Below are 46808 nucleotides of genomic sequence, written 5' to 3' on the forward strand. Positions count from 1 at the left end.
ATTAATGTGTCCAGGAATCTGGGTACATATCAGTGATAGCTCGCTTTTTTTGTACTCATTTTGTACTCAATTTTATACTATTGTACGATTTAGCAGTAAGCGTAAACATTGATTTTACAACACTTTGAAACGATAGGAAACGTTATGAAACGTTAAATATGGAGCCGAGGGGAGTTGAACCCCTGTCCAAGTATATCGACACAATCAAATCTACATTCATAGTTTATCTATTTAAGTTTCGCTACTGTTTAGCTGATAAACAAGCATCATCTTAAGCTAGCCTGATAATCTCTTATTCACTTAGACAGACGGAAAAGTGAATCGTATCCCACTGATTATAGGACCTGGACCCGAGCACATGGGCGATGCCGGACAGATCTTAGCAAGCAGTTATTAAGCTGCGAAAGCTAAAGTGTTTGTTTGTTGTTTGTCAGTTATATTTAACTGTAACGTTTTTACGTAGACGTAACCTACGGAATGCATTGAAAGCTCAACCTATACCTGTCGAATCCGTAACGACCCCGTATAAAAGTAAAAACCTAGGGAATTCCCTAGGTTCCTATTGTAACAAAGTTTTAAATGACATGCAATTCTTTAATAATCACGCATTTTTATTGGAATGAAACTAAATTCATCGTCTTTTGCTTCTTTACGGAGAGCAAAGTGATTCGTTTGGTTTAATGCCTTTAAGTTAAATTTCCCTTCAGAATATTCAACAATGTTCAATGAAGCATTTCCAATAAGTTCTGATAATTGAAAGTCTGGAATTAATTCATGAAGCATATTTCGAATAGTCATGCCGTGGCTGACAATCAATACATTATGATTCGTATCTCTGTGTTGATTCACTACTTTTAGAAGTCCTTTTTCAACACGTAACCAAAACTCCATAAAGTTTTCCCCAAGGTGATCAGGGTCCAGCTCTTTCAGACCATTAAGTTCTTCTTGGATATTTCTTCCACCTAAGTCGTCAAAGTTTCTTTGAAGTTTTTTATACAACTCGCTCCATAAGTCGTTCGCAGATTTTCCTTCTAAGCTTCCAAAGAAAACTTCGCGAAATTCTGGCATCATTTCAATAGTGAGGTTATCACGGTTGGGATGGTTTTTAAGAAATAGTTGGGCAGTTTCAACGGTTCTACGCAAGTCACTAGTATAGACGGCGTCAAAATGAACATCTCGCATTCCTAAACCAGAACGAATAGCATCAAGGCGACCTTCTTTTGTTAGAGGAGTATCAGACCATCCTTGCATTAAATTGTAGCGGTTAAAGACGGTTTCTCCATGTCGCATAAAATATAAAGTTACCCCTTTTTTCGTCATAAAAAGACCTCCGTTCTTGTTCTTTATTCTATTGTAAACTGATTTTTAAAAAATTGCTAATTTAAAATGAAGAATTACCAAGAAAAAATCCGATTCCCACACAACAGAGACCTCCAATTAGACTTACAATCATATAAAGAATCGCAAGGGGAGTATTACCATTTTGGATTAACTGAAGGGATTCTAAACTGAATGTTGAAAAAGTAGTAAATCCACCACAGACTCCAGTAATTAAAAGCCACTGATCTCCTTCGAACCAATGTCCCTGTTGGAATTTAGCACTTAAATATCCGATGGCAAGCGATCCTAATAAATTAATTAGTAGTGTTTTTAATGGAAATTCATGTTGGAAAGGAAGTTGAGATAGTAAATAACGTAGAATTGCCCCAATCGCTCCACCAATTCCGACAAAAAGTAATGACATAGTATCCTTCTTTCTAATTTGAATATATTCATTATACCTGTTTTTTGCAAAAAATAAAAAGCTGGAGTAAATCCAGCTTTTACTTTATTTAAAGAATAGACTTCCAAGAACAATAATTCCGAGTGCAATTCGGTACCAACCAAACGCTTGGAAATCGTGTTGTTTGATGTATTTTAATAAGAATTTAATTACGAATAGTGAAACAACAAATGAAACAACTGATCCAACTACTAAAATAATAAATTCAGCAAATGAATAGTGGAATCCAAATTTTAATAGTTTTAATCCACTAGCACCAAACATAATTGGAATCCCCATGAAGAATGAAAATTCAGTAGCGATTGAACGACTTGTTCCAACAAGTAAACCACCAAGGATGGTTGATCCAGAACGGCTAGTACCTGGTACAAGAGCTAAACATTGGAAAAGTCCAATTTTAATAGCCGTCAAAATGTCTAACTCTTTAAAGCTTTTAATTTTCGGCTCGACATTTTTGTGTTGTCTTTCGATGTAAATGAAAGCAACCCCGTATACAATTAAAGCAAGTGCGATAATGATTGGTTTATTAAAATATTCATCCATAAAGTCATTTAAAATGAATCCTAGAATAACGGCTGGGATACATCCGATAATCACTTTCTTCCAAAGATCAATGGTTTCAATGAATTCTTTACGTTTCTTATTTTTTGCAAATGGATTTAATTTGTTGAAATAAACAAGGACAACCGCCAATATGGCACCAAGTTGAATGACAACATTAAACATCTCTAGGAATTTAGCAGAAACGTCTAATTGAATAATCTCGTTCACTAAAATTAAATGACCTGTACTACTAATTGGTAGCCATTCAGTAACGCCTTCGATAATTCCTAAAATAATAGTTTTAATAATCTCTATAAGATTAAGCATTTTTCCACTCCTTTATAAAGTCTGCTAACAACGATTATACTGCTTTCTGGCAAGGATTACCACAATAAAGAAGAAAGTCTCTTCAAAAAAAGAAGAGACTTAAAATTGATTACTATTGCGGAACGACACAAACCACTTCAGGAGCGTAGAAGTCTTTTTGAAGAAGTGTGAGTTCACCAGTTTCTAAGTCGCGTTTAAATAGCGTTAAGTTGTCTGATTCTTGGTGTCCAACAACGACATAAGCTTCATCATTACTTAAGTGGAAATCACGAGGCACCGAACCATAACTTTCGATTGTTTGTACGAGAGTGAGTAATCCGCTTGATGCATCTACTGAGAAAGTGTATAACGCGTCAAAGCCTCGGTTTGAGGCATAAACAAAACGTCCGTCGCGGGTGAGATGAATAGCGCCTCCCCAAGCTTGTTGGTCTTCAGTTGTTAATGCTATCTTGTCTAAGTTTCTAAAAGTTCCATTTTTGTTATTGTAAGAGAGTACTTCTACAGTTGCGTCTAGTTCGCAAATCAGATAAGCAATAGGAAGTGTTGGATGGAATGCAAGGTGACGAGGACCACTGCCAACTTTTGTCTTATACTGTGCGACTTCTTCTAAGCCTTCTGCTGTACGTTTATATGTAAATACAGTATCGATTCCTAAGTCACATACCACAATCCATTTTTCATCTGGAGTGTAATCTGTATAGTGAACATGTGGAGCTGTTTGATTTTCATGAATGCTAGATCCTGAATGCACTTTTTTATCGACAAAAGAAATCGAATGATTTTTATTATCATAATGGTATAGTTCTACAAAACCTCCGTGATAGTTTGCAGTTAGTAAATCATGCGAACGCTCATTATATCGGATATAGCAAGGAACGGCTTGTTGATCGTAGAATGATGATAAACGTTTGACTGGAGAGGTGAGGGTAAGGTTTGCAGTGACTCCTGCATCCTTGTGCTCTTTTCCAACTGCAAAAAGTAGATGATTCTCTTTTGAATAATATAAGTAGGTTGGATTTTCTAGTGCTGCTTCTAAAGTCAGGTTTTCTAATTGTTCAGTCTCTTTATTCAAAATTACAGAGTAAACACCTTTACTTTCTCTTTTGGTATAAGTTCCTAAATAAAATTTTTCTTTCATGAGATTTCCTCCATGTCACAAGATAAAATAATTATACAATTTTTTCTAAAATCTAATCAAATGTTAATCATAGACGGAGAAAATATGATACACTAGAGGAAAATGTGATAAGGAGGAATCTTATGGATAATAAACCAGAAAACCAAGGAAAGACATGGTTTTGGAGATGGTTTTTAGATAATCAGCTAGTGAGCGGTCTTTTAATCTTATCATTACTACTCATTAATTTAATTTTATTTTCTCAAACGTCTTATTTATTTAATCCGTTAAAAGACTTTATTTCGGCAATTGGAGTTCCTGTTGCTTGTGGAGCAGTAATTTATTATTTAGTAAAACCGATTTATGATTATTTGCTGAATAAAAAGGTTCCAAAGGGAATTGCTATTTTATTAGTAATGGTTGGCGTAATTGTTATTTTTATTATGATTATTACCAGCCTCGTTCCAATTATTCAAAAGCAATTATTAGATTTAGTATCACAACTACCATACTATTATCAAATTATTAGTGAGCAAGTTGAAAAATTCATGCAGACTGGCTTCTTTGAAACGATTCAAGAGCAATTCAACAAGATTAACACTGATTTTATTCAATCAATTACAGAACGATTAAATGGAATTTTGAATTTTACTTTTAGCGGTATAGGTAGTGTTGTAGGAATTATTGGGGATATCGTAATTACGATAATGACAATGCCAGTAATTCTTTATTACCTTCTCAAAGACGGAAATAAAGTGATTCCATTTGTGACTAGAATGTTTCCAACACGATCTCAACACAAGATTAGTGTGATGTTAAATGAAATGAATCAACAAGTGAGTTCTTATATCCGTGGACAAATTACAGTTGCTATCTGTGTTGGATTTACTTATATCATAGGATATACGCTTATTGGATTACCTTACGGAGTTACTATAGGGATGATAGCAGGTCTTCTAACAATTATTCCTTATTTAGGATCTATAATTGGGTTGACGCCAGCTTTAATTATCGGTTTTGTTACCAATCCTACTCTAGCACTCCACGTATTTTTGGTTTTTGTTATTGAACAATTAATTGAAAGTCGTGTTTTACAACCTTTAATTTTAGGATCATCGTTAAAAATGCATCCTGTAACAATTTTGATTATTTTACTGGCTGCTGGAAAGATGTTTGGACTTGTTGGGTTATTAATAGCTGTCCCAGTCTATGCAGTGGTTAAAGTATTCATTACGCATTTCTTTGCGTGGTATAAGGAATACTCTGGTCTGTACTACAATGATAAAGTTGAAGAAGTACAGATTGAAGAATAAACTTCCGAATCTCTCTTACAAAACGTATTGTTAAGTAAGGGAGGTTTTTTATGCTTTATATTTTCATTGCACTAATAGGTGCTTCTATTGGAAGTTTTATCAATGTTGTTAGTGTTCGACTAAACAATGGAGAAAATTTTATATCTACAAGATCTCATTGTCCAAGTTGTGGACATATTCTTCACTTTTGGGATTTAATTCCAATTTTCTCTTATCTTTATCTTAGAGGATGTTGTCGCTACTGCCATCATAAAATTGGAGGACGTTATTATTTTATTGAAGTATTCGTCTCTTTATTATTTATTTTGGTAGCTCTATTAAAAGGTCCGCTAGATATTTTAGGATTCTTTTTTTGTTCTTTTTTAGTATTAATCGCATTGATGGATATTGATTCCTATGAAGTTGATTTAAGAGTACTTTTATTGCTATTACTTTTTGAAATATTACTTAGTTCTCAGACATGGGAAGAACGATTTTTTTCAATGATAATTGGATTCTTGTTTTATGGGATTATTAAGAGTTTGGGGCACTTCATTTGGAAAGAAGAAGCTTTTGGAATGGGAGATGTTTATTTCTTAACAACATTAGGAATCATTTTTTCTCCAACCCAGATTATTTTTGTAGGATTGCTTTCTTTTGTATGTGGAGGAGTATTTTGTTGTTTTTTGCATTTTTTCTTTAGACTAAAAGAGCGCAGTAATAAAATTCCATTTACACCTTTTATAAGTATGAGTGCCATTATAACTTATTTATTTTCAATTCAATGGATTGGCTAGTTAAACGTTATTCTCTTTTGAGTTTTAGTTTGATTTTAAGTATAAAAACTATACTAAGACTATTCTATCTGACAAATATAAAAACAAAACAGTGTATCCCATTTGTGAACAAATGTTTTTGATATGTGGATATCTTTTGACAGAAAGCTATAAACTTGTGTAAGATAGATGCCATATGAGAAAGAGAATAGAGGAAATATATGAACAACATTGTAGAGAGACTGAGTAAGCTCAGTTTAATTAATCGAATCGTAATTGGAATGGGAATTGGCATTTTTTTAGGAATTTTTGTTCCTTCTTTAACAGTCGTTGGAATCTTAGGAACTGTCTTTGTAAATGCATTAAAAGCAATTGCGCCTTTGCTAGTATTTTTTATCGTAATGAGTGCTTTAGCTCAACATAAAGAAGGTCATGAAACAAATATGAAGTCAATCGTTCTTCTCTATTTATTTGGAACTTTTGGAGCTGCTTTAGTTGGAGTAATTGCAAGCTTTGCATTTCCTATAACAATGACTCTTGCAGAAAGTACGACAGAAGTCACTGCACCGCAAGGAATCGCTGCAGTATTGGAAACTTTAGTTCTTAAATTAGTAGATAACCCGGTAAATGCATTAGTTTCTGCAAATTATATTGGAATATTATCTTGGGCAGTTCTATTTGGAATGGCATTTAGAAGAGCGGACGAACCTATGAAGAATCTTTTAAAGCAAGTATCAGATGCAACTAGTCATGTAGTGAAGTTAGTAATTAGTTTTGCACCTATTGGAATAATGGGGTTAGTATATACAACTGTCTCAGAAAATGGAGTAGGGGTATTTGCGAATTATGGTAGTTTAATATTAGTACTGATTGGAAGCATGTTTTTTGTAGCTTTTGTTATGAATCCAATCATCGTATTCTTTATGATCAAAGAAAATCCATTTCCGCTTGTTTTACGCTGTTTAAAAGAAAGCGGAGTAACTGCTTTCTTTGTTCGTAGCTCTGCAGCAAATATTCCAGTAAATATGCAACTCTGTAAAGATTTAGGATTGGACGAAGATAGTTATTCTGTATCAATCCCACTAGGGGCAACGATTAATATGGCGGGGGCTGCAATTACGATCACAGTATTAACTTTAGCAGCAGTAAATACTTTAGGAATTCAAGTTGATTTTCTAACAGCATTAGTACTTAGTGTGTTATCAACAATTGCTGCTTGTGGGGCATCTGGTGTCACAGGTGGATCATTATTATTAATCCCTGTAGCATGTAGTTTATTTGGAATTTCTAATGATATCGCTATGCAAGTTGTAGGTGTCGGTTTTATTATCGGCGTTCTACAAGATTCTTGTGAGACTGCATTGAATTCTTCTACAGATGTATTATTTACAGCTGCAGCAGAATTTAGACAATGGAAAAAAGAAGGACGCAACATTCAACTGAATCCTCAGTTAGCAGAATTAGAGTAGTATATTGAAAAACCTCTATTCAACAAATTTGTTGAATAGAGGTTTTTGTTATGCATTTTTTGCATGTCTTCTTTGAGCGGCCGTTTGAATAATTCGATCTGCAAGGTGTTGATTTCTAACGAGAATTGGTCCGTGGAAATAAGAGCAAAACACGTTTTTGTAGTGACAACCTTCCGCATGATCTTCTTCATTATTTCCAAACCCTTTTACTACTTTTCCAAGAGGTTTCATATTTTTACCTAAGTAAGTTCTACCAATATGATTCTCGTATCCTAAATACGTTTCTCCAAATTCTTCGTTAAAGATTTCAACATCACCAATTAAACGATTTGGAAATTGACCGTTAGTGCAAACGTCGATAGCACTAATCCCATTGAGACGTTCGCCACTAGCATTTACGTAATAACGGCCTAATAATTGGAAGCCACCGCAAATAGCTACGACAACTCCATCATCTTCAATATACTCGATTAAAGTATCTTTTTTGTTTTGAAGATCTTTTGCAACAACAGTTTGTTCATAATCTTGACCACCGCCAAACATTACGATATCAAATTCTTCTGGATTAAAGTCTTCTTCTAAGCTAATAAGAGTAGTTTCGACTTCGTATCCTAATTTTTTTGCACGGTGTTGTAACATGAGTAAGTTTCCATTATCACCGTATGTGTTCATTAGGTTTCCGTATAAATGACAGATTCTTAATTTCATCCGTTCATCCCTTCCTTAAGGTATCCTTCTTTAGCAAAGTCTTTACGTAAGTCGAGTAGAGCAGTATAAGTTGCTAGTACATTGACTTTCTTCGTTGGCGCTTTGCGAATCCAATCGATTAATTCTGCATTTGTTTTAAAGACTTTGATATTTTCAAAACCGGCAACTTCCATACGTACACCGAGGTCTTCCACACGGATACCACTAATGGCTGTATCGACTGCATTCAAAGCATGTAAGCCTTCGAAATCGCCATCCCAAATCCAACTGACATCTTGACCATCTGCAGGGTTATCATTTAAGAGAACACCTAAACTGAAGGGTTCTTTTTCATAACTTAGTAGCTGAACGATTTGGTTAAATCCAACTGGGTTTTTAATTAAGTTCAACATCACTTCTTTATCTTCAACGGCAAAGGTTTCTTGACGACCGAATACGCGCTGAGCTTTAGAGAAGCCTTCTTGGATTTCTTCCGTAGAAAGGCCAAAGAATTTTGCAGCAGAGTATGCAGCTAAGGCATTATAAATATTATATAGTCCAGCAATTGGAATTGAGAAAGTTGTACCGTCAATATCAAATGAAGAACCTGTTAAAGACAATTCATTTAAAGCAGTGACTGCATAATTCAATTCAGGACGTTTGAAGTCGCATTTTGGACAATAGTATTTACCAAGGTTGCTATAAGTAATACTCTTATAATGCAAGATAGATTGGCAGTGAGGACAAAGAACACCATCTGTATTGTAGTGAGCCATCATTTCACTATCTTCAGTATGATTAAATCCAAAATATAGACGTGGATTAGGTAATTCGTCACTATTAAATATTGGCGCATCTCCATTTGCAAGAATGGTTGCAGATGGAGCAAAAGCCGCTCCGTCTAACATAAATTGATAAGTTGAATATATCTCACCAAATCGATCCATTTGGTCGCGAAAAATATTCGTAAACACAAATAGTTTAGGTTCGATATAAGGAGTGATATGCTTAATCGTAGCTTCATCCACCTCTAGAACAGCAATGTTCTTTTCACCCTTTTTAGGAGAATGATTTAAAAAAGTAGATACAATCCCTTGAGTTAGATTTGCTCCAGTTGGGTTTGTTAAAATATTAGGATATTTTTGTTTTAAAAGTTGAACGATAAGGGAAGTTGTTAATGTCTTTCCGTTTGTTCCGCTGACGATAATCACATCGTAGTTCTCCGCTAGGGATTTTAAAATTGTAGGATCAATAGCATGTGCCACTTTTCCTGGCATGCTACTGCCACCTTTTGTAAAAGTTTTAAGAGCCCATCTAGTGAATTTCCCTGCTCCTAAAGCAACTTGTGTTCTTATATTCAATTTTGACGATCCTTTCCTATAGATTCTTCACTATTGTAGCATACTTTAATCAAAAGTGGTTTAAAAAAACTTTTTAAATACCATGCAAATTTATTAAGGGTAATGTGCTTATAAGAAACGGTTTTTCTTTGCACAAACGTAGCAGTTTATCGTAAGATATTAAAGGTATAGTTTATCAATTGGAGGAATAGAAAGTGGCACAATTATTTTTTAAATATGGTGCAATGAATAGTGGTAAATCCATTGAAATTTTAAAGGTTGCTCATAATTATGAGGAACAGAATAAGCCTGTTTTATTATTTACGAGTGCAATAGATGATCGTGATCAAGTTGGCTATGTATCTAGCCGTATCGGTGTTCGTCGTGAAGCAATTCCAATTTTTGAAGAGACACCTATTTACGAAATTGTCGAAGGGCAAGCTGTAAAACCTTATTGTATTTTGATTGATGAATCTCAATTCTTATCAAAACATCACATTCTTGAACTCGCTCGAATTGTTGACGAATTAAATATTCCAGTAATGGCATTTGGACTTAAGAATGATTTTCAAAACGAATTATTTGAAGGTTCTAAATACTTATTACTTTATGCTGATAAAATCGAAGAAATAAAAACGATTTGTTGGTATTGTCATAAAAAAGCAAGTATGAATATGCGTGTAGTGGATGGTGTACCAGTGTATACGGGAGAACAAATCCAAATTGGGGGTAATGATGCTTATTATCCAGTTTGTCGTTATCACTATAACCATCCTGGTGAAGAACGCTTATAAGAGAAGAAAAAGGAGAAAAGTATGTTCGATCAATTAGATAGTTTTATTATTCGGTACGATGAACTTTCAGAACTATTAAGTGACCCGGAAGTTATCGGCGATACAAAACGCTTCATGGAACTAACAAAAGAAGAAGCGAATTTACGCCCAAAAGTAGAAACCTTTAAACGTTATCAACAAGTGGTTGAAGAAATTAGCGACACAGAGGAAATGCTTGGTGAAAGCTTAGATGCCGAAATGGCAGAAATGGCGAAAGAAGAACTAAGCTCCCTCAAAAAAGAAAAAGTAGAATTAGAAGATAAAATCAAATTTTTACTTTTACCAGAAGACCCAAATGATGGTAAAAACATCATCATGGAAATTCGCGGAGCTGCTGGTGGAGACGAAGCTGCACTCTTTGCCGGAGACCTTTTGAATATGTATCAAAAATATGCAGAGTCACAAGGCTGGCGTGTAGAAGTGATGGATGCCAACGTTACAGGTATCGGTGGATATAAAGAAGTTATTTTAATGATTACAGGGGATAATGTATTCTCTAAATTAAAATATGAATCTGGTGCGCACCGTGTACAACGTGTTCCATCAACTGAATCTCAAGGACGTGTGCATACTTCAACAGCTACAGTCGTTGTAATGCCTGAAGCAGAAGAAGTAGAAATTGAATTAGAAGATAAAGATATTCGTGTGGATATTTACCATGCATCAGGTGCCGGCGGACAGCACGTTAATAAAACTGCATCTGCCGTACGTTTAACTCACTTGCCAACAGGAATTGTTGTTGCAATGCAAGATGAACGTTCGCAACTAAAGAACCGTGAGAAAGCAATGAAAGTATTACGTGCGCGTGTATACGACAAGATTTCTCAAGAAGCCCAATCTGAATATGATGCAAACCGTAAGTCTGCAGTTGGTACTGGGGACCGTTCAGAACGTATTCGTACGTACAACTTCCCACAAAACCGTGTTACAGACCACCGTATTGGTTTAACACTTCAAAAGTTAGACCAAGTGTTAGCTGGAAAAATTGATGAAATTGTCGACGCTTTAATTCTTTATGATCACACAGAAAAATTGGAGCAATTAAATAATGGAAACAACTAATCCAACGAACCAAGAAGTCCTCATAAGGGCTTCTTGTTTTTTAGAAGAGAAACAACCGAATATAGGGCTTAAAGAATGCCAGAACCTAGTTAGAGAATTAATGCTATTCAAGAATCAATGGACCCTGTCGCAATTTCTGTTGAATTTACGACAAGAGGCCTCAGTGACTTTCGAGGACTTGGAACCTGAGTTGTTGCGCTTAAGCAAGTTTGAACCATTGCAGCAAATTACTGGAGTTGCTGAGTTTCTAGGGGAAGAATTTATCGTTACTAAGGATACCTTAATTCCTCGTCCAGAAACAGAAGAGCTTGTATTAAAGGTCCAGTCGTTTTTAGAACAGTGTCCAGTTGGGAATGTCCTAGAAATTGGCGTCGGAACGGGCTGTATTATTTTAAGTCTGGAAAGACTTGTTGGGCGACATCATTATAAGGGGTGCGATATTTCAGAGGAAGCACTCATTGTTGCTCAAAAGAATCGAGATAAGTTCAATCTTCAAACTGAATTGTTTTACAGCGATGTATTCAGTAACGTACCACCTGAAAAGTTTGAGTGTATTATTAGTAATCCACCCTATATCGCTTATTCAGAAGAAGCATTAATGGATGAATCAGTGCGACGGTATGAACCGTCTCAAGCGTTATTTGCTGAAAATGAGGGACTTGCGATTTACGAAAAGATTGCTAATCGATTAGAGGAGTTTTTAACGGATAGTGGGCATGCCTTTTTCGAGATTGGATTTAACCAAGGGACAAGTGTACAACGAATCTTTAGGGAAGCTTGTCTAAATAGAGAAGTAACAATTCATAAAGATATTGCAGGTATGGACCGAATGATTATTGTGAGTGGAAAGGAGGCGCAGTAATGGAAACACAAATTTTTACAAAAGAAAACTTAGATGTTGCAGCTAAAGCTTTGCAACAAGGTGAAATTGTTTCTTTTCCAACGGAAACGGTATATGGATTAGGAGCAATCGCAACAAGTCAAGAAGCTGTTTTAAAGGTGTTTAAAGCCAAAGGACGTCCAAGTGATAATCCACTGATTGTTCATATTAGTGATATCCATCAGATGACTTCTACTGTAGAAGAAGTCCCTGAAATTGCGCTAACCTTAGCGAAGGCTTTTTGGCCTGGACCACTGACGATGATTCTAAAGGCAAAACCAGGAATTTATGCACCGGCTTTATCAGCTGGACTTCCAACGGTTTCATTTCGTATGCCTAATCATCCATTGACATTAGAATTAATCACAAAAGTGGGTATTCCTCTCGTGGGACCAAGTGCGAACCTATCAACGAAGCCAAGTCCAACAAAAATAGAACATGTATTTGAAGATATGAATGGTCGTATCCGTGGAATTGTAGATGGAGGCTCCTCCACTGTCGGTGTAGAGTCAACGGTAATTGACTTAACAAACGAAGAGGGACCGGTTATCTTAAGACCGGGCGTGATAACAAAAGAGCAGATTGAATCGGTTATTGGGCCTATTCAGTCTTCTGTCACCACAAAAACTGGAGAGCGTGAAGTACCGAAATCTCCAGGGATGAAATATCGTCATTACGCCCCCCAAACACCAGTGTTGGTTCTAGAAGGGACAGTAGAGTCCTTCACAAAAGCTATCCAAGAAGCTCAAAATAATGGGAAGACAGTCGGTATCATGGCTCAAAATGCAATTGTAGATGCGCTTGAAAGTAGTGTGAAAGGTATTTACAAGATGGGTACGAACGTGGATGCTATGAATCGCTCGTTATTTGATGCACTTCGAACATTAGATCATTTGGGGTTAGATATAATTTTAGCTCAGAGCGCGCCAGAAGAGGGCGTTGGAATCGCGTATATGAACCGTTTGAAAAAAGCGGCATCCACCGTCCTTTAGGAAAAATCATAGATTTTCTACAAAAAACGATAATGTGATAAAATAGGAAAGTAAGAATAGAAAGGGGTAGTTGAATGAGTCAATTTACAGAAGATAAAATCATCTTTGAGACGATTGAAAAAGAACTTCATCGTCAGCAACAGGGGATTGAATTGATTGCATCAGAAAACTTCGTATCAGAAGGAGTTTTACGTGCACAAGGAAGTATTCTAACGAATAAGTATGCAGAAGGATATCCAGGACGTCGTTACTATGGCGGATGTGAGTACGTCGATGTCATCGAACAACTAGCGATTGATCGCGTAAAAGAATTGTTTGGAGCTGAATATGCCAATGTTCAACCTCATTCAGGTTCTCAAGCAAATATGGCTGCGTATCGTGCTTTAGTAAAGAAAGGCGATAAGATTTTAGGGATGGACTTAAACCATGGTGGTCACTTGACTCACGGAATGGGGGTAAACTTCTCTGGACAAGATTATCATTTTGTTTCTTATGGAGTAAGTCCAGAAACAGAAACAATCGATTACGATGAATTAGAACGTATTGCTAAAGAAGAAAAACCACAATTAATCGTGGCTGGAGCTTCAGCGTACCCACGAGAAATTGACTTCAAACGCATTGGCGAGATCGCTAAAGAAGTTGGAGCTTATTTTATGGTGGATATGGCGCATATTGCTGGTTTAGTCGCCAAAGGAGCCCATCAAAGTCCAGTACCTTATGCTGACGTAGTAACATCAACAACACATAAAACATTACGTGGACCACGTGGCGGCTTAATTTTAGCAAAAGAAGAATTTGGCAAGAAACTAAATAGCGCCATCTTCCCTGGAATCCAAGGTGGACCGTTAGAACACGTGATTGCTGGTAAAGCAGTTGCTTTCCATGAAGCCCTTCAACCAGCTTTTGGTGAGTATATCGAGCAAGTTGTGAAGAATGCTAAAGCAATGGCACAAGTTTTTGAAGGAACAGCCATTCGTGCGATTTCAGGCGGAACAGATAATCATCTATTACTCCTCGATATTAAAGGAACTGGGTTAAACGGTAAAGAAGCGCAAGAATTACTCGATACAGTGGGAATTACTGTCAATAAAAATGCCATTCCTTTTGATACATTACCACCTGTTAAAACAAGTGGGATTCGTGTCGGAACGGCAGCTATTACTACTCGTGGCTTTGATGAAGCTGCTGCGAAGAAAGTAGCAGAGTTAATCCTTACAACATTAACAAATCCTGAAAATAAAGAAGTGTTAAATAGTGTCCGTCAAGAAGTAAAACAATTGACTGAAACTTTCAAACTGTATGCATAAACAACTTGATGTAAAGGTTTGTTACTATTTATGAAAATAATTAAAAGTTTTCAAACTGATACTAGAAATTTACTAGTTTTTTAGGTAAAATAACAGAAGTGACACTAATGTATTGGAAGGAGAATGACAAATGGGAAAATTTCACGTACTTGATCATCCGTTAATTCAACATAAATTAACAATGATTCGTCAAAAAGATTGTGGAACAAAAGTATTCCGCGAAGTTGTAAACGAAATTTCAATGCTAATGGCTTATGAGGTTTCTAGAGATTTACCTCTTGAAGATGTAGAAATCGAAACTCCTCTTGTTAAAACAACATTAAAAACATTAGCTGGTAAAAAAGTAGCAATTATTCCAATCCTTCGTGCTGGTTTAGGAATGGTAGATGGAATTCTAGAACTAATTCCAGCTGCTAAAATTGGTCACGTTGGTATGTACCGCGATCATGATACTTTGCAACCTGTAGAATATTTCGTGAAATTGCCTTCAGATATTTCTGAAAGACAGTTGTTTGTCGTAGATCCAATGCTAGCTACAGGGGGAAGTGCTGTTGCAGCAATTGATGCATTACTTAAACGTGGTGCACAGCCTAACTCTATTAAGTTTTGTTGCTTAGTAGCTGCCCCAGAAGGAGTAGAAACCTTACGTAGCGCACATCCTGAAATCGACATTTATGCAGCAGCATTAGATGAACGATTAAATGAGCATGGATACATTCTTCCAGGATTAGGGGATGCTGGAGATCGTTTATTCGGAACCAAATAATTAATTAATGTAGTCAACGCTTTTGCGATAGACTATTGCCAACGAATCTGACAATAATCACCGTACTGAGCGAATGCCTCAATGTATGGAAATGTTGTCAGACTTTTTATTTGGTGAAAAGGAGGGAAAATAAGATTCATGGAAGCAACACCAAAAGTGATTGAGATTTTTGGAGTGTCGTTTTCAGTTCCGATTTTGATTTCGTGTGGGGTTAGTGTTTTACTCATTGCGCTATTTACAATATTATCGGCCAGGAAAGTGTCCATGAAGCCAGGAAAGCTACAAAATGCTTTAGAGGCTTTAATGGAATTTACAAAAGGCATTGTTAATAACGCAGTGGATGAGAAAACGGGACAAACATATTATTTATATATTTTTTCACTGTTTTCTTTTGTGTTAGTCGCCAATATGGTGGGCCTCATTTTCTATATCCATTATGAGGATCATAGTTATTTTGCAAGCCCTACTGCCAGCCCAATCGTATGTTTGGCATTGGCGTTGATGACTACATTAATCGCACATTATTCTGGCGTACAGAAGATGGGACTCAAAGGATATATTCAACATTCTTATTTAAGTCCAATGTCGTTTATGCTCCCAATTAAGTTAATTGAAGAGTTTACGAATACAATTACACTAGCTTTTCGTCTTTACGGAAATATATATGCTGGTGAAGTGTTATTAGGCTTAATTGTGATGTTCTCATCCGCAGCCGGATTAATAACGTATATTCTTGCCATTCCGTTAGGTGTAATTTGGCAAGGTTTTTCAGTTGTGATTGGAGCTATTCAAGCGTATGTATTTTGTACGTTAACGATGGTATATATCTCACATAAAGTAATGAAACATTAATTTTTAAGAAATGAGGAATTTAAAATGACAGAATTAGCAGCAGCAATTGCAGTAGTAGGAGCAGCTTTAGCAGCAGCCTACGGGAACCAAGCAGTAATCGTAAAAACAATCGAATCAATGACTCGTCAACCAGAATTAAGCAACGAATTACGTTCAACAATGTTTATCGGGGTTGCCTTAATCGAAGCGATGCCAATCTTCGCAGTATTAATCGCTCTTATCCTTGTTTTCGTCAAATAGATTCAAATGAAGGGATTATTGTCGAAAAGGAGGGGTGAGCGATGTTTGAAGTAATGTTGTCAGGTAATACCAGTACCGTTTTAGGTGATACTTTGGTCGTGCTAGTTTCTATGACATTATTACTTTTCCTAGTAAAATATTTTGCTTGGGATAAAGTAAATGCAATGTTAGAGTCTCGTAGAGATAAAATCTCTAAAGATTTAGATGAAGCTGCAGAAAAGAAAAAAGCAGCGGAAGAAATTCAAGCGAATGCGCATGAAATTATTCATAAAGCAGAACTGAAGGGGAGCGATATTTTAAATAACGCTCGTGAAGCAGCATCAAAAACGCAAGATGAAATGATTAAAGAAGGTAAAGAAGTAGTCTCTCGTATGAAAGCAGAAGGGCAACGAGAAGTAGATTCGATGAAGCAACGTGCCATTGCTCAAGTACAAGATGAGATTGTGGACTTGTCTATTCAACTTGCAAGTCAAATTCTTGAAAAAGAAGTGACAAAAGAAAGACATCAAGAAGTGATTGAGTCCTTTATTAAGGGGTTGGAAGGATAATGGTAAAATATCATAAAGATATCGTTAAAGAAGCCAGCCATTTTTATGCAAAGGCAAAATATGAAGGTCACTTAGATCAAGTAACAAATGAAATTCAAGCAATTTTAGATGGAATTCAAAATACATCTACTTTTAGACAGCTGATGCATTTGGAACATGTTTCGTATGATAAAAAATTGGCAGTTCTAGAATCAACATTTGGTCACTTATCTAGTGAAACGCAGGAGTACTTAGCGACTTTTCCGTCAGAAGATGGTTCTATGAATATCGTAGAAGCACTAGAAGCGTTTCTTGAACTTTATAACGCAAATAAATTAGAAATTGTTTCTGCAATTCCTTTAACGGATGAGCAAATTAAACGTATTGCTATTGCTTTTCAAAATAAAACAGAAAAAGAATACGATTCTTGGGTAAATACAGTTGATCCTTCTGTTATAGGCGGTGTTCAATTGAAAACCAAAGAATTTCTTTTAGATGGAACAATTTCGAATAAATTAAAACAATTCAAAGAAAAAGTTAGCCAAACTGGATTGAAGAGGTGAGATGGCATAAATGGAAATGAGTAATATTACAGCGAGAATTCGTGACCAAATCTCTTCTTTTGAAACGAAAGAACAAATCGAAGAAATCGGAGAGGTTTCTTTCATTGGTGACGGAATTGCTCGTGTCATCGGCCTTACAAACGTAATGGCTGGAGAATTAGTAGAATTTGAAAATGGCGCTTATGGTATGGCACAAAACTTGGAAAAACAAGATGTGGGTGTCATCATTTTTGGTTCTTATGAGAACATTCATGAAGGAGAGCCTGTAAAACGTACAGGCCGTATTTTGGATGTTCCTGTTGGAGATGCGCTTATCGGGCGTGTTGTGGATGCGTTAGGTCGTCCAATTGACGGACTTGGTGCTATCGAAACAACAAAAAAACGTCCAGTAGAAAATGAAGCACCTGGCGTTATGCAACGTCAAAGTGTAAAACAATCATTACCCACAGGATTAAAAGTAGTCGATGCATTAGTGCCAATCGGTAAAGGGCAACGTGAGTTAATCATTGGTGACCGTAAAACTGGTAAAACGAGTATTGCAGTGGATACGATTTTGAACCAAAAAGGTAAAAATACATTATGTATTTATGTTGCAATTGGACAAAAGGAATCTACTGTTAAAGCCCTCGTTGAAACATTAAAACGTTATGGAGCCATGGAATATACAACCGTTGTATCTGCCAGCGCTTCTCAACCAGCGCCAATGCTTTATATTGCACCATATGCAGGTACTGCAATGGGTGAAGAGTGGATGTATCAAGGTCGCGACGTGTTAATTGTGTATGATGATTTATCTAAACAAGCGGCCGCTTACCGTGAAATTTCCCTATTACTTCGTCGTCCACCAGGTCGTGAAGCTTATCCAGGGGATGTATTCTACTTACACTCACGTCTACTAGAACGTGCAGCGAAATTAAGTGATGAATTAGGAGCAGGGTCATTAACAGCCTTACCAATCATCGAAACACAGGCCGGAGATATTTCTGCATATATCCCAACAAACGTAATCTCTATTACAGATGGACAAATCTTCTTAGAAAGTGACTTGTTCTACTCTGGGGTACGTCCTGGTTTATCTGCCGGATTATCTGTATCGCGTGTTGGGGGTTCTGCCCAAATTAAAGCGATGAAGAAAGTTTCTGGTACATTACGTATTGACTTAGCAAGTTACCGTGAGTTAGAAGCCTTTACACAATTTGGTTCTGACTTAGACGCGGCAACTCAACAAAAATTAAATCGTGGTAAACGTACAGTTGAAGTCTTGAAACAAGATGTACACCAACCATTACCAATCGAATATCAAGTTTCGATTTTATTTGCTTTAACACATGGTTTATTAGATGCGATTCCAATCGATCGTATTAAATCATTTGAAAAAGCGTTATATCAACATTTAGAAAGCGAACATAGAGATTTATTGAATGAAATCCGCGATCAACATGTGATTTCGGATGAAGAGAAATTCTACAAAGTGATTGAGAGTTTCAAACAAATTCATTTATTTGAACGTGTTCAATAAGCGTAGAAAGGAGAGGTGACCTGAATGACGGCTTCCTTAAATGATTTAAAGAAGAGAATTGTTTCAACAAAGAAAACAAGTCAAATCACTAGCGCCATGCAGATGGTCTCTGCAGCAAAATTAGCCAAATCAGAGCAAGCAGTGCGTCACTATCAAGACTACGCTCAAAAAATCCGTGAAGTTGTAACTCACTTACTATACGCAAATCACAATAGAGAAGAGATTGTCGATGAAACGTCAGAGGATGGAGAAGTAGTTACTTCTTTTATCGACTATCACGATTTATTAATTGAACGTCCAGTTAAAAAGACTGGATATTTAGTGATTTCATCTGATCAAGGACTTGCTGGGAGTTACAACTCTTCCATTTTCCAATCAACAAGAGAAATGTTAGAGTTAGACCACCAATCAAAGGATGAATATGTCATCTTAACCGTTGGGGATGCTGCAAGTCGCTTCTTCAAAAAAATGGGAGTGGATGTACGTCTTGAAATTAATGATGTATCAGATATTCCAACCTTTGAAGAAGTAAGAAAGATTGTGTCAAGTGCGGTCCAAATGTTCCGTGACGGTGAATTTGATGAATTTTACGTTTGCTATAATCACCATGTAAATGCACTTTTATCAAACTATCGTGTTGAAAAAATGTTACCAATTATCGACTTGGATGAAGATGAAGCAAAAGAGTACGAATTGGATTATATTTTCGAACCAAATAAGGAAATAATTATGGACATCTTGCTCCCACAATATGCGGAATCGCTTATTTACGGAGCCATTATCGATGCTAAATCTGCAGAGCATGCCTCTCGTATGACTGCGATGAGAAGTGCTACCGATAATGCCAAAGATTTAATCAGTAACTTAACGCAAGATTTGAACCAGAGACGACAAGCGCAAATTACACAAGAAATTACAGAAATTGTCGGTGGAGCAGCCGCTCTGGAAGAACATTAGGATTTTAGAAGGAGGAAAATGGATTGAGAACTGGAAAGATTTTACAAGTAGTAGGGCCAGTTGTAGACGTGGTATTTCCTTTAGAAGAAGGCGTTCCAGATATTCATAATGCATTACAAGTTGTGAAAACAACAAGTGACGGAAGTGAAAAGACTGTTACATTGGAAACTGCTGTAGAATTAGGGGATGGTGCAGTTCGTACGATTGCCATGGAATCTACAGATGGTTTGCAACGTGGCATGAAAGTAGTGGACTTAGGACGCACAATTAGCGTTCCTGTGGGACCTGAAACATTAGGTCGTGTATTCAACGTTTTAGGAGATACAATCGACTTGAAAGAACCATTCCCAGAAGACTTTACAAGACATGAAATCCATAAACCAGCACCAAAATTTGAAGAATTAAACAGTCAATATGAAATTCTACAAACAGGGATTAAAGTTATTGACCTTTTAGCACCATATCTTAAAGGTGGTAAAATCGGTTTATTCGGTGGTGCCGGTGTAGGGAAAACCGTTTTAATTCAAGAATTGATTCATAATATTGCCGAAGAACTTGGTGGTATTTCAGTATTTACAGGGGTAGGGGAACGTACTCGTGAAGGGAATGACCTTTACCATGAAATGCAAGAATCAGGCGTATCTGCTAAAACAGCGATGGTGTTTGGACAAATGAACGAACCACCAGGAGCTCGTATGCGTGTAGCACTAACAGGGTTAACTATTGCGGAATACTTCCGTGATATGGAAAAACAAGATGTGCTTTTATTCATCGATAACATTTATCGTTTCACACAAGCAGGTTCAGAAGTATCAGCGTTACTTGGACGTATGCCTTCTGCCGTAGGGTATCAACCAACACTTGCAACTGAAATGGGTCAATTACAAGAACGTATCAGTTCTACTAAAGACGGATCTATTACATCTATTCAAGCTATTTATGTGCCAGCTGATGACTATACAGACCCGGCTCCAGCAACAACTTTCGCTCACCTAGATGCAACTACAAACTTAGAGCGTCGTTTAACAGAACAAGGGATTTATCCAGCGGTGGATCCACTTGCTTCAACATCAAGCGCTCTAACTCCAGAAATTGTTGGGGAAGAACACTATGAAGTAGCGATGAAAGTACAACAAATGCTTCAACGTTATCGTGAATTACAAGACATCATTGCCATCTTAGGGATTGATGAATTATCAGATAGCGAAAAAGTTATTGTAAACCGTGCAAGAAGAATTCAATTCTTCTTATCACAAAACTTCCACGTTGCTGAAGCCTTCACTGGACAACCTGGTTCATACGTTCCAATTAAAGATACGGTTCGCGGATTTAAAGGAATTATCGATGGTTTATATGATGATATTCCAGAAGATATGTTCCGTAACGTAGGACCAATCGAAGACGTTATTAAAAAAGCTAAAGCGGCAGGATTTGTTGGAGGAAATTAAAGATGGCTGAACATGAATTACTGGTCGTTGTCACAACACCAGAAGGAAAAGTGTATAACCATCGTTCCTATTCTGTGAGTGCCGATGCAGTCGATGGCGGAATCACCATACTACCGCATCATGCTCCAATCATGCTTCCTTTAAAAATCGGGGCACTTCGAGTGAAACGATTCTTAGAGGATTCGCCAACTGATTATATTGCAATCGGTGGTGGAGTTATGGAAGTGCGGGATAATGTCGTAACGATTATTGCCAACGTGGCTGAACGTGCAAGAGACATTGATGTGACACGTGCCGAACATGCAAAAGATAAAGCTGAAAAAGTTTTAAGCGATACAAGTCGTTCAAAAAGCGATATGGATCGTGCAAAAATTGCTTTAAGTAAAGCAATCAATCGTATTGGTGTTTATAAGCATAGAAGAAAGTAAAAGAGAGGATGCGTGCATCCTCTCTTTTATTGTTCAGACAAAAAAACTAGCAGATATTTCTGCTAGTTTTTAATTTTATAAAATTTCTTTGATGTAGGATTCGAGTTCTTCTTGAGGAAGGACACCAGCTGACTTCTTAACAATCTTTCCATTTTTATCCGTGAAGATCAGGGTCGGAATTTCTGTAATCTCGTGATATTTTTGGAAGCTCGAATCAACATCTGAGTAATAATTGAGCGAAAGAGAATGTTCTTTCAAGTATTTTTTCCCATTCTCAATCGGTTCTTTTTGACTAATCATCGCAACGCCAACGAATTCTACTTTATCTCCATATTTCTCTTTTAAAGCATTTAAGATAGGAAGTTCTTGTTGACAGTCTGGACACCAACTTGCCCAAGCATAATAGACTGTTGGTTTTCCAGTGAAGTCTTTTTCTGTTAATTTCTTTCCGCTTTCGTCTTGAAATACGACGTTTGCGTTAGCAGTATTACTGTTATCTGGTAAAAAATAGAAGATAGCTAGTCCTGCAACCATTAATGCTGCAAGTGCTAATAAAAGTTTTTTCATAAAATCCTCTTTCTAATCCTTATTCGTGTATGTCAAACACGTATTTATGTCCTTGAGTAAGGCTATGGTAGAATCCTTTCCCTTCGTATAAGTGGAATACTTGTACGCCAGCAATGTCTTCTTCGTTAGGGTAAACATCTTTAACGAATGGATTATCTTTTAGTACTTCTTCAAGACGTTCACGCCCGATTTCTTTCACAACACCTTCAATACGAATTACTTGGATTAAGTAGTCTTCGCTCTTCATAGCAGTAATAGCAACTTTCGGATTTTGTTTTAACTGTTTGTAGAAGTTTGTTTTTGGACTTGTCATAAAGAACACACCTTTTTCGTTTGCAACACCGATATGAATATGGCGTGCATGAGGTTGGTTGTTCTCGTCTGCAGTCGCAACAACAGCTACATTCATTTCTTCTAAAATACGTAAAATTTCATTGACTTCCATAGTGCTTTCTCCTTACCGTTTTCTTTTTATTCTATCATATATTTGATTATGAAAGAAGACTTGCGATTTCGTCTCGAATTTGTTCAGGCGTTGTAGTAGGAGCAAATCGTTTTAAAATCGTTCCATCTTTAGCTACGAGGAATTTTGTGAAGTTCCATTTGACCTTTTCGCCTAAAAGTCCAGCTGTCTCTTTCTTCAATACGTTGAATAGAGGATGAGTATGGGGGCCATTTACTTTTACCTTGCCAAACATCGGGAATGTAGTATTGTACGTTAATTGGCAATGGGTGGCAGCTTGTTCGGCAGTTAAAGGTTCTTGCCCTGCAAATTGATTACAAGGGAACCCAAGAACAGAGAAGCCTTTCTCTTTAAAGTCCAAATAAAGCTTTTCTAGTCCTTCAAATTGAGGAGCAAGTCCACATCCACTAGCGGTATTGACAATTAGCAATAATTGACCTTTAAATTCTTCAAGAGTAGTTGATGCACCGTCAATAGTTGGAACTTCGATTTCATAAATTGACATTCGTCTTCCTTCTTTCTTATATAAGTCCGTAGTGTTTTAAACCATTTACAATCCCATTATCTGTATTATCTGTTGTAATAAATTCAGCAATTTCTTTTAAAATAGGGAGGGCATTGCCCATGGCTACAGGATGAGATACTGCTTGGAGCATCTCGATATCGTTTGGCCCATCTCCGAATGCATAAGTTTTGGCATCTTCTTGGTTTAAGTGTTCTAAAAAGCGTTTGATGCCTTCTGCTTTAGAATTTCCTTTTGAAATTACGTCAACTGAGTACGGTGTATTTCGAAGAAAATCAAGATTTGGGAAAGCTACTTTATATTTTTCTTCGGCTGGTGGAAGAGAAATAAAGAGCATCATGTTAATTGGATTTTCTTTATAGAAATCTGGATTTAGTGCAGGCGGGTTAGAGTGGATAAATCCATAAGCATCTTTAGCGCCTGGAGAGGATGCTACTAAATAAAACTGTTTATCATTGTATGCAGTAAGGCCATATCCATCTTCTTTTACCATTTGGTGAAATTTTTCAACTGTTTCAGTTGGAATCTCTGAAGAATAAACAAGCTGTCCTTGATAAAGAACGACTTGACCGTTCATAAAAATTCCTGAGTGGATATTTGCACTCTCCATAATATCGCGAGTTTCAGCAGGAGAGCGTCCTGTTGCGATAAAGGGTTCATACCCATTTTCTTTCAATGCTTGAATAGCTTTTTTTGTTGATTCGTCTACTAGTGAATGTCCATTTAATAAAGTACCATCCAAATCAAAAAAAACAAAACCTTTCATTATGTCACTCCATTTCGTTAAGTCTTGTTCTAGTATACCATGTTTTTAGCTATTTTAATCATAGTTAGTGCAATAGAGTTTAGAGGACTATTTTAAATGAAACAGTGGAATTATCGTGATTTTTGTGTTAAAATTGAAAAGAATTTTAGTTAAGGAGGGAATCCTTTGTACAATTTGATTTTATCACTGATGGTAGTGGTATGCGTATTATTAATTATTGTTGTAGCTATGCAACCTTCTAAGACAAATGCAGCAAGTTCTTTAACAGGTGGAGCAGAGCAATTATTTGGAAAACAAAAAGCACGTGGCTTTGAGGCGTTCTTAATTCGTGTTACTGTTGTTTTAGGAACAATCTTCATGTTATTGGCATTTGCTTTAGCATACATTTCATCAAAATAATGATTTTTAAGTACAATTGTTCGGACATCCAACCAATTGTACTTTTTTTATTTTATAGATTCAGAGGAGTTTAATATGGAAGCATTATGGTTAAGAAAAGAAGGTAATACAAGAGCGGTGATTTTATTTCATGCTTATACTGGGACACCGGCAGATGTGAGAATGCTTGCGCAGTTTCTACATCGTCATGATTATGCAGTCTATGTTCCCGTATTTTCTGGCCATGGGACTCCTGATGTCGATGATATTCTTAATAATTCTCCTAGTAAATGGTATGAAGATGCTAAAAAAGCGATCGAATTTGTTAAAAATTCGGGGTTTAATACGATTGCATCTTTTGGTCTATCTATGGGAGGAATTATGGCTACAAAGGCCGCAACGGAGCAACTGGTTGATTATGCTGGGACTTTTTGCTCACCGATTTCTGTAAGAAATCCGCAACTTCCTGGGCTGTTAAAAAGTTTTATGATGTATGCTCAAGCTTCTTATTTAAAACTAAATCGTCCTTTTGATAGTATCGAGATGAAGTTGAAAGCCCAAAAGCAATTAGTTGAACTACAAATCTTTTCAAGTGAAGTAGCATCTAATTTAGATAAAGTAACAGGAAGTTTTTATATTGCACAAGGGGAACAAGATACACTTGTAAATCCTGAAGCCTCTTTAGAATTAAAAGAAGCTTTGGTGAATGCTCAAGTGGAGTTACATTGGTATGAAGAAGCGGGGCACGTGATTACGGTTAGTCCTGTTAGAAAGGAATTCCAAGAGACTGTTCTCTCTTTTCTAAATCAACAAGAATGGAGGTAAAGAAATGAGGCAATCATTAGAAGAAATCTTAATGGCTTTCTTTATGGAACATGAATCCGAAAGTTTTTTTGTTCAAGAAATTAGTGAGCATTTCGGATTTACTGGTTCAAAGGACTTTAAGATTTTAGTGAAACAATTAGCTGACCTCGAAGATTCTGGAAAAATTGTATTAACACGACAAGGTAAATTTGGATTCAATCAAAAAAATCGTACGTTAGAAGGAACATTCCGATTAAACGATAAAGGATTTGGTTTTGTCACAGTTGAAGAAGGAAAACCAGATATTTTTATCCCAAGAACGGATGTCCATGGCGCTATGGATGGAGACACAGTTGCGATTCGTATCGTACAAGAAGAAAATCCTTATAACGATAAAGCCGCAAGCGGAACAATCGTGAAAATCATAGAACGCGCTGTGAAGCAAGTGGTGGGGATTTATACACGTTATCCATCGAAGATTATGATGCAAACAGGCTATTGTGGCGAAATTGCATTAAAAGATTCTAAATTAAAGAAAACGAAATGTTATGTGACTAGAAAGGGATTAAACCCAGTTGACGGAACCGTCGTGATTGCCGAAGTTGACAGTTATGAAACAGAGCGTCACGAACTCGTCTTGAAGGCGCATATCGTCAAAGAAATCGGCTATAAAGACGCTGTCGGCATGGATATTTTAATGATTTTACATCAATTAAAAATTCCAACAGTATTCCCAGACTCTGTTATAGAGGAAGCCAACCGCGTGAGTGATGTGATCTCACCGGAAGAAATCGAAGGGCGTGTGGATTTACGCCAAGAATTAACCGTGACAATTGACGGAGCAGATGCCAAAGACTTAGATGATGCGGTAGCTCTAGTCAAACGCGAAGATGGAACCTTTGTCTTAACGGTATCCATCGCCGACGTTTCTTATTATGTAACGGAAAATTCTGAAATGGATAAGGAAGCATTCGAACGCGGAACGAGTGTGTATTTAACAGATCGTGTGGTTCCAATGTTACCGCAAAGATTATCAAACGGAATTTGCTCGCTACATCCATATGAAGAACGTTTAACATTAACAGCTCGTATGGAAATCGACCGTAGCGGAACGATATACCAGCACGAAATTTTCCCTAGTGTGATTCAATCGAATGAGCGATTAACTTATGATGAAGTGAATGTATTATTCAATACGAATGAAGCTTCTGAAAAAATCACACCAGAGATAGCAGAAATGCTCTGGAATATGAAAGAATTACATACGATTCTTGAACGTAGACGCATGGAACGTGGAGCGATTGACTTTGATACACAAGAAGCAAAAATTCTTGTAGATGAAAAAGGAGTTCCAACAGAAATTGTACTCCGTGAACGTGGTGTAGCAGAGCGACTCATTGAGTCCTTTATGCTGGCAGCTAATGAAACAGTAGCTCGTCACTATGAACAATTGAAGGTGCCGTTCATCTATCGTATTCACGAAAATCCAGATAGCGAAAAACTTCAACGATTCTTAGAGTTTATTACAGCGTTTGGAATTACGATTAAAGGGAAGAACGATTCGATTACACCGAAGAAATTGCAAAAGGCATTAAGCGAGGTGCGTGGTGAGCCTTATGAAGCGGTGGTATCAACGATGATGCTTCGTTCTATGAAACAAGCTAAGTACGATATTACGCCAACAGGACACTATGGACTGGCAGCAGAAGACTATACGCACTTCACTTCGCCAATTCGTCGTTATCCAGACTTAATCGTTCATCGTATGATTCGTCATTACGGAAAACATCCGGGTCACTTATCGAAGAAAGAAGAAATGCTTCTTGAAGATAAGTTACAACAAATTGCAGACCAATCATCTCGTATGGAACGACTTGCAGTACAGGCTGAACGTGATGTGAATGCATTGAAAAAAGCTGAATACATGCAAGATAAGGTTGGCGAGGAATTCGACGGTATCGTAAGTTCTGTGACAAAATTTGGGATGTTTGTTGAGTTAGCGAATACCGTAGAAGGATTAATCCATATTTCTCACTTAAAACAAGACTACTTTAACTTTATTGAAAGCCACATGATTTTACTAGGGGAACGTACAGGAGTCAGTTACCGTATCGGTGACCGTGTTCGTGTGAAGTGTGTGAAAGTAGATGTGGAAGCTAGAGAAGTCGATTTCCTACTCGTAGAAGATGCAAAATTGGCTAAAATTGAACGACCAAGAAAAGGCGATTTCTTTGATGAAAAATCTTCTAAGAAGGGCAAAAAATCAAAAGGACGTCAACGCTTTAAAAAAGCCATTAAAATGAAAAAGAAAAGACGCTAGGAGGTTCGTGAATGCCTAAAGGAACGAACGATAAAGTGCTCGCACAAAATCGAAAAGCAAGTCATGACTATACGATTCTTGAAACGATTGAAGCTGGGATGGTCTTAACTGGAACAGAAATTAAATCGGTTCGTCAAGCGCGTATCAATTTAAAAGATGGCTATGTGAGCTTGAAGCAAGGAGAAGCTTTTCTTGTAGGGGTCCATATTAGTCCGTTTGAACAAGGGACGCTTTTCAATCATGATCCATTAAGAACTAGAAAATTATTGCTTCATAAAAAGCAAATCAATTATTTATTGGAACAAGTAAAGCAAGCCGGAAACACAGTAGTGCCGCTGAAGGTTTACATTAAAAATGGCGTTGCGAAGTTATTAATCGGAGTTGCGAAAGGGAAGAAAAATTACGATAAACGTGATGCCTTAAAGCAAAAGGATATGAAACGCGAAATCGATCGTGCGATGAAAGAAAGATATTAAATGAGAAAAAGCTGGACATATGTCCAGCTTTTTTAGTTTTAAGAAAATCTAAAATTAATAGATCTGTTTATTTTGTAGGTTTATTTCATATTGGTTTCATATTGGGAATGCAAAATGAAATCACGGATAAGGAAAGGAAGTGAGCAAATGGATTGGAAGAAACGCGCTGGAGCATACTTAATCAGAAAGAAAATTCGGACAGGAATTTTGTTTTTCATTATGGTACTAATTTCTTCAGCAGTATTAGCAGTTCTTTCGATGCAAGAAAGTACTGGGAAGGTTGAAGAGAAACTCCTTAGTCTTTCAAATTCAGGCTTTCAAGTTGAATCAATCTTAAATGATGGGGGGATACAAAAGAAGCAATTAACTCAAATTGAGAAAACAGATGGAGTTAAAGAGGTTCAATATGAATATGATGCGGTAGGGCAATTGCAAGATGCTAAAGCTGTTCAAAGAGAACAATCTGTTCAACTAGATCAAGGAAATCTCGGTGAGCTAGTGGGTGTTCGAGGAGTTAGTGATAGCAATAATGAAATGAATTTTGCCAGTGGAGCATTAAATATTCAAAGTGGGAGAGCACTAACAAAAGAAGATCGAAATAAAGTTCTTATTCATGAAGAGTTAGCGAAAGAGAACAACTGGACGGTTGGCTCTAAAATCAAAATGAAACTGTTTAAGAATGGAGAAGAAGGTGGAGGCTCTTATGATGAAATCACTGTTGAAGTCGTTGGGATTTTTAACGGGAAATTATCAGAGCAATCTACAGGGCTCACAAGTGATTTAACTGAAAATCGTATGTATATGGATTATAAAACGAGTCAGTTATTAGCAGGTAATAAGGAGTCGAATGAAGTTGTTCATAGAGCTATCTATACTGTAAAAAATCCTTCACAACTAGACTCTGTGATTAAAGAAGTAAAAAAACTTTCACTAAATTGGGAAACTTTACAATTATCCAAAAATGAACAAGTTTTTGAACAAGTATCGGGTCCGATATCTAATTTTAAATCATTAATGATGTTATTAACGGGATCTGTGTTCGCATTAGCAGTCATTATATTATTCTTAATTTTATTATTCACCTTACGTGAAAGAATCCATGAATTTGGAATATTATTATCTCTTGGTATTTCAAGAGGAAAAATTATTAGTCAAATTTTACTGGAGCTGTTTACGATTGCTTCAGGAAGTTATTTAATCGCATTATTCTTTGGTGAGTTTGTGGCAAATCAATTTTACTCAGGATTGATTTCATCAGATGATATACCTGCTCAGGTCAAGTCATTATTTGAATCCAGTTTACCGCAGCTAACACTAATGGAGGGTGCTAAAACATTAGTCATCGTCATTGTCATTATTGTATTAGCAGTACTATTTAGTACAGCTGTAATCTTAATGAAGAAACCAAAGAAAATATTAAGTCAAATGAATTAAAGGAGTGGTCTTATGTCAGTGTTATCATTAGAAAATATTTACTATCGTTATGAGAATGCGCAAAAATATGTATTAAAAGATTTAAATGCACAGTTTGAGGAAGGAAAATTTATTGCTGTTGTAGGTAAATCGGGTGCTGGGAAATCAACATTCTTATCTTTATTAGCAGGGTTGGATAGTCCAACAAAGGGAAAAGTGCTATTTAAAGGAGAAGATATTGCAAAAGGTTCCTACAGCGATCATCGTAGAGATCATATTTGTTTAGTTTTCCAAAACTACAATTTGATTGATTACTTAACACCGCTTGAAAATGTCAAACTTGTAAACGAAAAAGCGGATAAAGAAATTCTTCTAAAATTAGGCTTAGGAGAAGAACTGATTCATAGAAATGTATTGAAACTATCAGGTGGGCAACAACAACGTGTAGCTATTGCTAGAGCTTTAGTATCCAAAGCGCCTATCATTTTAGCAGATGAACCAACAGGGAACTTAGACGAAGGAACAGCTGCTGAAATTATTGATATTTTAAAAATGGCTGCTCACGAAAGCGGAAAGTGTGTAGTTGTAGTGACTCATAGTCCACAAGTAGCCGACGCTTGTGACGAAGTTCTTACGCTGGAAGAAGGACAATTAAAAAAATCAAAAGGAAAGAAGGGGTGAGATAAATGAGAATTATTCAAAATGCTTGGGCATACGTGACTAGAAAGAAATTTAAATCGTTCATAATTTTCTTTATCTTATTCAGTATGGCAACTGTTGCTTTAAGTAGTTTATCTGTAAAACATGCGACAGACACAGCTGCAAAAGAAACCTTTAAATCGATTAATTCGTCTTTTTCAATGCAAATTGACCGTCGTCACAATCAAGGAACTGCTCGTGGTGGGGGTAACTTGAAGGGAAAAGATATTAAAGCCATTGAAGGGATTGAAGGAGTTCAAAAAGCTATTAAACGAATGGAAGTTGTAGCGGACTTAGTTGATCAAGAATTAATCCCAGCTCAAGGTGTTAAATTGGATGCAAACCGTGTGAAACGTTTCGGAAAAGCTGCGATGGTAACGGGAATTAATGATTCAAGTATGGATGAACGTTTTGCGGCTCAAACATTCACATTAACATCTGGAAGACACATTACAGATTCAGATACGAACGTCGCAATGGTTCATGAAGACTTTGCTAAGAAAAACAATTTAAAAGTTGGAGACAAGATTAAATTAAAATCCAATATTTATGATGCGGATAATGAAAAGAAAGCAAACAACGAAACTGAAGTAACGATTGTCGGAACATTTAGTGGAAAAAATAAAGGAAGAGTAACTGCTCCTCAAGAATTATACGAAAATACAATTTTAACAGACTTAAAAACAAGCCGTTTAATGTATGGATTTAGTGAAGAAGATGGCACTTATTTAGATGCAACTTTCCTAGTTTCAGGAGAATATGACATCGATAAGGTAATGGAACAAGCTAAAAAATTAGGAATTAACTGGAAAGCTTATACATTAGTGAAAAGTAGCCAAAACTATCCAACTTTACAAAAATCAATTAACCTTGTGTATGGTCTAACGAATAAATTATTCATCGGAAGTCTAATTTTCTCTGCGATTATTTTAGTGTTAATCTTGTTCTTGTGGACAAACAGCCGTCGTAAGGAAATCGGAATTCGATTAGCATTAGGGATGACAAAGAAAACGATTATTACACAAATGCTATATGAAGTAGGAATGGTAAGTATCGCAAGTTTTGGGGCAGCCTTTTTAGCAGGTGGTCCTGTCAGTGAATGGGTTGGAAAATTAATTTTAGGACAAGTGAATAGTAGTTTAGGAACTCAACTTGCCAACGAGGCAAAATCAGCTAACTTAGGTGGAGGTGCTGCAGTAGATGGATTTAATAAGACGCTAACGGAACTATCAGTAACAGTTTCAAATATGGACAAAGGAATCGTTATTGGACTTGGATTAGTGGTTATTGTCATTGCGGTATTCCTTGCGAGCGCATTGATTTTACAAAAATCACCGAAGAGCTTGTTACAGGATACGGAATAAAGGTAGTTTACAATAGTAAAGATTGTTATAATAGAAAGAGAGGTGATGTTTTTGAATTTATTAATTGTTGAAGATGAAGAGGCTATTCGAGAAGGTGTTCGAGAATTTTTAAGTGAACAAGGATTTACAGTCTTTGAAGCTTGTGATGGTGTCGAAGCTCTCGAAGTATTTAACCGAGAATCCGTTGATTTAATTTTATTAGATATTATGATGCCCCGAAAGAATGGGTTTGAAGTATTAGAAGAAGTTCGACAGAAAAGTAATGTCCCAATATTGATGTTAACAGCCTTACAAGATGAGGAGACTCAAGTAAAAAGCTTTGAATTACTTGTGGATGGATATATTCAAAAACCATTTTCTCTAATGGTCCTTTATAAGAGGATTGAGGCTTTGCTAAAAAGACATTATGGAGAAGTAGAAACCTGGAGTTATCAGGATACAAGTGTTAATTTTACGCGATTTGAAGCGTATGTAAATAATCAATTAGTAGAAGTGACCGCTAAAGAGCTGTCGATTCTAAAACTGCTTGTGAAGCATGAGGGACAAGCTTTGAGCCGTTCACAAATTTTAGATCATGTTTGGTCTAACCATGAAGACCCACCATTTGATCGAGTCGTGGATGTTTATATCAAACAGCTACGTAAAAAGCTAAAATTAGATTGTATTGTTACTATTAAAAATGTTGGATATAAATTGGAGTTAAAATGAGAAGATTAAAACTATTTCCAAAAATTTTCATTTATACTTTTAGTATATTAATATCACTCGTTGCGGTTGCTCATTTATTCTTATATTTTGCTTTCCCGCATTTTTACATGCAAGAACGGCAGCAAGAACTGAGTAGAAAAGCAGATGTTCTTGTACAGAGTCTTTCTCAAGTGGATGAAAAGGGAGCTGCTTCAGCATTACAAGTGTATGCCAATAATGAAGGTATAACAGCGTATTTGAAGCATGAAAGCACTGGAGAAAGTCTAACATTAGGGGCAAAATTACCAATAGATGAGAACAGCAATCAACATTCTGTGATTATCGAAGACCGTGAAGTCACGACTAAGGATGGGAAAAAATTATTTATTCAAGTGGTGTCAACGACGGAAATGGTCAAACAAGCCACGCGAGTCACTTTCCATTATTTACCATTGTCTTTAGCCATCTCGATATTTACGGCAGTAATTTTCTCTTATATTTACGCAAGAAAACTATCAAGACCTCTGATGAGAATGTCTCGAGTCACAGAGAAAATGATGAATTTAGAAAGAGATGCAGCCTTTTTAGAACCAAGTTCAGATGAGATTGGACAGATGGAAGTGCAAATTAATGACTTGTATCAACATTTATTGTCGGTAATTGATGAACTAGAAGAAAAGAATCAAAAAATGATTCGCTTAGAAAAAACAAAAGTGGATTTTCTTCGTAGTGCCTCGCATGAGTTGAAAACACCACTTGCTAGTTTAAGAATTATGCTAGAAAACATGAGCCTTAATGTAGGAAAATACAAAGATCGAGATAAATATCTAGTAGCATCCCTTGGCAAAGTGGACCAGTTATCTGTATTAGTTCAAGAAATATTGGAGCTTTCAAAATTACAAGAAAGCACAATGGAAAAGCAATCGATTCAACTAGAAAAAATGATTCCTATTTGGAACAAAGAATTTAAAATTTTAGCACAAGAAAGAAATTTAATTATTGAAACGGATTTAGAATCTTCAACAATAGAAATGAACCAAATGGCCTTCCAAAAAGTTTGGAATAATTTGATGATTAATGCGATTCGTTACTCGAATGAAGGAGGTGTTATCAAAGTTTCTGCTAAAAATGGTATCTTAAAAATAGAGAATCCTTGTCAACCTCTGACGGAGGAAGAAATAGAGATGGCATATTCATTACTACCATCGACAAGTAATAAAGGAAGTGGTAATGGGGTAGGATTATACATTGTCCATCAATTATTAAAACAAGAAGAAATTAAACACCGCTTTTATGCAACAAATACAGGAATGTGTTTTGAAATAGAAACAGAATAAAAGCTGTATGGAAGGAGTGTTGTTTATTGAATTAATGAAAAAGCTGGATTATCTCTTTTAGGAGATAATCCAGCTTTTTTGTAATAGAACATTAATGTTAAAAATAAGTAAATTAGAAAATAATTTCACAAAAACGCTTACATTTAAAGCGCTTTCGTGTATAATAAAGATATCAATAAAAAGATAGGAAGGTTGATATTATGGCAACAATTGATCGTTTCGCTACAGACACTATACGCAAGAGCAATCCGCATCTTTCGCAATTGAAGGCAACTATTGAACCAGCTTTTTATTCGAACAATGCGACTGAAATTCCGACTCTGGCAGAGGCGTATGAATTAGCGTCACATGCACCCAATACAACTGTATTAGATGCATTCGTAGCAAATGCGAAGGATTTAGGATTACCCGAGGATGCGCATATTCTTTCGGTAGTGGATGGGAGTGTCGTTGGACGTACGGCAAAAGCTCGTCGAATTTTAGGGAATAATCCGTCAGAAGATGCAAAGATTATTCCAATTATTCGCGACGAAATTTATAACAGCGCTTTCAAACCGTTTATTAAAGGAACGGCTATTGTAGGTCTTGATGAAGACTTTATGGTAAAAGCGCACATCACGATGCCTAAAGAACATATTAATAACTTATATTCTTGGTTATTGAACTTCCAAATTTTCAATGACCAATATAAGAGACGTTACGATGCATCGAAACAATATGATGAAAATGACATTTTTATTTTCTTTGATCCTACATGGAGACATCCTGATTACCCAGATGGATTAGCGTTCTTTGATACGAAACATAATTGTGCTGCAATTTTAGGAATGAGTTATTTTGGGGAAATCAAAAAGGGAACATTGACACTTGCTTGGGCAACTGCCGCTCGTAACAACTACGTTTCTTGTCACGGTGGTTTGAAGATTTTCCGTAAAGAAGGCGCTTCTTATGTTGCAAGCTTCTTTGGATTATCTGGATCAGGGAAGTCTACATTAACGCACGCAAAACATGATAATAAATATGATATTGAAGTATTACACGACGATGCATTTGTGATTTCAGTAGAAGATGGTTCATCTGTAGCTTTGGAACCTTCTTACTTCGACAAAACAAATGACTATCCAGCAGGTCACAGAGAACAAGATTACTTCGTAACGGTTCAAAACTGCGGTGTGACTCTGGATGAAAACGGCCGTAAAGTATTAGTAACAGAAGATATTCGGAACGGTAACGGGCGAACAATTAAATCTCGTTATTCAACCCCGAACCGCGTCGATAAGATTCAAGAACCAATTCAATCTATTTTCTGGATTATGAAAGATGATGCACTTCCACCATTAGTGAAAATCACAGACCCACGTTTAGCATCTATTTTAGGATGTACTTTAATGACAAAACGTTCAACAGCTGAAAATACAGGGGCTGGAGCAAACTTAGATGCGCTCGTTATCGAACCATACGCAAATCCATTCCGTGTCTATCCATTAGTAGAAGACTACGAAAAATTCAAAGCTTTATTTGATAAAGGAGTAGATTGCTACATTATCAATACAGGGGATTTCTTAGGTAAGAAAGTGACGAAAGAAGTGTCTCTTGGTGTAATTGAAACAGTTGTTGATGGCAAAGCAAAATTTGAATTGTTTGGCGGCCTTCCAGGAATGGAATACTTACCAGTAGAAGGCTATGAAGTGCCTGAAATGAACGGAGACTACGCTGAATTGATTCGTGATCGTATGCAATTCCGTTTGGATTACTTGAAAGCATTTAATGATGCAAATCAAGAACATCAAATTCCAACAGATGCTCTTGAAAGCATCAAGACAATCGAACGCTTTATCGACGTATTATAGTGGAAGGAGTGTTCGGTGATGACTCGAAAAATAGGAATTACAGATACAATCTTACGGGATGCTCATCAATCGTTGATGGCAACCCGTATGCGAATTGAAGATATGCTCCCTGTTTTAGATCAATTAGACGAAGCAGGATTTGCCTCTTTAGAATGTTGGGGTGGAGCAACGTTTGACGCCTGTATTCGTTTCTTAGACGAAGACCCATGGGACAGACTTCGCACCTTGAAAAAACATTTAAAGAAAACACCGCTTCAAATGCTGTTACGCGGACAAAATATTTTGGGATATCGTCACTATGCCGATGATGTTGTAGAAAAATTTGTCGAAAAATCAGCAGAAAATGGGATTGATATTTTCAGGATTTTCGATGCGTTAAATGACGTTCGTAACTTGGAAGCTTCACTAAATGCCGTGAAGAAGACAGGTAAAGAAGCGCAAATGACAATCTGTTACACGATTAGTGATGCGCATACGATTGACTATTACAAAGAACTAGCAGCTAAAATGCAAGAAATGGGTGCGGATTCTATCTGTGTGAAAGACATGGCTGGAATTTTAACACCAGCTCGTGGTATTGAGCTTGTTCGTGCATTAAAAGAAGTGATTACTGTTCCAATCGTTGTACACACTCACTGCACAAGTGGTATTGCGCAACTCACTTATCAAGCAGTCATTGAAGCTGGTGCGGACCGTATCGACACAGCTCTTTCACCACTCAGTGAAGGAACTAGTCAACCGCCTACGGAATCGTTAGCGATTGCGCTTCGTGAACTTGGCTATGACATCTCCGTTGATTTGGCAAAATTAGAACCAATTGCAGACCACTTCCGAGTAATTAAAGATAAATACATTAAAGATGGAACATTAAATCCAAAAATGTTAACACCAGATCCACGTGCGCTTTTATATCAGGTTCCTGGTGGGATGTTATCGAATATGTATTCTCAATTAACTCAAGCAGGTGCAACGGATAAATACGAAGAAGTATTAAAAGAAGTGCCAAAAGTAAGAGCAGACCTTGGATATCCACCACTCGTAACTCCAATGAGCCAAATGGTGGGAACTCAAGCAACGATGAATGTTCTTACTGGCAAACGCTATAAAGTGGTTTCAAACGAAGTGAAAGCATACTTACTTGGTTCATATGGACAATCACCAGTACCCATTCAAGAAAGCTTCAGAAGATCAATCATTGGGGATCAAGAAGTTATCACGGATCGACCAGCAAATCATTTGCCACCTGAATTCGAAACACTCAAAGCAGAACTTGGAGATTTAGCAAGAAGTGACGAAGACGTCTTAACTTACGCACTTTTCCCTAAAGTCGGCAAAGAATTCTTGCTTAAGAAAAATGGACAATGGCAAAAACCATCTGAAATCGTGAAGATTTTTGCGACTGTAAAGTGAGGAGAGAGTTATGCAACTAAGTTTATTAGAAATCTTATGGATCACAATCGTTTCAATGGGAATTGTGTTTGTGATGTTGACGATTCTAATGTTCCTCATGCAAGGAAGCTCTAAAGTTATCCAAATCCTGGAAGCAAAGAGTCATACAACAGTTGGAGTTGTGGGGAAACCAGTTGAGGTGAAACCTGAGGCTCCAACAAATGATGGAACACTATTTGAAACGAATAAACTTGCTAGAGTAGCCGCATTAGTAGCTTTAACGAAAGCAAGTGCGGATGTACCAGACAAGCACTTTGAGATTGTATCGATTGAAAAGAAGGTGGACTAAATGAAAAAATATGAAGTAGAAGTAAATGGCGAAACATTTATCGTCTCACTAAAAGAAATTTCAAATGAAGAAGCAACGCAGAAATTAGCAGCAGCTCCAGCACCTAATGCGCCAATGGAAGAAAAGAAAGCTGCTCCAGCTCCAACAGGAGACGGTGAAGTAGTGCCAGCTCCAATGGCAGGGATTGTATTATCGGTCAATAAAAATGTCGGTGATGCAGTGGAAAAAGGAGATATACTTGTGATTTTAGAAGCCATGAAGATGGAAAATGAAATCCTTGCTCCTTGTGACGGTGTTGTGAAAGCAATTCATGTATCAAGTAATGAATCTGTCGAATCGAACCAACCACTCTTAACGATTTAGGAGGCGATGGTTTATGGAAGTCATTCAACAGTTGATTGAAACGAGTGGGCTCTATAATTTAACAATTCAAAATATCATTATGTTAATTATCGCCTGCGTGTTTCTATATCTAGGAATTAAACGAGGGTATGAACCATACTTAATGGTTCCGATTGCGTTCGGGATGCTCCTTGTAAACTTACCGTTAGCAGGATTAATGGATGCTCCTACTGAAAATGGACCTGGTGGACTCTTGTATTACTTATATCAAGGAACGAACCTTGGGATTTATCCACCGTTGATTTTCCTTTGCTTAGGGGCCTCAACAGACTTTGGACCTCTACTAGCAAATCCGAAAACTATCTTGCTTGGTGGGGCAGCTCAATTCGGTATTTTCGTCGCATTCTTCCTTTCAGTAATGTGGGGAATGACACCGCAAGAAGCTGCTTCAGTAGGGATTATCGGGGGTGCGGATGGACCAACCGCCTTGTTCTTAACAACAAGACTTGCACCGCACTTATTACCAGCAATCGCCCTAGCAGCGTACTCGTACATGGCGCTTGTGCCAATTATTCAACCGCCAATTATTCGCGCGCTCACAACGAAGAAAGAACGTCTAGTGAAGATGACAGAAAACCGTAAAGTCAGTGAAACGGAAAAAATTCTTTTCCCAATCATCGTTACAATTTTTGTCAGCTTATTAGTACCAAGTGCAACACCTTTAGTAGGATGCTTAATGCTCGGTAACTTAATTAAAGAAATTAAGGTAGTTCCAAACATTACAAAAGTTCTACAAAATGCGATGATGTACGGTGTTACTATTATTTTAGGATTAACCGTTGGAGCAAAAGCAACAGGGGAATTATTCTTATCCGTATCGACTCTTAAAATTACTTTATTAGGGTTAATCGCGTTTGCTGGAGGAACAGCAGCGGGGGTTCTAATGGGTAAATTGATGTACAAATTATCAGGCGGTAAGATTAATCCAATGATTGGTGCTGCAGGGGTATCTGCTGTACCAATGGCCGCCCGTGTTGTACAAAAAGAAGGGCAAAGAGAAGACCCAAGTAATTACTTATTAATGCACGCAATGGGACCAAACGTAGCCGGAGTTATCGGCAGTGCGATTGCGGCGGGGGTATTACTCGCATTCTTCTCATAATAGAAGCACTCCTTTCAAACAAAAAACAGAAGAAGAGAAATCTTCTTCTGTTTTTTTGCGTAGTTTGGAATGAGGTGGTAAAGATGGAAGAGACAGTTGGGCGAATCCAGGCAGTGTTTCAATCGATGCTAGAAGAGCGTAAAGTTTCTCCTAATGCAGTGCTAGATGTGGGGATTACTATCAAAAATAGGCAGAAGCAGTGCCAATTTTGTGGGAATACCGATTCGTTGGAATTTGCGAAAGGACCTTGTATCAATTGCGTAGAAGGTGAATGTTTGTATTGCTTGAAGTGCATTGCAATGGGAAAGGTGAAGGAGTGTAGTGTCGTAATTGCGACACCTGAAGAACAGCAGCCTTTTCCAAAAAGAACAGAAGCATTAGCGCACTATAAACATACATTGAGCACAAAACAGGAACAGCTATCTTTGGAATGCTTGAATGTTGTAAAGCAAACTGGTTTTCGTGAGCACCTACTTTGGGCAGTGACAGGTTCAGGGAAAACGGAGATGATTTTTTCGAGCATCGAATGGATGTTACAACAAGGAAAGAGAGTCGCTATTGCCGCACCAAGAATTGATGTATGTGTGGAGTTGGCGCCTCGTTTGAAGGAAGCTTTCCCAGCAGTTGAACAAAACGTCTTGCACTCGCAGTCGGATGAAGGGTACAAGAGAGTGGCGCTTACGATTGCGACGACGCACCAGATGCTCAGGTTCTACCGCGCATTTGATTTAGTGGTGATTGATGAGACGGACTCGTTTCCATACCGTGATAACGAATTACTGATTCGCGCGGTTCATCGAGCGGTCAAAGAGGATGGGTGCTTGCTGTATTTAACAGCAACACCTTCCCAGACGCTAGAAAAAAGAATCAAACGGAAAGAACTGTCGGTATCTTTGTTACCAGAGCGATATCACAAGAAACCACTAGTAGTACCAACGATGAGTTTTATCGGAGATTTAGACAAAAGATTGAAAAAGAAGAAAGTGCCAAAATCTGTTCAGCGTTTTATAGAGGAACATGTTAAAGCAGGCAAACGGTTTTTGTTATTTGTACCACGAATTACACTCCTTGTTCCGATTGAAATAGTTCTCAGACGACAGTTTCCAAATGCAAAATTCGAGACGGTTAGTTCTAAAGAACCGTATCGGCAAGAGAGAATTGCGCAGATGAGAGCAGGAGAGCTCGATTTTCTAGTGACGACGACGATTCTCGAGCGAGGAGTCACTTTTCCCGGAGTCGATGTTTGTGTCGTCAATGCCCACGAAGAGGAATTCTCAAGAGAGGTATTGGTGCAGATCGCAGGACGCGTTGGACGGACCGCAGAATGCCCGACAGGAGAAGTTGTGTATTTTCATAATGGGAAAACAAAGGCGATGGTTCAGGCGGTCTGGGAAATCAAAGACTTAAATCAACAAGCGCTTCTTGGGAGGGAGTCCAAATGAAATGTTTATGGTGCGGAGAAGAAGTTGATCGAGCTCAGCCAATACTCTCGTTTTTACTGGGTTCAAACCGAAAGTGTACTTGCGTCCATTGTGAAAAGCCTTTTATGGAATTAAAAAAACATCCGACTTGCCTAGAGTGCGGACGACTGATGACGAAAGTGGAAGTTTGCCCGGATTGTCAAAAATGGCATCAAGTAAAAGAAGCAGTTCTTTTAAAGAACACTGCCTTATATGCTTATGACGAAGCAGGGCGAAAGTTTATGGAGTTGTTCAAATTTGTTGGAGATACAAGAGTGACGGTGTTGGTTATAAAAGAATTAAGGCAAGAGTTGCTTAAGTATCAAAAGAATGGTTTCGTTCTTTGTCCATTACCTTCGTCCGAAGCAAGTCTAATGAAGAGAGAGTTCGAGACGATTCCGTATATACTGGAACAGTGTCATGTATCTACCGTTTCGCTTTTAGAACATATAGGCAGTGGAAAGAAGCAATCGGAGAAAACAAGGCAAGAACGCTTGCAGTTGAAGCAACCCTTCAAAATAAAAGAGAGTGTGGTGATTCCAAAGAAAGTTTTATTGGTGGATGATGTTTATACGACAGGCGCTACGTTACATTTGGCCGCAAAAGCATTAACGGAAATGGGTGTTGAAGAAGTGGAATCTCTGACATTATTTAGATAAAAAGTGTATCATAAATGTTTTTGTATCATTAATGATACAAAAGCATTCATTAAACTAGCCCAAGCAGTAATCAGCTTGGGCTAGTTGACTTAGTTAATTTTAGAATCTTGTAGTGACATATTGGTCAAGAGCGAGCAGAGCATTTGCGACATCTTCGGCGGTATAGTCAACGGCCATTTGGTGGATGGTTTCACCTTCTTGTGTTGCAAGTGTTCCAATCTTGAGTAAGTCTTCATAAGGAACAGAATCCAATTTCACTTCTTTAAGCGTAGTTGGTAATCCGAGTGCTTTGTAGAAAGTAATGTATTTATCAAGTTCTTCTTTTGGACGATTTTCTAATACCAGTTGTGTTAATGTACCATAGGCGACTTTTTCACCGTGAGTAAGAGAATGAATGTCTCCATGAATTGCAGTGAATCCGTTATGGATGGCATGAGCAGCTGCCAGACCAGCAGATTCAAAACCGATACCGCTGAGAAGTGTGTTGGCTTCGACAACGGCTTCTAAAGCTGGAGTAACTACTTTTGCGTTTGCCGCTGCTACAGCTTGTAGACCATTTTCGAATAAAGTACTTTCGCAAACACGAGCGATGGCTTCTGCTGCAAGAGTGGGTACTTGACCGACCATTGTGCCTCCTTGGGCTTCAATAACCGCACGAGCCTCCACCCAAGTTGCAAGCGCGTCAGCAATACCTGAGATTAATAATCGAACAGGAGAGTTAGCAATGACTTTTGTATCCACTAAAACTAATTCAGGATTTTTCTTATAGAAACGATAGCGTTCGAACACGCCTTCAGCTGAATAAATAACAGACAAAGCAGAAGTTGGAGCGTCAGTCGAAGCAATCGTTGGTAAAATTGCTACTGGACAATTCGAATCATCCGCAATCGCTTTAGCTGTATCGATAGATTTACCACCACCTAAGCCGATGACAACATTCAATTGATGTTCCTTCACGACTTCAGCAACACGACGAACTTCATCATTGGTTGCTTCACCATGGAAGATTTCACGATGAACAAACGCACCTTCTTTAAGGAGATTTTCTTCTAGTTCTTTACCGACTAAATCATAAACAATAGGGTCGCAAAGAAGAAGATGTCGATCACCAAGGGCCAAAACGTGAGAAAGTCCTGTTTTAAGAACATCTTTCCCTTGAACATAACGCGACGGACTAGCAAATACTTTTTCCATAATCAAAACTCCTTTATAGTTTGTTTATAAATTCACTATACAATTAAAACGGTTTCTTTTGATGAAATTTTTATGTTGTTTTGTTAAAGTATTTGAGATTCAATGTATTTAACGGGGGTGAAAAAGGAAAATAATAATAGAGATTTTATATAACGAAGAAGAAACTATTTAGGTAATGGAAACAAAAAAGGTAAAGATAAGTTCGCAAAAATAAAGACTTTCCTTACTAATTCTTAATGAAAGAGAGCTTGAAAACGGTTGTAAAAACAAGGACCATGCTTTATAATAAGACTATAGAAATCAAACGAAGCAATTCCTAAGAGTGGTCCTTAGGGTATTTCTTCAAATCTGGTTTTCCAGATGAAAGGGGAGAGTATTATGTTTAAATATAATATCCGTGGAGAAAATATTGAGGTCACAGAAGCGATTCGTCAATACGCAGAAAAGAAAATTAGCAAACTTGAAAAGTATTTTACTGACGTAGCTAATGCGACTGCTTACGTTAACTTGAAAGTCTACACTGAAAAGACTGCAAAAGTTGAGGTAACAATTCCACTTCCTTATTTAGTTCTACGTGCTGAGGAAACTTCAATTGATTTATATGGAAGCATTGACTTAGTAGTAGATAAACTGGAAAGACAAGTTCGTAAACATAAAACAAAAATCAATCGTAAATCTCGTGAAAAAGGTTTCGATATTGTGTTACCAACACTTCCAGAAACTCCGGAAGAAGAGGAAACAGGATTAGAAATCGTTCGTACAAAACGAATTGATTTGAAACCAATGGATAGTGAAGAAGCTGTTCTTCAAATGAACATGTTAGGTCATAACTTCTTTATCTATCAAGATGCTGAAACGAACGAAACAAACATTGTTTACCGTCGTAAAGATGGAAAATATGGTTTGATTGAAACAAATTAATAAAAAAATCGGGTGACTTTGAAAAAAGTCACCTTTTTTTGCTTTCTTAATTAGCTAAACAATGGTAAAATGAATAAGATGCAATAGGTCTAGTTACCAATTTGTAGGACTTTATTAGTTTTAAAATATTCATCATCTACATACTTTAAGATAAGGACGATTGATGAAGATAAAAAAGGAGTTAATTAAATGGCAAATTTTTTGAGACAGTTAGTTGAAAATGATAAGCGCGAATTACGCCGTTTAGGGAAATTAGCGGATAAAGTAATTGCGTTAGAATCTCAAATGGCTGCATTAGAAGATGCTGATTTTCCAGTAAAAACTGAAGAATTTAAAGAGAGATATGCTAAAGGGGAAAGTTTAGATGCTCTTCTTCCTGAAGCTTTCGCGTTAGTACGTGAAGGAGCTAAACGTGTATTAGGCTTATTCCCATATAAAGTTCAAATCATGGGAGGAATTACACTTCATGATGGGAACATTGCGGAAATGCGTACTGGTGAAGGTAAAACTTTAACAGCGACAATGCCTGTATATTTAAACGCATTATCAGGAGACGGAGTACACGTAGTTACAGTTAACGAATACTTAGCAAGTCGTGACGCACGCGAAATGGGTGAGTTATATAACTTCCTAGGCTTGACTGTAGGGTTAAACTTAACAGGAATGTCTTCAGAAGAAAAACGTGCAGCTTATGCTAGTGATATCACTTATAGCACAAACAGTGAATTAGGATTTGACTACTTACGTGACAACATGGTGGTTTACAAATCACAAATGGTACAACGTCCATTGAACTACGCAGTTGTCGATGAAACAGACTCAATCTTAATCGACGAAGCGCGTACGCCATTGATCATTTCAGGACAAGCTGAAAAATCAACAGTATTATACCAACGTGCAGATATGTTTGTTAAAGGCTTAAAAGAGGAAGAAGATTACACAATCGACTTAACTTCTAAAACAATCTCTTTAACAGACGAAGGGATTAACAAAGCGGAACAAACATTCCGCCTACCAAACCTTTACGATGTTGATAATGCGGCACTTGTGCACCATATCGACCAAGCTTTACGTGCAAACTACATTATGTTACGCGACATCGACTATGTAGTGGATGAAGGTAAAGTTAAAATCGTTGATGGATTTACTGGACGTATCATGGAAGGTCGTCGTTACTCAGATGGTCTTCACCAAGCGATTGAAGCTAAAGAAGGCGTAGAAGTTGAAAACGAATCTAAGACAATGGCGACAATCACTTACCAAAACTACTTCCGTATGTATCGTAAATTATCAGGAATGACAGGGACTGCCAAGACTGAAGAAGAAGAATTCAGAGAAATTTACAACATGAACGTTGTAGCTATTCCGACAAACCGACCAATTCAACGTGTTGACGGACAAGACTTAATTTATCCATCTCTACGTAGTAAATTTAAAGCGGTTGTTAACGATATTAAACAACGTCACGAAGTTGGACAACCGATCCTTGTAGGGACTGTTGCAGTTGAAACAAGTGAATTGATTTCGAACTTACTACGCGAAGAAGGAATTCCTCACGAAGTACTAAACGCGAAAAACCACTTTAAAGAAGCAGAAATTATCATGTCAGCAGGTCAACGTGGCGCTGTAACAATCGCGACAAACATGGCCGGACGTGGTACTGACATTAAGCTTGGTAAAGGCGTGAAAGAACTAGGTGGACTTTGCGTAATCGGAACAGAACGTCACGAAAGCCGTCGTATCGATAACCAATTACGTGGACGTAGTGGACGTCAAGGGGATCCAGGTGCAACACAATTCTACCTTTCATTAGAAGATGATTTAATGAAACGTTTCGGTGGAGAAAAGATGCAAGCTATCTGGGAACGTCTAAACTTAACAGACGAAGAAGATGATAACTTCATCCAAAGTAAGATGTTAACAAAACAAGTAGAGTCTTCACAAAAACGTGTTGAAGGGAACAACTACGATACTCGTAAAAGCGTCCTAGAGTATGATGAAGTAATGCGTGAACAACGTGAAATCATCTACTCTCAACGCTTACAAATTATCAATGAAGAGAAATCTCTTGAAAATGTAACTAAAGGTATGATTCGTCGTACTATCCACCGTGTAGTGGAAAGCCATACTTTAGCGGATCAAAAAGAATGGAACTTAGAGGGAATTGTGGACTTTGCCCACAACTCAATCTGTGCTCCAGATGAACTTTCACTTAGCGATTTAGAAGGCAAAACAGCTGCTGAAATCGAAGAACTCTTATATGAAAAAGCAATGGAAATCTACAAAGAAAAACAAGAGCAATTGAATGGCGACAATCAAATGCTTGAGTTCGAAAAAGTAGTTATCTTACGTGTGGTTGACCGTAAGTGGACAGATCACATCGATGATATGGACCAATTACGTCAAAGTGTTGGTTTACGTGGATATGCACAAATCGATCCATTAACAGAGTACCAAACTGAAGGGTACGAACGATTCCAACAAATGATTGCTGAAATCGACTATGATGTAACACGTATCTTGATGAAATCTCAAATTCGTCAAAACTTACAACGTGAACAAGTTCAAGGAGTTCGTAGTGTTGTGGCAACAGGTCACGATAGAACTTCTGATGACAATTCAGAAAAAGCTTAATAAATGAAGGAGACGGCGAAGCATTTCGCCGTTTTCTGTTAGAAAGAGGTCAATATGGAAATTAGTGAAATTAGAAATGCACTTGAAGCCATGAATGAGCAAATTATCAGCTATAGGAGGTCTCTTTGACTTAGATCGCCTAGAAGAAGATATCGCTGCTTACGAACAAGAGATGTCAGAACCATCTTTTTGGGACGATAGCGAAAAAGCGAATCAAGTCATTCAAAAGAATAATGAATTAAAGTCGATTTATGATACTTTCCATAAAATGGAATTAGCTCATGAAGAAACAAGTTTATTATTTGAAATGTATAAAGAAGAGCCAGATGAAGAAGTGCATGCGGAAATCGTTGAGGCGATTCAGTCTCTTGAAAAAGACTTACAACAGTACGAATTAAGTATGTTACTGAACGGTCCACATGATAAAAATAGTGCGATTTTAGAAATTCACCCAGGAGCTGGTGGTACGGAATCGCAAGACTGGGGCAGAATGCTTCTTCGTATGTATATGCGCTGGGCTGAAAAGCATGGCTACCGTGTGGAAACGGTCGATTATCAAGACGGAGATGAAGCAGGGATTAAATCTGTAACCTTGTCGATTGAGGGGTTAAATGCATACGGGTACTTACGCTCTGAAAAAGGAGTACATCGACTTGTTCGTATTTCACCGTTTGATGCAGCTGGAAAACGTCATACATCCTTCTGTTCGGTAGACGTCGTTCCGCAGATGGATGGAGATATTGATATTGAAATTAATCCAGATGACTTAAAAGTAGATGTGTACCGTGCAAGTGGTGCCGGTGGACAACATATTAATAAGACGTCTTCTGCGGTACGTATTACGCATATTCCAACTGGAATCGTGACGCAGAGTCAGGCTCAACGGTCTCAATTTAAAAACAGAGACCAAGCGATGGCGATGTTGAAGGCGAAATTATTCCAATTAGAAGAAGAGAAGAAGGCAGCAGAATTGGCAGCTATCCGTGGTGAGCAAAAAGATATTGCCTGGGGTTCTCAAATTCGAAATTATGTCTTCCATCCCTATTCAATGGTAAAAGACTTACGTTCTGGATATGAGACAGGAAATATTGGTGCGGTGATGGATGGAGACTTAGATCCGTTTATGGATGCGTACTTAAAATGGACGCTTGAGGGAACGAAAGCAACTGAAGAATAATAGTAGAAAACACCCAGTGAGAGCTGGGTGTTTTACTGTTGGAAGGCAAATTGTTTTAAGTTCGTTTTAAGTAACAGTATTATTATTGGGTGAAACTTCCGTTATAACCAAGGAGAAAAGCTTATTAATATAGACACAGTGGTTTATTGACTTTCTTTTCATCACT

47 protein-coding genes and 1 other RNA gene are annotated in these 46808 nt (G+C 37.4%); 36 read left to right on the forward strand and 12 right to left on the reverse strand.

All coding sequences use genetic code 11. The features are described 5' to 3' along the window. Positions 1-156: 156 nt before the first annotated feature. The 5 genes from ssrA to HMPREF3103_RS01570 form a co-directional block, all read right to left on the reverse strand. Positions 157-523: a transfer-messenger RNA gene (gene ssrA, locus HMPREF3103_RS01550) on the reverse strand. A 71-nt stretch (positions 524-594) separates the two neighbouring features. Further along, positions 595-1320 carry a histidine phosphatase family protein gene (locus HMPREF3103_RS01555; protein ID WP_005604852.1) on the reverse strand — a complete coding sequence of 242 codons (726 nt, stop codon included), beginning with the start codon at positions 1318-1320 and terminating at the stop codon, positions 595-597. A 61-nt stretch (positions 1321-1381) separates the two neighbouring features. Further along, positions 1382-1744, reverse strand: coding sequence for a fluoride efflux transporter CrcB (crcB, locus tag HMPREF3103_RS01560; RefSeq protein WP_049555868.1), 363 nt, complete (start codon positions 1742-1744; stop codon positions 1382-1384). Between the two features lie 84 nt (positions 1745-1828). Then, on the reverse strand, positions 1829-2653 hold the full coding sequence (locus tag HMPREF3103_RS01565) for an undecaprenyl-diphosphate phosphatase (protein ID WP_070436983.1): 825 nt from the start codon (positions 2651-2653) through the stop codon (positions 1829-1831). Between the two features lie 112 nt (positions 2654-2765). Continuing rightward, positions 2766-3791 (reverse strand): lactonase family protein, encoded by a 1026-nt coding sequence (locus HMPREF3103_RS01570; RefSeq protein WP_070436984.1) that lies wholly within the window; start codon positions 3789-3791, stop codon positions 2766-2768. Between the two features lie 122 nt (positions 3792-3913). Here HMPREF3103_RS01570 and HMPREF3103_RS01575 point away from each other — a divergent pair, with 122 nt between their 5' ends. From HMPREF3103_RS01575 to sstT, 3 genes are all read left to right on the forward strand, one after another. Beyond that, positions 3914-5083: an AI-2E family transporter gene (locus tag HMPREF3103_RS01575; protein ID WP_005604860.1), complete on the forward strand. Its 1170-nt coding sequence runs from the start codon at positions 3914-3916 to the stop codon at positions 5081-5083. Positions 5084-5133: 50 nt separating this feature from the next. Further along, positions 5134-5859 (forward strand): prepilin peptidase, encoded by a 726-nt coding sequence (locus HMPREF3103_RS01580; protein WP_070436985.1) that lies wholly within the window; start codon positions 5134-5136, stop codon positions 5857-5859. 200 nt (positions 5860-6059) lie between these two features. Beyond that, positions 6060-7307: a serine/threonine transporter SstT gene (gene sstT / locus HMPREF3103_RS01585; protein WP_005604863.1), complete on the forward strand. Its 1248-nt coding sequence runs from the start codon at positions 6060-6062 to the stop codon at positions 7305-7307. A gap of 48 nt (positions 7308-7355) precedes the next feature. On the opposite strand, the gene HMPREF3103_RS01590 is transcribed toward sstT, so the two are convergent. Next, the gene (locus HMPREF3103_RS01590; protein WP_005604865.1) at positions 7356-8015 is read right to left on the reverse strand and encodes a type 1 glutamine amidotransferase; all 660 of its coding nucleotides are present in this window, start codon (positions 8013-8015) and stop codon (positions 7356-7358) included. Then, positions 8012-9355 carry a Mur ligase family protein gene (locus HMPREF3103_RS01595; protein ID WP_070436986.1) on the reverse strand — a complete coding sequence of 448 codons (1344 nt, stop codon included), beginning with the start codon at positions 9353-9355 and terminating at the stop codon, positions 8012-8014. Before HMPREF3103_RS01595 ends, HMPREF3103_RS01590 begins: the two co-directional genes overlap by 4 nt. Positions 9356-9549: 194 nt before the next feature. On the opposite strand from HMPREF3103_RS01595, the gene HMPREF3103_RS01600 reads away from it, so the two are divergent. The 14 genes from HMPREF3103_RS01600 to HMPREF3103_RS01665 all read left to right on the forward strand — a co-directional run bounded on the left by HMPREF3103_RS01600 (position 9550) and on the right by HMPREF3103_RS01665 (position 21708). Next, positions 9550-10128, forward strand: a complete 579-nt coding sequence (locus HMPREF3103_RS01600) for a thymidine kinase (protein WP_005604870.1) — start codon at positions 9550-9552, stop codon at positions 10126-10128. Positions 10129-10149: 21 nt separating this feature from the next. Continuing rightward, positions 10150-11229, forward strand: coding sequence for a peptide chain release factor 1 (gene prfA / locus HMPREF3103_RS01605; protein WP_070436987.1), 1080 nt, complete (start codon positions 10150-10152; stop codon positions 11227-11229). Continuing rightward, entirely contained in the window at positions 11216-12091 is an 876-nt protein-coding gene (gene prmC / locus HMPREF3103_RS01610; RefSeq protein WP_070436988.1) for a peptide chain release factor N(5)-glutamine methyltransferase, read from the forward strand. Before prfA ends, prmC begins: the two co-directional genes overlap by 14 nt. After that, a complete protein-coding gene (locus HMPREF3103_RS01615) occupies positions 12091-13101 on the forward strand; it encodes an L-threonylcarbamoyladenylate synthase (RefSeq protein ID WP_070436989.1) in 1011 nt (336 codons plus the stop codon). The genes prmC and HMPREF3103_RS01615 overlap by 1 nt, the downstream gene beginning before the upstream one ends. A 74-nt stretch (positions 13102-13175) precedes the next feature. Further along, the gene (gene glyA / locus HMPREF3103_RS01620; protein WP_070436990.1) at positions 13176-14408 is read left to right on the forward strand and encodes a serine hydroxymethyltransferase; all 1233 of its coding nucleotides are present in this window, start codon (positions 13176-13178) and stop codon (positions 14406-14408) included. 130 nt (positions 14409-14538) lie between these two features. Next, positions 14539-15174 (forward strand): uracil phosphoribosyltransferase, encoded by a 636-nt coding sequence (gene upp, locus HMPREF3103_RS01625; protein WP_049555860.1) that lies wholly within the window; start codon positions 14539-14541, stop codon positions 15172-15174. Between the two features lie 138 nt (positions 15175-15312). Beyond that, positions 15313-16026 carry a F0F1 ATP synthase subunit A gene (gene atpB, locus HMPREF3103_RS01630; RefSeq protein WP_049555859.1) on the forward strand — a complete coding sequence of 238 codons (714 nt, stop codon included), beginning with the start codon at positions 15313-15315 and terminating at the stop codon, positions 16024-16026. A gap of 24 nt (positions 16027-16050) precedes the next feature. Next, the gene (gene atpE, locus HMPREF3103_RS01635; RefSeq protein ID WP_005604878.1) at positions 16051-16266 is read left to right on the forward strand and encodes a F0F1 ATP synthase subunit C; all 216 of its coding nucleotides are present in this window, start codon (positions 16051-16053) and stop codon (positions 16264-16266) included. Between the two features lie 41 nt (positions 16267-16307). Then, the gene (gene atpF, locus HMPREF3103_RS01640; protein WP_070436991.1) at positions 16308-16814 is read left to right on the forward strand and encodes a F0F1 ATP synthase subunit B; all 507 of its coding nucleotides are present in this window, start codon (positions 16308-16310) and stop codon (positions 16812-16814) included. Further along, complete coding sequence (gene atpH / locus HMPREF3103_RS01645) at positions 16814-17356, forward strand: ATP synthase F1 subunit delta (RefSeq protein WP_070436992.1); 543 nt, start codon at positions 16814-16816, stop codon at positions 17354-17356. Before atpF ends, atpH begins: the two co-directional genes overlap by 1 nt. A 10-nt stretch (positions 17357-17366) precedes the next feature. Then, positions 17367-18875, forward strand: coding sequence for a F0F1 ATP synthase subunit alpha (atpA, locus tag HMPREF3103_RS01650; protein ID WP_070436993.1), 1509 nt, complete (start codon positions 17367-17369; stop codon positions 18873-18875). A 24-nt stretch (positions 18876-18899) separates the two neighbouring features. Continuing rightward, entirely contained in the window at positions 18900-19832 is a 933-nt protein-coding gene (locus tag HMPREF3103_RS01655; RefSeq protein ID WP_070436994.1) for a F0F1 ATP synthase subunit gamma, read from the forward strand. A 23-nt stretch (positions 19833-19855) separates the two neighbouring features. Next, positions 19856-21280: a F0F1 ATP synthase subunit beta gene (gene atpD, locus HMPREF3103_RS01660; protein ID WP_005604883.1), complete on the forward strand. Its 1425-nt coding sequence runs from the start codon at positions 19856-19858 to the stop codon at positions 21278-21280. A gap of 2 nt (positions 21281-21282) precedes the next feature. Next, positions 21283-21708, forward strand: coding sequence for a F0F1 ATP synthase subunit epsilon (locus HMPREF3103_RS01665; protein WP_005604885.1), 426 nt, complete (start codon positions 21283-21285; stop codon positions 21706-21708). A gap of 75 nt (positions 21709-21783) precedes the next feature. On the opposite strand, the gene HMPREF3103_RS01670 is transcribed toward HMPREF3103_RS01665, so the two are convergent. From HMPREF3103_RS01670 to HMPREF3103_RS01685, 4 genes are read right to left on the reverse strand one after another with little or no spacing between them, the layout of a single operon-like run. Next, positions 21784-22275, reverse strand: a complete 492-nt coding sequence (locus HMPREF3103_RS01670) for a TlpA family protein disulfide reductase (RefSeq protein ID WP_070436995.1) — start codon at positions 22273-22275, stop codon at positions 21784-21786. 19 nt (positions 22276-22294) lie between these two features. Then, on the reverse strand, positions 22295-22720 hold the full coding sequence (locus HMPREF3103_RS01675; RefSeq protein WP_049555857.1) for a pyridoxamine 5'-phosphate oxidase family protein: 426 nt from the start codon (positions 22718-22720) through the stop codon (positions 22295-22297). A 46-nt stretch (positions 22721-22766) separates the two neighbouring features. Further along, on the reverse strand, positions 22767-23243 hold the full coding sequence (locus HMPREF3103_RS01680; protein WP_070436996.1) for a glutathione peroxidase: 477 nt from the start codon (positions 23241-23243) through the stop codon (positions 22767-22769). Between the two features lie 16 nt (positions 23244-23259). Then, on the reverse strand, positions 23260-24027 hold the full coding sequence (locus tag HMPREF3103_RS01685) for a Cof-type HAD-IIB family hydrolase (RefSeq protein WP_070436997.1): 768 nt from the start codon (positions 24025-24027) through the stop codon (positions 23260-23262). 165 nt (positions 24028-24192) lie between these two features. Here HMPREF3103_RS01685 and secG point away from each other — a divergent pair, with 165 nt between their 5' ends. The 16 genes from secG (at position 24193) to HMPREF3103_RS01765 (ending at position 40716) form a co-directional block, all read left to right on the forward strand. Continuing rightward, complete coding sequence (gene secG, locus HMPREF3103_RS01690) at positions 24193-24426, forward strand: preprotein translocase subunit SecG (protein WP_039848716.1); 234 nt, start codon at positions 24193-24195, stop codon at positions 24424-24426. Between the two features lie 75 nt (positions 24427-24501). Continuing rightward, the gene (locus HMPREF3103_RS01695) at positions 24502-25230 is read left to right on the forward strand and encodes an alpha/beta hydrolase (RefSeq protein WP_070436998.1); all 729 of its coding nucleotides are present in this window, start codon (positions 24502-24504) and stop codon (positions 25228-25230) included. A 4-nt stretch (positions 25231-25234) separates the two neighbouring features. After that, the gene (rnr, locus tag HMPREF3103_RS01700; protein ID WP_070436999.1) at positions 25235-27529 is read left to right on the forward strand and encodes a ribonuclease R; all 2295 of its coding nucleotides are present in this window, start codon (positions 25235-25237) and stop codon (positions 27527-27529) included. Between the two features lie 11 nt (positions 27530-27540). After that, a complete protein-coding gene (gene smpB / locus HMPREF3103_RS01705; RefSeq protein WP_005604901.1) occupies positions 27541-28005 on the forward strand; it encodes an SsrA-binding protein SmpB in 465 nt (154 codons plus the stop codon). A 147-nt stretch (positions 28006-28152) separates the two neighbouring features. Next, positions 28153-29439 (forward strand): ABC transporter permease, encoded by a 1287-nt coding sequence (locus HMPREF3103_RS01710; protein ID WP_070437000.1) that lies wholly within the window; start codon positions 28153-28155, stop codon positions 29437-29439. A gap of 12 nt (positions 29440-29451) precedes the next feature. Further along, entirely contained in the window at positions 29452-30099 is a 648-nt protein-coding gene (locus HMPREF3103_RS01715) for an ABC transporter ATP-binding protein (RefSeq protein WP_005604905.1), read from the forward strand. A 5-nt stretch (positions 30100-30104) separates the two neighbouring features. Then, positions 30105-31481, forward strand: a complete 1377-nt coding sequence (locus HMPREF3103_RS01720) for an ABC transporter permease (protein ID WP_070437001.1) — start codon at positions 30105-30107, stop codon at positions 31479-31481. A 51-nt stretch (positions 31482-31532) separates the two neighbouring features. Beyond that, positions 31533-32189, forward strand: coding sequence for a response regulator transcription factor (locus HMPREF3103_RS01725; RefSeq protein WP_039848833.1), 657 nt, complete (start codon positions 31533-31535; stop codon positions 32187-32189). Next, positions 32186-33505, forward strand: coding sequence for a sensor histidine kinase (locus tag HMPREF3103_RS01730; protein WP_070437002.1), 1320 nt, complete (start codon positions 32186-32188; stop codon positions 33503-33505). The genes HMPREF3103_RS01725 and HMPREF3103_RS01730 overlap by 4 nt, the downstream gene beginning before the upstream one ends. Positions 33506-33705: 200 nt before the next feature. Beyond that, positions 33706-35355 (forward strand): phosphoenolpyruvate carboxykinase (ATP), encoded by a 1650-nt coding sequence (locus HMPREF3103_RS01735; RefSeq protein ID WP_070437003.1) that lies wholly within the window; start codon positions 33706-33708, stop codon positions 35353-35355. An 18-nt stretch (positions 35356-35373) separates the two neighbouring features. Further along, positions 35374-36765 (forward strand): oxaloacetate decarboxylase subunit alpha, encoded by a 1392-nt coding sequence (locus tag HMPREF3103_RS01740; RefSeq protein WP_070437004.1) that lies wholly within the window; start codon positions 35374-35376, stop codon positions 36763-36765. Between the two features lie 10 nt (positions 36766-36775). Next, complete coding sequence (locus HMPREF3103_RS01745; RefSeq protein ID WP_070437005.1) at positions 36776-37093, forward strand: OadG family protein; 318 nt, start codon at positions 36776-36778, stop codon at positions 37091-37093. Next, positions 37094-37456 (forward strand): biotin/lipoyl-containing protein, encoded by a 363-nt coding sequence (locus HMPREF3103_RS01750; protein WP_070437006.1) that lies wholly within the window; start codon positions 37094-37096, stop codon positions 37454-37456. Positions 37457-37469: 13 nt separating this feature from the next. Then, positions 37470-38597, forward strand: a complete 1128-nt coding sequence (locus HMPREF3103_RS01755) for a sodium ion-translocating decarboxylase subunit beta (RefSeq protein WP_005604919.1) — start codon at positions 37470-37472, stop codon at positions 38595-38597. An 83-nt stretch (positions 38598-38680) separates the two neighbouring features. Then, entirely contained in the window at positions 38681-40039 is a 1359-nt protein-coding gene (locus HMPREF3103_RS01760; protein ID WP_070437007.1) for an ATP-dependent helicase ComFA, read from the forward strand. Positions 40040-40143: 104 nt separating this feature from the next. After that, on the forward strand, positions 40144-40716 hold the full coding sequence (locus tag HMPREF3103_RS01765; RefSeq protein WP_168132801.1) for a ComF family protein: 573 nt from the start codon (positions 40144-40146) through the stop codon (positions 40714-40716). A 99-nt stretch (positions 40717-40815) separates the two neighbouring features. Here HMPREF3103_RS01765 and HMPREF3103_RS01770 read toward each other — a convergent pair whose 3' ends face one another. Continuing rightward, on the reverse strand, positions 40816-41910 hold the full coding sequence (locus HMPREF3103_RS01770) for a glycerol dehydrogenase (RefSeq protein WP_070437009.1): 1095 nt from the start codon (positions 41908-41910) through the stop codon (positions 40816-40818). A 378-nt stretch (positions 41911-42288) separates the two neighbouring features. Between HMPREF3103_RS01770 and hpf the strand changes: the two genes are divergently transcribed. From hpf to prfB, 3 genes are all read left to right on the forward strand, one after another. Beyond that, entirely contained in the window at positions 42289-42831 is a 543-nt protein-coding gene (gene hpf, locus HMPREF3103_RS01775; protein ID WP_070437010.1) for a ribosome hibernation-promoting factor, HPF/YfiA family, read from the forward strand. A gap of 189 nt (positions 42832-43020) precedes the next feature. After that, a complete protein-coding gene (gene secA, locus HMPREF3103_RS01780) occupies positions 43021-45465 on the forward strand; it encodes a preprotein translocase subunit SecA (protein WP_070437011.1) in 2445 nt (814 codons plus the stop codon). 54 nt (positions 45466-45519) lie between these two features. Then, a protein-coding gene (gene prfB / locus HMPREF3103_RS01785) for a peptide chain release factor 2 (RefSeq protein WP_210387103.1) occupies positions 45520-46642 on the forward strand; the annotation gives its coding sequence in 2 pieces (ribosomal slippage) (positions 45520-45591 and positions 45593-46642; 1122 coding nt in all). Positions 46643-46808: the final 166 nt, after the last annotated feature.

The sequence above is a fragment of the Granulicatella sp. HMSC30F09 genome, assembly GCF_001806915.1.
Taxonomy (GTDB): domain Bacteria; phylum Bacillota; class Bacilli; order Lactobacillales; family Aerococcaceae; genus Granulicatella; species Granulicatella adiacens.

Bases quoted from the DNA above. Each gene is read 5' to 3' on its own strand.
- HMPREF3103_RS01730 (WP_070437002.1), top strand. From the start codon at position 32,186: ATGAGAAGATTAAAACTATTTCCAAAAATTTTCATTTATACTTTTAGT.
- hpf (WP_070437010.1), top strand. From the start codon at position 42,289: ATGTTTAAATATAATATCCGTGGAGAAAATATTGAGGTCACAGAAGCG.
- glyA (WP_070436990.1), top strand. From the start codon at position 13,176: ATGAGTCAATTTACAGAAGATAAAATCATCTTTGAGACGATTGAAAAA.
- HMPREF3103_RS01740 (WP_070437004.1), top strand. From the start codon at position 35,374: ATGACTCGAAAAATAGGAATTACAGATACAATCTTACGGGATGCTCAT.
- HMPREF3103_RS01765 (WP_168132801.1), top strand. From the start codon at position 40,144: ATGGAATTAAAAAAACATCCGACTTGCCTAGAGTGCGGACGACTGATG.
- HMPREF3103_RS01685 (WP_070436997.1), bottom strand. From the start codon at position 24,027: ATGAAAGGTTTTGTTTTTTTTGATTTGGATGGTACTTTATTAAATGGA.
- prfA (WP_070436987.1), top strand. From the start codon at position 10,150: ATGTTCGATCAATTAGATAGTTTTATTATTCGGTACGATGAACTTTCA.
- HMPREF3103_RS01720 (WP_070437001.1), top strand. From the start codon at position 30,105: ATGAGAATTATTCAAAATGCTTGGGCATACGTGACTAGAAAGAAATTT.
- atpA (WP_070436993.1), top strand. From the start codon at position 17,367: ATGGAAATGAGTAATATTACAGCGAGAATTCGTGACCAAATCTCTTCT.
- atpH (WP_070436992.1), top strand. From the start codon at position 16,814: ATGGTAAAATATCATAAAGATATCGTTAAAGAAGCCAGCCATTTTTAT.
- HMPREF3103_RS01590 (WP_005604865.1), bottom strand. From the start codon at position 8,015: ATGAAATTAAGAATCTGTCATTTATACGGAAACCTAATGAACACATAC.
- HMPREF3103_RS01670 (WP_070436995.1), bottom strand. From the start codon at position 22,275: ATGAAAAAACTTTTATTAGCACTTGCAGCATTAATGGTTGCAGGACTA.
- HMPREF3103_RS01750 (WP_070437006.1), top strand. From the start codon at position 37,094: ATGAAAAAATATGAAGTAGAAGTAAATGGCGAAACATTTATCGTCTCA.
- HMPREF3103_RS01570 (WP_070436984.1), bottom strand. From the start codon at position 3,791: ATGAAAGAAAAATTTTATTTAGGAACTTATACCAAAAGAGAAAGTAAA.
- HMPREF3103_RS01575 (WP_005604860.1), top strand. From the start codon at position 3,914: ATGGATAATAAACCAGAAAACCAAGGAAAGACATGGTTTTGGAGATGG.
- HMPREF3103_RS01665 (WP_005604885.1), top strand. From the start codon at position 21,283: ATGGCTGAACATGAATTACTGGTCGTTGTCACAACACCAGAAGGAAAA.
- prmC (WP_070436988.1), top strand. From the start codon at position 11,216: ATGGAAACAACTAATCCAACGAACCAAGAAGTCCTCATAAGGGCTTCT.
- atpE (WP_005604878.1), top strand. From the start codon at position 16,051: ATGACAGAATTAGCAGCAGCAATTGCAGTAGTAGGAGCAGCTTTAGCA.
- HMPREF3103_RS01745 (WP_070437005.1), top strand. From the start codon at position 36,776: ATGCAACTAAGTTTATTAGAAATCTTATGGATCACAATCGTTTCAATG.
- HMPREF3103_RS01760 (WP_070437007.1), top strand. From the start codon at position 38,681: ATGGAAGAGACAGTTGGGCGAATCCAGGCAGTGTTTCAATCGATGCTA.
- HMPREF3103_RS01770 (WP_070437009.1), bottom strand. From the start codon at position 41,910: ATGGAAAAAGTATTTGCTAGTCCGTCGCGTTATGTTCAAGGGAAAGAT.
- HMPREF3103_RS01755 (WP_005604919.1), top strand. From the start codon at position 37,470: ATGGAAGTCATTCAACAGTTGATTGAAACGAGTGGGCTCTATAATTTA.
- atpF (WP_070436991.1), top strand. From the start codon at position 16,308: ATGTTTGAAGTAATGTTGTCAGGTAATACCAGTACCGTTTTAGGTGAT.
- upp (WP_049555860.1), top strand. From the start codon at position 14,539: ATGGGAAAATTTCACGTACTTGATCATCCGTTAATTCAACATAAATTA.
- atpB (WP_049555859.1), top strand. From the start codon at position 15,313: ATGGAAGCAACACCAAAAGTGATTGAGATTTTTGGAGTGTCGTTTTCA.
- HMPREF3103_RS01695 (WP_070436998.1), top strand. From the start codon at position 24,502: ATGGAAGCATTATGGTTAAGAAAAGAAGGTAATACAAGAGCGGTGATT.
- secA (WP_070437011.1), top strand. From the start codon at position 43,021: ATGGCAAATTTTTTGAGACAGTTAGTTGAAAATGATAAGCGCGAATTA.
- smpB (WP_005604901.1), top strand. From the start codon at position 27,541: ATGCCTAAAGGAACGAACGATAAAGTGCTCGCACAAAATCGAAAAGCA.
- HMPREF3103_RS01555 (WP_005604852.1), bottom strand. From the start codon at position 1,320: ATGACGAAAAAAGGGGTAACTTTATATTTTATGCGACATGGAGAAACC.
- sstT (WP_005604863.1), top strand. From the start codon at position 6,060: ATGAACAACATTGTAGAGAGACTGAGTAAGCTCAGTTTAATTAATCGA.
- HMPREF3103_RS01615 (WP_070436989.1), top strand. From the start codon at position 12,091: ATGGAAACACAAATTTTTACAAAAGAAAACTTAGATGTTGCAGCTAAA.
- HMPREF3103_RS01655 (WP_070436994.1), top strand. From the start codon at position 18,900: ATGACGGCTTCCTTAAATGATTTAAAGAAGAGAATTGTTTCAACAAAG.
- HMPREF3103_RS01735 (WP_070437003.1), top strand. From the start codon at position 33,706: ATGGCAACAATTGATCGTTTCGCTACAGACACTATACGCAAGAGCAAT.
- HMPREF3103_RS01580 (WP_070436985.1), top strand. From the start codon at position 5,134: ATGCTTTATATTTTCATTGCACTAATAGGTGCTTCTATTGGAAGTTTT.
- HMPREF3103_RS01680 (WP_070436996.1), bottom strand. From the start codon at position 23,243: ATGTCAATTTATGAAATCGAAGTTCCAACTATTGACGGTGCATCAACT.
- HMPREF3103_RS01715 (WP_005604905.1), top strand. From the start codon at position 29,452: ATGTCAGTGTTATCATTAGAAAATATTTACTATCGTTATGAGAATGCG.
- HMPREF3103_RS01710 (WP_070437000.1), top strand. From the start codon at position 28,153: ATGGATTGGAAGAAACGCGCTGGAGCATACTTAATCAGAAAGAAAATT.
- rnr (WP_070436999.1), top strand. From the start codon at position 25,235: ATGAGGCAATCATTAGAAGAAATCTTAATGGCTTTCTTTATGGAACAT.
- HMPREF3103_RS01565 (WP_070436983.1), bottom strand. From the start codon at position 2,653: ATGCTTAATCTTATAGAGATTATTAAAACTATTATTTTAGGAATTATC.
- HMPREF3103_RS01675 (WP_049555857.1), bottom strand. From the start codon at position 22,720: ATGGAAGTCAATGAAATTTTACGTATTTTAGAAGAAATGAATGTAGCT.
- crcB (WP_049555868.1), bottom strand. From the start codon at position 1,744: ATGTCATTACTTTTTGTCGGAATTGGTGGAGCGATTGGGGCAATTCTA.